The sequence below is a fragment of the Mesorhizobium sp. B3-2-1 genome (genome assembly GCF_006439515.1).
Taxonomy (GTDB): Bacteria; Pseudomonadota; Alphaproteobacteria; order Rhizobiales; family Rhizobiaceae; genus Mesorhizobium.
Genome location: NZ_VFTI01000043.1, coordinates 1 through 48838, shown reverse-complemented (window position 1 = coordinate 48838; position 48838 = coordinate 1). Strand labels below are relative to the sequence as shown.

The 48838-nt window shown below is 62.3% G+C and carries 49 protein-coding genes, 1 tRNA gene and 1 pseudogene; 23 read left to right on the top strand and 28 right to left on the bottom strand.

Translation table 11 applies throughout. From position 1 onward, the window contains the following. Nucleotides 1–72 precede the first annotated feature (72 nt). The 3 genes from FJW08_RS29840 to FJW08_RS29830 all read right to left on the bottom strand — a co-directional run bounded on the left by FJW08_RS29840 (nucleotide 73) and on the right by FJW08_RS29830 (nucleotide 1703). The gene (locus FJW08_RS29840; RefSeq protein ID WP_318012955.1) at nucleotides 73–345 is read right to left on the bottom strand and encodes a hypothetical protein; all 273 of its coding nucleotides are present in this window, start codon (nucleotides 343–345) and stop codon (nucleotides 73–75) included. Between the two features lie 515 nt (nucleotides 346–860). After that, nucleotides 861–1124, bottom strand: a complete 264-nt coding sequence (locus tag FJW08_RS29835) for a cytochrome c (protein ID WP_318012954.1) — start codon at nucleotides 1122–1124, stop codon at nucleotides 861–863. Nucleotides 1125–1229: 105 nt separating this feature from the next. Continuing rightward, on the bottom strand, nucleotides 1230–1703 hold the full coding sequence (locus FJW08_RS29830; RefSeq protein ID WP_246682658.1) for a phasin family protein: 474 nt from the start codon (nucleotides 1701–1703) through the stop codon (nucleotides 1230–1232). Nucleotides 1704–2192: 489 nt separating this feature from the next. Between FJW08_RS29830 and hemA the strand changes: the two genes are divergently transcribed. Then, nucleotides 2193–3470, top strand: coding sequence for a 5-aminolevulinate synthase (gene hemA, locus FJW08_RS29825; RefSeq protein ID WP_140813431.1), 1278 nt, complete (start codon nucleotides 2193–2195; stop codon nucleotides 3468–3470). Here the strand turns inward: hemA and FJW08_RS29820 are convergent. After that, nucleotides 3436–3657 (bottom strand): hypothetical protein, encoded by a 222-nt coding sequence (locus FJW08_RS29820; RefSeq protein WP_140813430.1) that lies wholly within the window; start codon nucleotides 3655–3657, stop codon nucleotides 3436–3438. The two genes, hemA and FJW08_RS29820, sit on opposite strands and share 35 nt — an antisense overlap. On the opposite strand from FJW08_RS29820, the gene FJW08_RS29815 reads away from it, so the two are divergent. The 3 genes from FJW08_RS29815 to FJW08_RS29805 are packed head-to-tail and all read left to right on the top strand — an operon-like array spanning nucleotide 3656 to nucleotide 5246. Continuing rightward, nucleotides 3656–4090, top strand: a complete 435-nt coding sequence (locus FJW08_RS29815; protein WP_140765859.1) for a DUF2267 domain-containing protein — start codon at nucleotides 3656–3658, stop codon at nucleotides 4088–4090. The genes FJW08_RS29820 and FJW08_RS29815 overlap by 2 nt on opposite strands. 3 nt (nucleotides 4091–4093) lie before the next feature. Continuing rightward, the gene (locus FJW08_RS29810) at nucleotides 4094–4780 is read left to right on the top strand and encodes a phosphoribosyltransferase (protein WP_140813429.1); all 687 of its coding nucleotides are present in this window, start codon (nucleotides 4094–4096) and stop codon (nucleotides 4778–4780) included. A 19-nt stretch (nucleotides 4781–4799) separates the two neighbouring features. Continuing rightward, nucleotides 4800–5246 (top strand): pyridoxamine 5'-phosphate oxidase family protein, encoded by a 447-nt coding sequence (locus FJW08_RS29805; RefSeq protein ID WP_140813428.1) that lies wholly within the window; start codon nucleotides 4800–4802, stop codon nucleotides 5244–5246. Between the two features lie 77 nt (nucleotides 5247–5323). On the opposite strand, the gene FJW08_RS29800 is transcribed toward FJW08_RS29805, so the two are convergent. Next, nucleotides 5324–6160: a universal stress protein gene (locus tag FJW08_RS29800; RefSeq protein WP_140813427.1), complete on the bottom strand. Its 837-nt coding sequence runs from the start codon at nucleotides 6158–6160 to the stop codon at nucleotides 5324–5326. Nucleotides 6161–6333: 173 nt separating this feature from the next. Between FJW08_RS29800 and FJW08_RS29795 the strand changes: the two genes are divergently transcribed. Both FJW08_RS29795 and FJW08_RS29790 read left to right on the top strand, forming a co-directional pair. Continuing rightward, the gene (locus tag FJW08_RS29795) at nucleotides 6334–6732 is read left to right on the top strand and encodes a c-type cytochrome (RefSeq protein WP_140765867.1); all 399 of its coding nucleotides are present in this window, start codon (nucleotides 6334–6336) and stop codon (nucleotides 6730–6732) included. A gap of 49 nt (nucleotides 6733–6781) precedes the next feature. Further along, nucleotides 6782–8335: a bifunctional aminoglycoside phosphotransferase/ATP-binding protein gene (locus tag FJW08_RS29790; protein WP_140813426.1), complete on the top strand. Its 1554-nt coding sequence runs from the start codon at nucleotides 6782–6784 to the stop codon at nucleotides 8333–8335. A 24-nt stretch (nucleotides 8336–8359) separates the two neighbouring features. On the opposite strand, the gene FJW08_RS29785 is transcribed toward FJW08_RS29790, so the two are convergent. Then, complete coding sequence (locus tag FJW08_RS29785) at nucleotides 8360–11041, bottom strand: bifunctional acetate--CoA ligase family protein/GNAT family N-acetyltransferase (RefSeq protein WP_140813425.1); 2682 nt, start codon at nucleotides 11039–11041, stop codon at nucleotides 8360–8362. Between the two features lie 164 nt (nucleotides 11042–11205). Between FJW08_RS29785 and FJW08_RS29780 the strand changes: the two genes are divergently transcribed. The 4 genes from FJW08_RS29780 (at nucleotide 11206) to FJW08_RS29765 (ending at nucleotide 14321) form a co-directional block, all read left to right on the top strand. Further along, on the top strand, nucleotides 11206–13059 hold the full coding sequence (locus tag FJW08_RS29780; protein ID WP_140813435.1) for a heavy metal translocating P-type ATPase: 1854 nt from the start codon (nucleotides 11206–11208) through the stop codon (nucleotides 13057–13059). 29 nt (nucleotides 13060–13088) lie between these two features. After that, nucleotides 13089–13538: a thioredoxin TrxC gene (gene trxC / locus FJW08_RS29775; protein WP_140764965.1), complete on the top strand. Its 450-nt coding sequence runs from the start codon at nucleotides 13089–13091 to the stop codon at nucleotides 13536–13538. Between the two features lie 48 nt (nucleotides 13539–13586). Beyond that, a complete protein-coding gene (locus FJW08_RS29770) occupies nucleotides 13587–13847 on the top strand; it encodes a hypothetical protein (protein ID WP_140813424.1) in 261 nt (86 codons plus the stop codon). Nucleotides 13848–13934: 87 nt separating this feature from the next. Next, the gene (locus tag FJW08_RS29765; RefSeq protein WP_140813423.1) at nucleotides 13935–14321 is read left to right on the top strand and encodes a hypothetical protein; all 387 of its coding nucleotides are present in this window, start codon (nucleotides 13935–13937) and stop codon (nucleotides 14319–14321) included. Between the two features lie 127 nt (nucleotides 14322–14448). Here FJW08_RS29765 and FJW08_RS29760 read toward each other — a convergent pair whose 3' ends face one another. Next, nucleotides 14449–14820, bottom strand: coding sequence for a plastocyanin/azurin family copper-binding protein (locus tag FJW08_RS29760; RefSeq protein WP_246682657.1), 372 nt, complete (start codon nucleotides 14818–14820; stop codon nucleotides 14449–14451). Between the two features lie 362 nt (nucleotides 14821–15182). Further along, nucleotides 15183–15680: a plastocyanin/azurin family copper-binding protein gene (locus tag FJW08_RS29755; RefSeq protein ID WP_140764956.1), complete on the bottom strand. Its 498-nt coding sequence runs from the start codon at nucleotides 15678–15680 to the stop codon at nucleotides 15183–15185. Nucleotides 15681–15945: 265 nt separating this feature from the next. Between FJW08_RS29755 and FJW08_RS32595 the strand changes: the two genes are divergently transcribed. Both FJW08_RS32595 and FJW08_RS29745 read left to right on the top strand, forming a co-directional pair. Further along, the gene (locus FJW08_RS32595; RefSeq protein ID WP_181178814.1) at nucleotides 15946–16224 is read left to right on the top strand and encodes a PepSY domain-containing protein; all 279 of its coding nucleotides are present in this window, start codon (nucleotides 15946–15948) and stop codon (nucleotides 16222–16224) included. After that, nucleotides 16202–16798: a cytochrome b/b6 domain-containing protein gene (locus FJW08_RS29745; RefSeq protein ID WP_348642702.1), complete on the top strand. Its 597-nt coding sequence runs from the start codon at nucleotides 16202–16204 to the stop codon at nucleotides 16796–16798. Before FJW08_RS32595 ends, FJW08_RS29745 begins: the two co-directional genes overlap by 23 nt. A 168-nt stretch (nucleotides 16799–16966) precedes the next feature. Here FJW08_RS29745 and FJW08_RS29740 read toward each other — a convergent pair whose 3' ends face one another. Continuing rightward, a complete protein-coding gene (locus tag FJW08_RS29740) occupies nucleotides 16967–17614 on the bottom strand; it encodes a BON domain-containing protein (protein ID WP_140764950.1) in 648 nt (215 codons plus the stop codon). A gap of 234 nt (nucleotides 17615–17848) precedes the next feature. Here FJW08_RS29740 and arcD point away from each other — a divergent pair, with 234 nt between their 5' ends. The 4 genes from arcD to arcC are packed head-to-tail and all read left to right on the top strand — an operon-like array spanning nucleotide 17849 to nucleotide 22503. Continuing rightward, nucleotides 17849–19315: an arginine-ornithine antiporter gene (gene arcD, locus FJW08_RS29735; RefSeq protein WP_140813422.1), complete on the top strand. Its 1467-nt coding sequence runs from the start codon at nucleotides 17849–17851 to the stop codon at nucleotides 19313–19315. A 12-nt stretch (nucleotides 19316–19327) separates the two neighbouring features. Further along, the gene (locus FJW08_RS29730; protein ID WP_140813421.1) at nucleotides 19328–20542 is read left to right on the top strand and encodes an arginine deiminase; all 1215 of its coding nucleotides are present in this window, start codon (nucleotides 19328–19330) and stop codon (nucleotides 20540–20542) included. A 13-nt stretch (nucleotides 20543–20555) separates the two neighbouring features. Further along, nucleotides 20556–21557, top strand: coding sequence for an ornithine carbamoyltransferase (argF, locus tag FJW08_RS29725; RefSeq protein ID WP_140813420.1), 1002 nt, complete (start codon nucleotides 20556–20558; stop codon nucleotides 21555–21557). A gap of 1 nt (nucleotide 21558) precedes the next feature. Next, nucleotides 21559–22503, top strand: coding sequence for a carbamate kinase (arcC, locus tag FJW08_RS29720; protein ID WP_140813419.1), 945 nt, complete (start codon nucleotides 21559–21561; stop codon nucleotides 22501–22503). Between the two features lie 326 nt (nucleotides 22504–22829). On the opposite strand, the gene FJW08_RS29715 is transcribed toward arcC, so the two are convergent. From FJW08_RS29715 to FJW08_RS29695, 5 genes are all read right to left on the bottom strand, one after another. Continuing rightward, nucleotides 22830–23804: an alpha/beta hydrolase gene (locus FJW08_RS29715; protein ID WP_140813418.1), complete on the bottom strand. Its 975-nt coding sequence runs from the start codon at nucleotides 23802–23804 to the stop codon at nucleotides 22830–22832. A 359-nt stretch (nucleotides 23805–24163) separates the two neighbouring features. After that, complete coding sequence (locus tag FJW08_RS29710; protein WP_140813417.1) at nucleotides 24164–27361, bottom strand: efflux RND transporter permease subunit; 3198 nt, start codon at nucleotides 27359–27361, stop codon at nucleotides 24164–24166. Continuing rightward, nucleotides 27358–28320 (bottom strand): efflux RND transporter periplasmic adaptor subunit, encoded by a 963-nt coding sequence (locus FJW08_RS29705; RefSeq protein ID WP_246682656.1) that lies wholly within the window; start codon nucleotides 28318–28320, stop codon nucleotides 27358–27360. Before FJW08_RS29705 ends, FJW08_RS29710 begins: the two co-directional genes overlap by 4 nt. A gap of 11 nt (nucleotides 28321–28331) precedes the next feature. Beyond that, nucleotides 28332–28532, bottom strand: a complete 201-nt coding sequence (locus tag FJW08_RS29700) for a DUF2892 domain-containing protein (protein WP_140813415.1) — start codon at nucleotides 28530–28532, stop codon at nucleotides 28332–28334. 139 nt (nucleotides 28533–28671) lie between these two features. Further along, a complete protein-coding gene (locus tag FJW08_RS29695) occupies nucleotides 28672–29979 on the bottom strand; it encodes an FAD/NAD(P)-binding oxidoreductase (RefSeq protein ID WP_140764935.1) in 1308 nt (435 codons plus the stop codon). Between the two features lie 226 nt (nucleotides 29980–30205). Here FJW08_RS29695 and FJW08_RS29690 point away from each other — a divergent pair, with 226 nt between their 5' ends. From FJW08_RS29690 to FJW08_RS29680, 3 genes are all read left to right on the top strand, one after another. Then, nucleotides 30206–30541 (top strand): metalloregulator ArsR/SmtB family transcription factor, encoded by a 336-nt coding sequence (locus tag FJW08_RS29690; RefSeq protein ID WP_140764933.1) that lies wholly within the window; start codon nucleotides 30206–30208, stop codon nucleotides 30539–30541. A 270-nt stretch (nucleotides 30542–30811) separates the two neighbouring features. Then, nucleotides 30812–31444 carry a helix-turn-helix domain-containing protein gene (locus FJW08_RS29685; RefSeq protein WP_140813414.1) on the top strand — a complete coding sequence of 211 codons (633 nt, stop codon included), beginning with the start codon at nucleotides 30812–30814 and terminating at the stop codon, nucleotides 31442–31444. A 51-nt stretch (nucleotides 31445–31495) separates the two neighbouring features. Further along, the gene (locus FJW08_RS29680) at nucleotides 31496–32011 is read left to right on the top strand and encodes a GNAT family N-acetyltransferase (protein WP_140813413.1); all 516 of its coding nucleotides are present in this window, start codon (nucleotides 31496–31498) and stop codon (nucleotides 32009–32011) included. Between the two features lie 272 nt (nucleotides 32012–32283). On the opposite strand, the gene FJW08_RS29675 is transcribed toward FJW08_RS29680, so the two are convergent. The 6 genes from FJW08_RS29675 to FJW08_RS29650 form a co-directional block, all read right to left on the bottom strand. Next, nucleotides 32284–32589, bottom strand: coding sequence for an RpiR family transcriptional regulator (locus FJW08_RS29675; RefSeq protein WP_140813412.1), 306 nt, complete (start codon nucleotides 32587–32589; stop codon nucleotides 32284–32286). Between the two features lie 24 nt (nucleotides 32590–32613). Further along, on the bottom strand, nucleotides 32614–33636 hold the full coding sequence (locus tag FJW08_RS29670; protein ID WP_140813411.1) for a Gfo/Idh/MocA family oxidoreductase: 1023 nt from the start codon (nucleotides 33634–33636) through the stop codon (nucleotides 32614–32616). Nucleotides 33637–33674: 38 nt separating this feature from the next. Then, entirely contained in the window at nucleotides 33675–34475 is an 801-nt protein-coding gene (locus FJW08_RS29665; RefSeq protein ID WP_140813410.1) for a TIM barrel protein, read from the bottom strand. Nucleotides 34476–34495: 20 nt separating this feature from the next. Further along, nucleotides 34496–35296: an ATP-binding cassette domain-containing protein gene (locus FJW08_RS29660; protein WP_140813409.1), complete on the bottom strand. Its 801-nt coding sequence runs from the start codon at nucleotides 35294–35296 to the stop codon at nucleotides 34496–34498. 2 nt (nucleotides 35297–35298) lie between these two features. After that, nucleotides 35299–36420, bottom strand: a complete 1122-nt coding sequence (locus tag FJW08_RS29655; RefSeq protein ID WP_140764916.1) for an ABC transporter permease — start codon at nucleotides 36418–36420, stop codon at nucleotides 35299–35301. A gap of 136 nt (nucleotides 36421–36556) precedes the next feature. Continuing rightward, on the bottom strand, nucleotides 36557–37504 hold the full coding sequence (locus FJW08_RS29650; protein ID WP_140764913.1) for a sugar ABC transporter substrate-binding protein: 948 nt from the start codon (nucleotides 37502–37504) through the stop codon (nucleotides 36557–36559). A 210-nt stretch (nucleotides 37505–37714) separates the two neighbouring features. Between FJW08_RS29650 and FJW08_RS29645 the strand changes: the two genes are divergently transcribed. Continuing rightward, nucleotides 37715–38707 carry a LacI family DNA-binding transcriptional regulator gene (locus FJW08_RS29645; RefSeq protein WP_140813408.1) on the top strand — a complete coding sequence of 331 codons (993 nt, stop codon included), beginning with the start codon at nucleotides 37715–37717 and terminating at the stop codon, nucleotides 38705–38707. A gap of 427 nt (nucleotides 38708–39134) precedes the next feature. Here the strand turns inward: FJW08_RS29645 and FJW08_RS29635 are convergent, their stop codons facing one another. The 5 genes from FJW08_RS29635 to FJW08_RS29615 form a co-directional block, all read right to left on the bottom strand. Further along, on the bottom strand, nucleotides 39135–39995 hold the full coding sequence (locus FJW08_RS29635) for a 5'-methylthioadenosine phosphorylase (protein WP_224596102.1): 861 nt from the start codon (nucleotides 39993–39995) through the stop codon (nucleotides 39135–39137). A 62-nt stretch (nucleotides 39996–40057) separates the two neighbouring features. Further along, nucleotides 40058–40849, bottom strand: coding sequence for an ABC transporter permease (locus FJW08_RS29630; protein WP_140764904.1), 792 nt, complete (start codon nucleotides 40847–40849; stop codon nucleotides 40058–40060). Further along, on the bottom strand, nucleotides 40842–41729 hold the full coding sequence (locus FJW08_RS29625; protein ID WP_140813407.1) for an ABC transporter permease: 888 nt from the start codon (nucleotides 41727–41729) through the stop codon (nucleotides 40842–40844). Before FJW08_RS29625 ends, FJW08_RS29630 begins: the two co-directional genes overlap by 8 nt. Then, nucleotides 41726–42763, bottom strand: a complete 1038-nt coding sequence (locus FJW08_RS29620) for an ABC transporter ATP-binding protein (protein WP_140813406.1) — start codon at nucleotides 42761–42763, stop codon at nucleotides 41726–41728. Before FJW08_RS29620 ends, FJW08_RS29625 begins: the two co-directional genes overlap by 4 nt. A 36-nt stretch (nucleotides 42764–42799) precedes the next feature. Next, nucleotides 42800–43843, bottom strand: coding sequence for an ABC transporter substrate-binding protein (locus FJW08_RS29615; protein WP_140813405.1), 1044 nt, complete (start codon nucleotides 43841–43843; stop codon nucleotides 42800–42802). Between the two features lie 214 nt (nucleotides 43844–44057). Here FJW08_RS29615 and FJW08_RS29610 point away from each other — a divergent pair, with 214 nt between their 5' ends. Next, complete coding sequence (locus FJW08_RS29610) at nucleotides 44058–45089, top strand: LacI family DNA-binding transcriptional regulator (RefSeq protein ID WP_140813404.1); 1032 nt, start codon at nucleotides 44058–44060, stop codon at nucleotides 45087–45089. A 766-nt stretch (nucleotides 45090–45855) separates the two neighbouring features. Here FJW08_RS29610 and FJW08_RS29605 read toward each other — a convergent pair. Continuing rightward, nucleotides 45856–45931 (bottom strand) — tRNA-Ile (locus FJW08_RS29605). A gap of 135 nt (nucleotides 45932–46066) precedes the next feature. Between FJW08_RS29605 and FJW08_RS29600 the strand changes: the two genes are divergently transcribed. Beyond that, complete coding sequence (locus FJW08_RS29600) at nucleotides 46067–46777, top strand: SIMPL domain-containing protein (RefSeq protein WP_140813403.1); 711 nt, start codon at nucleotides 46067–46069, stop codon at nucleotides 46775–46777. 105 nt (nucleotides 46778–46882) lie between these two features. Here the strand turns inward: FJW08_RS29600 and FJW08_RS29595 are convergent, their stop codons facing one another. Together FJW08_RS29595 and FJW08_RS29590 are read right to left on the bottom strand one after the other, a co-directional pair. Then, nucleotides 46883–47239, bottom strand: coding sequence for a hypothetical protein (locus FJW08_RS29595; RefSeq protein WP_140761277.1), 357 nt, complete (start codon nucleotides 47237–47239; stop codon nucleotides 46883–46885). 251 nt (nucleotides 47240–47490) lie between these two features. Then, nucleotides 47491–47937: a YcgN family cysteine cluster protein gene (locus tag FJW08_RS29590; protein ID WP_140813433.1), complete on the bottom strand. Its 447-nt coding sequence runs from the start codon at nucleotides 47935–47937 to the stop codon at nucleotides 47491–47493. A 197-nt stretch (nucleotides 47938–48134) separates the two neighbouring features. On the opposite strand from FJW08_RS29590, the pseudogene FJW08_RS29585 reads away from it, so the two are divergent. Then, a pseudogene (locus tag FJW08_RS29585) lies at nucleotides 48135–48838 on the top strand (flagellar motor protein MotB); the annotation flags it as partial.

The following is a 48838-nucleotide window of genomic DNA, read 5'->3' as shown; positions in this document are numbered from 1 at the left end:
GCCACCCCGCAGATGTCCTCACTGTCAGAAGCTGCCCGCACACGCCCTCAAACCTAAACTGCCAAAGTAGTGCTAGGGGGAGAATTCGGAAGGTTTGCGAATTCTGGTGTCGGCCCTTTGCCGACCCCAATCGCGCCAGTGGGTCGGCCGGATGTCGAGACGGGCACCACTGGCAGCATTCTTCCAGCCTTCCTTCACCCTTCTGCAGGCAAACACGAGCGCGTGCTCACCGTCTTCGTCGATGACGGCCAGTTCGAGATCGCGACCAAACGGAGCGCTTGGGATTGGTTTCCACATCGCATCAAAATCTTCGCAAACGGTGTGGTGCGCCTTGATCTGCATCATTTTCTGAAATCGCCGGCCGGGCCGATGCGATCGTCTGCGTCGAACTGAAGCCGACCACGGTTCCGACGGCAGACGCCATACAGGTCGCAATTGCATGGGCGCCGCGCGCAGTGCAATTGATCGCGATCGCAGCACCGATACCTGATCCGACGTCCATGGCGATGGGTCTCTTTTACCTGAACTACCTCATGACCTCGCTCCGGCCATGGTCAGCCATCTTAAGCCGGCTGCCGAACCACAATTTGATCAGCGTCAAACGCCTCGCGTTCGCGGCATCTGCGTCACACGCCGTTTGATGTGACCAAGGACCGCGCGGAGGGGCATAGGTTCGGCAGGACAGGGAGAAACGCTATGCGGTATATCGAGGTCGATGAAGCCCTACGGGCGAGCAGCCTGAGCGATGGTTGCTTACCGGCGGCGCCTCGATCAATGCCGGAGAACGCATAGCCGACGTTCGCGTTGAAGACGCACTGCAGGCGTTCAGGCTCGATCGCCGGCAGCATTTTGGGCTTGCATCACGGACCCTGCAGCGTGCTGATATAGGTGATGATTGCCTCGATCTGATCGGGGCTGGCAATCCACTCAGGCATGTCCGGATGCCCCGTAGAAATGCCCTCAGCGAGGGCCTCCTCTAGGTCAGAGATCGGATAGCGCTTTGACAGCGTGCGAAATGGCGGAGCGTCGGGATGGCTGCTTTTGTCCGTTTTTCCGACGCCGTGGCAGCGGGCGCAGTTGACCTCAACCAACGCCTTTCCATGCTCAGTCACGCTGTCGGCCAAGGCTGACTGCACACATGCGAGGAGCACCAGTCCGATTGCGGAAGCCTTGAGACGACCATGTCGGCAAACGGCGTTCATGTTGTCTGACGACCTCCGCATTGCGGTCTACGCGACTGTCTTCGCTGCGCCATCTTCGATCGCGATCCTGGCGCCCTTGCGCACATGTCTGGCCGTTTCGGAAGCGAACTTGGAGGTCAGTGTGGCGACCTTGCCCCCTTCGGTCATATACTGCGACGTCGCATTCTGCAGGAAAGCCGCGACGATGTCGAAGGCGTCGTTGAACTGCGAACCACTGATCAAGTCATCGGCCAGCTTCAGGTCCTGTTCACAGCGGTGCTTCAGAAACCCCAGCGTTTCAACATTGTAGCGCATCATGGCCTTGAAGGCATGCACCTGAAGCGACGCGATGGCGAGGAAGAATTTCTGGCCATTTTCCGTGGTCGGCAACAATGGCATGTCCAAAGACGACAGTACGGACGTAGTTTGCATTATCGATTGCTCCGTTCCGACGACGTACAAACGATGGTCGCCAACTGTCAAATTGACACCATTCCTGTCCATGTCCTTGATCGAGATCAACCGTTTGACTCTGCCGGAAATGCAGAGCCATCAGCCGATCGGAAGTCTTGGACGCGCGCCGCTCTGACCCGGGCGAACTGCTGCTTCAGATTGGCCGGGAGACCGCTGCGGATCTGATTGTCGTCGGTGGTTATGGCTACAGTCGCGTCCGTGAAATGACCGTTCCCGGCGTGACGCGTTTCCGTGCTGCGCAGCGGATCGATGCATCGGTTCATACCGCTCTAAGGAGTGACTTCCCGAGCCGTGGTTTTGATCTGAATCAAGGCCGTCTTCTCGCGCAACCGCTTACGTTCAAGCCTCGCCGAGTTGGGTGTGGCCGATACCCCGCAGCACAGGGCCCGCGAGTAAACGCGGGCATCAGCGATAAGGTCACGCTGGCGCCAGAACTTGGTGAGTGGCCGTCGTACCGTCCCCACGACAATGGAAGAATTCCAGCAGCGGGGGCGGTGCGGCGGCACCTGAATCGCTCAAGCCAAAGGAAATTCGGACATGAATTACCAGCGTTTCTTCGAGGAGGCGATCGACCAGCTGCATGCAGAGCGTCGCTACCGCGTCTTCGCCGACCTCGAGCGCATCGCGGGCAAATTTCCGCGCGCCATCTGGCGTGCCAATGGCCGCGCCGAGGAAATCACCGTCTGGTGTTCCAACGACTATCTCGGCATGGGCCAGCATCCCGATGTCATCGCCGCGTTCCAGAACGCGGCAGGCAAGATGGGTTCTGGCGCCGGCGGCACCCGCAACATCTCGGGCACGTCCAACCCGCTGGTCGAGCTCGAGCATGAGCTTGCCGACCTGCACGGCAAGGAAGCCGCCCTGGTCTTCACCTCCGGCTTCGTCTCCAACGAAGCCTCGATCTCGACCATCGCGCGGCTCTTGCCCAACTGCCTGATCATCTCGGACGAGCTGAACCATGCCTCGATGATCGAAGGTGTCAGGCGCTCGGGCGCCGAGAAGAAGATCTTCCGCCACAACGACGTCGCGCATCTGGAAAGCCTGTTGCAGACGGCCGGACGCGAACGCGCCAAGCTGATCGTCTTCGAGAGCGTCTATTCGATGGATGGCGACATCGCGCCGATCAAGGAGATCGTCGAACTCGCCGAGCGCTACAACGCCATGACCTATATCGACGAGGTCCATGCGGTGGGCATGTACGGGCCGCGCGGCGGTGGCATCACCGAGCGCGAAGGCCTGGCCGACCGTATCGACATCATCGAAGGCACGCTGGCCAAGGCCTTCGGCACGCTGGGCGGCTACATCACCGGCACCAGCGCCGTCATCGACGCGGTGCGCTCCTATGCGCCGGGCTTCATCTTCACCACCGCGTTGCCGCCGGCGATCGCCGCCGCGGCCACAACGTCGATCCGGCATCTCAAGCGCTCGCAGGCCGAGCGCGACGCCCAGCAGCAGCAGGCGAGCCGAACCAAACAGATCCTCTCCGCCGCCGGCCTGCCGGTGATGGAGTCCGCCACCCATATCGTGCCGGTGCTGGTTGGCGATCCGGAACTGTGCAAGATGGCCAGCGACCGCCTGCTCGGCGTGCACGGTATCTATATCCAGCCGATCAACTACCCGACGGTGCCGCGTGGCACCGAACGGCTGCGCATCACGCCGACGCCGTTCCATTCGGACGCGTTGATCGCCGAATTGCAGGATGCGCTGGTCGAAACCTGGGACGCGCTGGGCATTCCCTACGGTTCGGCGGGACGGCCGGCCGTCGCGAAAAGCGACCGCATCATTCCACTGCTGGTGCAGAAATCCGGCGGCTGAAACCCGCCGCCTGTCCAAAACGGTCTTCGTCCCCCTTGCCAGTCGGTGCGCGGCCTATTCGAGCTGGTCGAGGCGGCGGTGGAAAAACAATCGGGGCGATGCACTTTTGAACGATTTGATCCTGCTCAATGCGCAAGGTCTTTCGATGCCTGAGAATGGAGTTCAAATCTTCGAGGAGCATCGCCATGGGTCATATTTCCCACACATCCTTTGCTGACTTCACGCACGCTGGCCAGCAGGCGCAACAATGGGTCAAGGAGCTCGCCAAGGACCTCTGCTGGAGCGAGTCGAGCGCCTGTCGTCTGCTGAGGTCTGTTCTGCACACGGTGCGGGATTGGCTGTCGCCGGCGGAAATGGCCGACCTCTCGGCGCAACTGCCTGTTTTGGTCCGTGGCCTCTACTTCGAAGGCTGGAACCCTTCGGCGTCAACGCATGAGCGCACCAAGCGCGACTTCATTGTCAGCGTCAGAAACAGTTTCGGCTACGATGACGAGATCGATTTCGATGTCGCGATCAGTGCCGTGTTCAAGCTTCTCGACCGTCACCTTTCGCATGGTGAGATCGTGCAAGTCAGAAACTCGATGAAGAAGTCGCTGCGAAAACTGTGGCCGGTGGATTGACCGATGTTCCGTGACCGGGAAGATGCTGGAGTGAAGCTTGGCCTGGAACTGAGCAGGCTTCAACTGCGTCGGCCCATCGTACTGGCATTGCCGCGTGGCGGCGTGCCCGTCGCAGTGGAAGTGGCCAAAGCCCTCAACGCTCCTCTCGACTTGCTGATCGTCCGCAAGGTGGGCGCCCCCGGCAATCCCGAGCTGGCCGTCGCCGCTATCGTCGATGGCGATCCTGGGGAGGTCGTGCTGAACCGTGGAATTGTCGAGACCTATGGCCTCGACGACGACGCCTTGCGTGTCTTGATTACAAATGAGCGTCCGGAACTCGAACGCCGGCGCGTTGCCTATCGAGGTAAGATTAGACCGATGTCGATAGCGGGAAAGACGGCGATCATCGTCGATGACGGGGCCGCGACCGGTACGACCATGAAAATCGCGATCCGCGCCCTCAAGCGCCGGTCACCGAGGGAGATCGTCGTGGCTGTTCCTGTTTCGCCGCCCGAAACGGTCGCCGCGCTGGAACAGGAAGCGGACCATGTGGTCTGCCTTAGCCAGCCAGGACAGTTCGGGGCCTTGGGCCACCACTATCTGCGGTTCCCGCAGCTCTCCGACAACGACGTTGTCTCCGCTATGGACGAGGCTGCCAAACCGTACAAAACTGGCCAGCGGCACGTTTCCGGGCTGGTTCAAAAGCCGTGAAGAACAGGAGATCGCACTAATGCAGATCCGCACGCTTTCTGCTTTGGAATGTACCAGATTGCTGACGGCCAATCGCGTGGGTCGCCTGGCATGCGCAAAGGATGGGCAGCCCTACGTCGTGCCCTTCTACTACGCCCATTCGGATGCTCATCTTTACGCGTTTTCCATGCCGGGCAAAAAGATCGAATGGATGCGGGCCAATCCGCTGGTGTCCGTTCAGGTCGATGAACATGGCCAGGGGCGAGGATGGAAAAGTGTCATTGCCGACGGCCGATACGAAGAACTGCCTGACCGGATCGGCCACAAGCTTCAGCGGGATCATGCCTGGTCCGTGTTGAGCAAGCACGCCGACTGGTGGGAACCTGGCGCGCTCAAGCCCGTCGTTCCTCCCACAGCCGACAGTGCACCGCACGTTTTCTTTCGGATCCTGATCGAACAGCTATCCGGACGGGAAGCGAGCGAGTAGTCGCACCATCAAGTCTTGCGAGAAATGAAAAAGGGCCGGTGCAATCTGCACCAGCCCTTTTTCCTACCGTTGAATTGCTATCGCGCCATCAAGACCGGCAGCGATTGACCCTCGAGCATCGACTTGGTGACCCCGCCGAAGATCCGCTCGCGCAATCGGGAATGACCATATGCGCCCATGACCATCAACTCGGCCGCAACGTCGCCGGCATGCTGGCGAAGCACGTCGGCAACCGAATGCTTCGCGCTCGGCAGCCGCTCGACCGTAACCTTCACGCCGTGCCGTGCAAGATAGGCCGCGGCATCTGCACCCGGCTCCTCGCCATGATGGAACTCATCTTCAATGGGATCGACGATGACAAGGCGAACATCTTCGGCGCCTTTCAGCATATCGAGAGACTCGCGGACGGCGCGCGACGACTCGAGGCGGGCGTCCCATGCAACGAGGATGCGTTTCGGCTTCAGCGTCGGGGGCGAGCCCTCGGGAACGATCAGAATGGGCTTCCCCGATGAGAACAGAGTGCCCTCGATGACTTTATCCTTCAGCGCATGGCTTGCCAGCAGATCCGGTCCCAGAATGGTCAGATCAGCGTAACGGGCACGCCTTCCGATGACATCGTCCGCCCATCCCGTGTCTGGATAGTCGTCGCTCAGATCAGCCGATATGGCGCTCTGAGAGAGAAAGCCGGCGACGTCAGAAATTCTTTTCTCGAGCCTTTTCAACTCGGCCTGCCGTTCCTCGAGCCAGGCAGGCGAGACGACAGCAGCATACTCGCCGCCCGAGGGCGGTGCTGCCAGTTCGAGGACGAGCACGGAGAGATGGGCGCCGACCTGTTCGCAAAGATTGGCGGCGAGCTTCAGATCGCCCTCGCCCTGGTTCGGTCCGGTAACCGTAAGCAGTGTCTTGAACGCCATGATGGCAACTCCTCCTCACTTCGGGTGAAGGTTCACTCGGTGTCGAAGCCATAGCCGATGCGGCCACCGCGTTCATTGCGCTGAATCAAACACTTTGTGCGCGGCGTTTGATCCGCATCAACGTCACGGCACATCAGAGCTGTAGGTTCAACTGATCAATCGGGACAACGCCAATGAAACTTCTGGTCGCGGCGGTTCTCGCAGGCATGACCTTCCATACGGCCAGTGCTCAGGACCTCGGCGGCGGCAAGGCCGAATACATGAACTCGTGCGCCGTCTGCCATGGCCCGGACGGCAAGGGCGATGGACCGTTGGGCGACGAACTGTTGAAGCGGCCGAGCGACCTGACGCGCATCTCCAGGCGCAATGGTGGCGAATTCCCTTATTGGCGTGTCTATGCCGTGATCGACGGCCGCGCGATGGTGCCGGCGCATGGCGAGCGCGACATGCCAGTATGGGGCAGCCAGTTCCTGCCTGCCGACGTGAAGAGATACGGCCCGAACGCAGGCGAAATCGTCACCAGGGAACGCATTCATGAATTGGCAGGTTATGTCCAGACATTGCAGCAATGAGCGCGGATCGAGGAAACGAATTTCGCAGGATACAATGGGAAGGCCGGCCATGATCGTCGACGACCAGCAAGCCGCAGCCGAGTTCCTTTTTGATCCGGCCTCCTATGGCGCCACGGGGCCGGTCGAGGCCATCGAGACCCACATTTCACGCATCTTCCTCGTTGGCCAATGCGCCTACAAGATGAAGCGGGCGGTCAAGCTGCCCTACGTCGATTTCTCGACGCCAGCCCTCAGGCTGGCCGCTTGCGAGAAAGAGGTGGAACTCAACTCGAAGACCGCACCCGGCCTTTACCTGGGGGTGCGTCACATCACACGCGAAGCCGACGGCAAATTGGCTTTTGATGGCGCGGGGCAGGTGGTCGACGCAGCGATCGAGATGGTCCGCTTTGATCAGTCCAAGCTTCTCGATCGTATGGCCACGGCGGGAGAATTGACGCCGGCACTGATGACCGCGGTTGCGCGCATGATCGTCGGATACCACCGTGCCGCGCCGACGGTTCATGATGGCAGCGGCTCGTTCAACCTGGCGGGTGTGCTTGATATCAACGAGGCCAGCTTCGCCACCAGTCATGTCTTCAAAAAAGCAGAGATCGAGACCTTTGCCGGGGCCTTCTGCTCAGAACTCGCCCGCCATTCCGAATTGCTCAACCGCCGCGAAGCCGCGGGCAAGATCCGGCGGTGTCATGGCGACCTGCATCTTCGCAACATCTGCCTTTTCGACGGCGAGCCCCGCCTCTTCGATTGCATCGAATTCAACGACCAGATCGCCAGCATCGATGTCCTGTACGACCTTGCCTTTCTGTTGATGGACCTGTGGCACCGCGGCTTTCCGCAGCTCGCCAATCTTGTGATGAACCGCTATCTCGACGAAGCCGACGACGAGGACGGGTTCATCCTGCTGCCTTTTTTCATGGCGGTGCGGGCTGCAGTGCGCGCGCACATTACTGCCACCCAGGTCGAGGAAGGCAGTGCCGATACTGACAAACTGACTGCCGAAGCCAGATCCTATTTCGACCTTGCGCAAGCATTGCTCCAGGAAAAGCCTCCGCGGCTCGTTGCCATCGGTGGCCTCAGTGGCTCCGGCAAGACGACTATTGCCGAGGCGCTCGCCGCCCATATCGGTGCGCCGCCCGGCGCGCGCATTGTCGAAAGCGACCGTATCCGCAAGGCCATGCACGGAGTGCCGGCCGAGACTAGGCTGCCGGACAAAGCCTATCGGCCGGAAGTCTCCGATCGCGTCTACCGCGAAATGGCATGGCGGGCGGGCTTGATCCTTTCGCAGGGCGGTTCGGTGGTGGCCGATGCCGTTTTCGACAGACCAGCCGATCATGAGCGGATCGAGAAAGCGGCGCGCAGCCGGGCTATCGACTTCCACGGATTTTGGCTGGAAGCGGACCCGCTCGTCCTTTGGCAGCGGGTCGACGAGCGCAAGGGGGGGCCTTCCGACGCCACGATAGATATCCTCTCGCGGCAATTGCTGCGAAATACCGTCCAGTCTGGCTGGCGAAGAATCAACGTCGATCGAAAGCTCGCTGACATCGTCTTGGAATTGAGAAGGCACTCCGAGAGCGATGCGTCCGAAACCCTGCGCACAGCCTCCTGATTGCTGCAGCAGGGGCGATTGGCATCAACAGAGTTCGAGAGTTGCCTCGACAAGACCGGGTTCCTTCGGATGGCGCCTTATCGAGAAGCCGAACTCGCGGCACATGGCCAGCATCTTCGTATTCTCGCCGAGTATTGTCCCTTCGATCCGTTCGATGCCATCGGCTTTCGCATAATAGACGAGCTGCCTGAGCAATTCCCAGCCCAGACCATGACCCTGTATATCCGTACGCACCAGCAAGGCGTATTCGGCGACGGCGTGGTCCGGATCGCAAGATATCCGGCTGATACCCGCCAGCGCACCGGAGCTCGTCTCCAGCGCGACGAAAGCCATGTCACGATCGTAGTCGAGCTGGGTGAGCCGCTTCAACATCTGGTCGGAGAAGCTTTTGCGTGGCGACAGAAAACGCAGGCGCAGATCATCAGGCGAAATCCTGGCAAGGAATTCGGGATAGAGCGCGATGTCGACCGGCTTGATCGGCCGGATATGGTAACACGTGCCGTCGGCCGAAAACTCTTTTCCCCAACCCGACGGATAAGGCCTGATGGTAAGCGCCGGATTCGGACCCGGCTCGTCCACCTGTTCCGGGTCGATCTCGATGCGAGCGTCGACTGCGATCACGCCGGCGGTATCGGCGAGCAACGGGTTGATATCCATCGAGACGAGGCACGGAAAGTCGACGATCATCTGCGACAGGCCGTTGAGCGCTGCGATGATCGCCTGCCGATCGGCCGGCTTGCGGTCGCGGAATCCGGCCAGCAGGCGGCCAATCCGCGTTTGCCCGATCAGGTCACGGGAAAGAATGTCATCGAGCGGCGGCAACGCGATCGCCGTATCATCCATTACCTCGACGGCGACGCCGCCGGCTCCAAACAGAATGGCCGGGCCGAAGATCGGATCCCGGCTCATGCCGAGGATGAGTTCCTGCGCCTGTTTTCGCACCACCATAGGCTGAACGGCATAGCCTTCAATATCGGCTTGTGGTGCGTGCTTGCGCACGCGCGCCTCGATTGTGCGTGCCGCCGCCCCTGCGGCTGCGGCATCGACAATGTTGAGCATAACCCCGCCAATATCCGACTTGTGCGAGACCGCCTTGGATAGGAGTTTGACCACGACCTGTTCCGACACCTTGAGGAGTCGGCCGGCCGCCGCCTCCGCTTCGGCAGGAGATCTGGCGATGATCGTCTCGGGCACCGGGATGCCGTAGGCCGAAATCGCCGCCTTGGCTTCGGTTTCGGTCAGCATTCGCCGACCTTCCTTGGCAACCTGCCGGAATACGGCAAGCACCGCTTCTCGGCCGCTCGTGGCGGCCTCGCCCTGGCTCGACGGCGTGCGCAGCAAGGCCCGCTGGGCCCGCGACCATTCGCTGAGATTGGAGACGGCCATCGCGGCATCCGCTGGCGTCTCGAAGCTGGCAATACCGGCATCCCGAAGAACACGTCGCCCTTCGCGCGCCGTGTATCCGCCAAGCCAGCAGGTCAGGACAGGTTTGCCGCCAATCTTGCCGTCTTGCACGAGCGCCGCCACCGCGCTTGCCGCAGCGAGCGGCGAGCCGAGCCCAGTCGGGCAGTTCATGACCAGGACGACGTCGGTCCCGGCATCGGCCGCGACGGCCTCGATCGCGCCTCGATAGCGCTCTGGCGGGGCGTCACCGATAATGTCGACAGGATTGGCGTGGGACCATGTGCTCGGCAGGACGGCATCCAGGCAGGCGATCGTTCCTGGCGACAGTTCGGCCAATTCCCCGTTGCCTTCTATGAGTTGATCGACAGCAAGCACGCCGGCGCCGCCGCCATTGGTAACGATGCCGACGCGGGCTCGTTCCAGCGGGACGAAACGAGCGGTCGTTTCAACCGCATCGAACAACTCCGTGAGGCCCTTGACGCGCAGTATGCCAGCGCGCAGCAAGGCCGCATCGACGACGCGATCGGCGCCCGATAGCGCGCCGGTATGAGTCGCGGCCGCTTTGGCCGATTGCTCGTGCCGGCCCGATTTTATTGCGATCACCGGCTTGATCCTCGCCGCCGCACGCGCGGCCGAGATGAACTTGCGCGGATTGGGAATCGTTTCGAGATACATCACGATGGCGCGTGTGCGAGCATCTCCCGCCAGCATGTCGAGACAATCTCCTACGTCGACATCCGCCATGTCGCCCAGGGAGACGATCTGCGAGAAACCGACATTGTTGTCCGCCGCCCAGTCGATCAGCGATGTGGCGATGGCGCCGGATTGCGACAGCAGCGCGATGTTGCCGGGCCTGGCGGCCATATGCGCAAATCCGGCGTTAAGTTTGACCGGCGGGATCATCAGCCCGACTGTATTCGGTCCGATGATGCGAAAGAGCGTGGGCTTGGCCGCATCGAGCATCGCCTGGCGCAGGCCGTTTTCGCGCGTAAGGCCGGCGGTGATGACGACCGCCGCCCGCGTGCCCTTTTCAGCAAGGTCGCGCACGATGCCCGGAATTGTATCAGGCGGCGTGACGATGACACCAAGGTCTGGGATACCCGGAAGATCGGCCGCGTTGTGATAGCATTGCCGACCCTCCACTTGCAGGTATTTCGGGTTGACCGGCCAGATCTCGCCCTCGAATCCGCCGCTGACGACGTTGTCGAAGACAACCCGGCCAACGGAACCGTCACGCGCCGACGCGCCGAAGACAGCAACCGACTTCGGCGCGAACGCATGTTCGAGATTTCGGATCGTCACCCTTATTTCTCCTGTTCGTGGCGATCATCGCTGGTCAATCCTGCCCGTTCGTTGCGTTGGATCAAAGCGTTCTCCAGTTCTTGCGGTTAGCTGTTGCCCGAGTTCGACGCGCCCGTCAGCGCTGACGAAGTTTGGCGAGCATCGACCAAATCGGAAGACATCGCATGAACGAGTCCACCCTTCGCCGCGCATTGCTGGCTATCGCCATCCTGGGCCTCGCCATTGGCTTCGGCGTTCGGCAAACCAGGGTCGGCCCGCTCGAGGCCGACACGATCTGGACGATCGCGACCTTGCCTGTGGTCGGGGCTCTCGCCATCTCCATTCTGCGTGATTTCTGGATCGGCCGCTTCGGCGTGGACGCAATCGCGCTCGTGTCGATGTCGGCTGCGCTGCTGCTCGGCCAGCCGCTGGCGGCGGTGGTGGTCGCGATCATGTATGCCGGCGGCACAGTGCTCGAGGACTTTGCCCGCGGCCGCGCCGAGCGGAGTCTCAAAGCACTTACCGATCGCTCGCCGCGTGTCGCGCATCGCAAGTCGGCAAATGGAACAGAAATGATCCCGATTGAAGAGGTCGCTATCGGTGACACTCTCCTGGTGCGCGCCGGCGAGCTGCTACCCGTGGACGGCATCTTGCTCGACCCGTCGGCATCGCTGGACGAGTCGGCGGTGACCGGAGAGCCGCTGCCGGAGCGGCGAAACACGGGCGACATGCTACGCAGCGGAACCATCAATGCGGGCGAAACCTTCAGCATGCGGGCCTCCGCACGCGCGGACCAGAGCACCTATGCCGCGATCGTGCGCATGGTCGCGGCAGCGCAGACCGTCAAAGCGCCCTTTATTCGCATGGCCGACCGCTTTGCTCTCTTCCTGCTGCCAGCCACTTTGCTGGTTTCCGGTGCCGCCTGGTACATCTCCGGCGATCCAATCCGGGCGCTCGCCGTGCTGGTCGTCGCGACGCCTTGCCCGCTCATCCTCGCGGCGCCCGTTGCCTTCATCGGCGGCGTATCGCGCGCCGCGCGCGCCGGCATCCTGATGAAAGGCTCGGCGGCTCTGGAGGCCCTCGCCCAAGTTAGGACGGCGATCTTCGACAAGACGGGGACCTTGACCATCGGTGGCGCCGAACTCATCGAGATTGAAGCTGAACCCGGCCGCGATGCCGACCATCTGCTGCAACTGTTGGCGTCCCTGGAGCAGGCCTCGCACCATGTTCTCGCCGACTCGATCATCCGGGCAGCGCGCGGCAGACATCTGATGCTTTCGCATCCGCATGATGTGCGAGAGCATCGCGGTGCGGGAATGAACGGCCGGGTCGAGAACATGGCTATCGCGGCGGGATCCCGGGCTCTCGTGCTGGCCAACAAGCCATTGCCGTGTTGGGCGAAGAGCGGTGAAGAAAGATACCGGGACGAACCGGTGCTCAGGGTTTTTGTAGCACTCGGCGGACGGCTTGCCGGTATATTCACGTTCGGTGACGCCCTGCGTGTCGATGCGCGGAGTGCACTCGGCAAGCTGCGCTCCGCCGGCATTGCACGCATGATCATGCTCACAGGCGACGATGTCGTGGCGGCGAAGCGCATTTCTGCTTTGCTCGACCTCGACGCCATTGTGGCCGACGCGACCCCTGCCGACAAAATCGCGACTGTCGAAGCCGAGAAGGCCCTGGCGCCGACGATGATGGCCGGCGACGGTATCAACGATGCCCCTGCCCTGGCGGCCGCAACGGTCGGTGTAGCCATGGGAGCACGTGGCGCGACCGCCTCCTCCGAGGCAGCCGACGTCATCGTTCTGACCGACCGGCTGCAGCCGGTAGCCGATGCGGTGCGCATTGCAAGGCGAACGCGGGCGATCGCCTTGCAAAGCATCATTGCAGGGCTGGCGCTGTCGGGACTGGCCATGGCGGCCGCGGCCATGGGGCAGATCACGCCCGTTGCCGGTGCGCTGATTCAGGAGGGTATTGACGTTGCGGTTATCCTGAACGCGTTACGCGCCCTTGGCGACGGACAGCCGTGGCGCGCATAGTGGGTCGAGAACAAGTTCGGTGAATGGCCATGGCACAGCAAAATCTGGTGGTTTGCAGCAAATGCGGCGGGGTCAACCGTCTGCCGCCGGCCCGCAACGCCATGGAGGCGAAATGCGGAAAGTGCAGGAACAGGCTGTTTTCGGGTCACCCGGAAGACGTCGACACCCGCGTTTTCGATTGTCAGATCGCGCGCAGCAGCCTGCCGGTTGTCGTCGACGTCTGGGCGCCCTGGTGCGGACCTTGCAAGATGATGGCTCCGGCATATGAGTCCGCGGCCAACGAGCTTGAGCCGCATGTTCGCCTGATCAAACTCAACTCCGACAACGAGCAGGCTGTCGCGGCCAGACTCGGCATTCGCGGCATCCCGACCATGATCCTGTTCCATGGCGGGCGCGAACTTTCGCGCACATCCGGTGCAATGACGGCGGGCCAGATCGTCAGGTGGGTTCGCGACCGCCTGCCGACTGTCGCCGCCTGAAAATCGCCGCGTAGATGGGATCCGCTCATTGCCCAGCTTGGGCTCGCCTTGGCAATAGGTCTGCTCGTCGGTCGGGAGCGTGGCTGGCAGGAACGGGACGCACCTGACCGCAGCCGCACGGCCGGCATTCCGACATTCGGCATATCCGGGCTGCTTTGCGGCGTGCTCGCCGCGCTCGCCGCAAATGCGCTTGGCCGTCTGCTACTTGCTGTCTCCGCCGGCCCGGCCAGGTTCTGGCCGCCACTGGCGCTCGCCACCCTGATCGCGATGGCCTTGGCCAGCGGCGCAATGGTGTGGATGAGCCCCTGAAGAAACGCAGGTTTCGAGGCTTCCTTGATGCGGATCAAGAGCCACATCCTGTTGCCGCGATATAGAATTCCCTGAAAGGAGTTCGCCATGACCACTTCAAAGGAGCTCTCGTCGAAATTCCGCCACATACGGTTGTTGCTTGCCCGCGACAAAGGTCATCCGGAAGGTGACCGTCAGGAAGGCTATGATCTACTGGCCCCATTGACCGGCGAAGGTCGGATCGACGTGCAGGAGTGGAGATCGCACAGGGGCTCTTGCCGTGTTCGCCGGTTTCGTACCGGCGAGGAAGATCTCATCGGCCGGCTGAGGCGCAAGCCAGGCGGCCAGTGGTTTTTCGACTACGCCGATGGCGATCGCGACGACGAGATCGGTTTCCATCTCGGCGACGAACTGTTCGTGACCGGCGAATATATGTCGGTCGAGCGCAACGGTGCCATGCATACCTATCAGGTTGCCCGTGTAGAACGGCCGTGATGGCTCAGCCCAGGCCGATAACGCGATTTCGCTTTTGGATCGCGTCGGAAAGCTGAGGGGTCGGCGGCGCGAACCAATCGAAAACCCGCCGCAGCTTTGGCGCGGCGGGCCCTTCATCGACCACGGCCTATTTGACCAGGATTGTCGCCCACATTCCGTTCATGAAGTGGCCGGGAATATTGCAAAAGACTGCGTAGTTGCCGGCTTTGAGGTCGAGCGTCAGCGATCCGGTCTTGCCCGGATCAAGCTCCGAGACCTCGCCGAGATGGCCTGCCGCATCCTCGTTGACCCGATTTTCATTCGGCGCATATGGCAACGCGGCTTTCTTGGCATCCGCGACCGGGACGACGATCATCTCGTGGACCGTGTCCTTGGAGGTGTTGCTCACCTGGAAGGTGACTTTGCCTGCCGGCACGACGGTCTGGTCCAGCTTGACCCTCATGGTTGCCATGCTCATGTTCGCCGGCATGCCCATTCCCATCTTGGCGTCGGTGTTCACGACGCCGTCCTTGTCCCATAGCTTGACGTTAACGGTCGCGTTGGCGAAGGCGGGCGCCGACGCCGTCAAAAGGACCAAGACCAGCCCAGACTTGAAAAGCTGCATGTTCAAATAGCTCCTGATCGCATGCGGCGACCCCGCAGGCGATTGTTTTTGGGGAATCATTCCTCGGTCGCAAAGCCCGGCTAGAACAGCCAAGCTGACAATGGGCTTACAATGGTGACAGGCGACCAGGGATGAGGCGCACCATCAGTATCGCCACATTTCCGATCCCGCAGCTTGCCACCATTCCTGAAAACCGGCGATCCCGGCAACCGTCGGAACCGGGACAACCACCGCTGCAGCGCGAACCGCTGTCCGCTTTATGGATCGACGGTGAACTCAGCCCACATGCCGGCCCCGTAGTGGCCTGGCACGTTGCAGATGAGCAGGTATTTTCCAGCCTTCAGGTCGACTGTCAACGCACCTGATTTGCCGGGGCCAAGCTCCGAAACCTCGCCCTTGTCGCCGGCCCTGTCTTCGTCGACGCTGTTTTCGGCTTCAACGTAGGGAAGCGGCTTGCTGGGATCGGCAAGGTACATCACGATCATCTCGTGAACGGTGTCCTTGGAGTCATTTTTCACATTGAACGTAACCTCCCCGGCCTTCACAGCTCCAGGCAAAGCCTTGATGCCCATGGTCGCCCTGGCCGGATCAAGGCCTGGCATTGCATAGGCAAGGCCCATCGGCATTTCCATGCTTGCGCCCTTGTCCCACAGCGAGACTTGAACAAGCGCGGCGGCCTGGACGGCGCCGGCAGCACCGGCCATGAACATTGCGGCAGCGAGCCCGAGCCCTGCACTCCTCGATATCGTTTTCATGACAATCCTCCTTCAGGACGACGGCAAAAGCGCTCTCAGTCCGGACCGGCATGCTGCTCGCGCTGTGAGACGCCGGCCTTGCGCCAGATCAATCCACCCCGCGCGAGCCCGATCTTCAGCGTCGATGTCGCTGCCCGTGCAACCGTCAGCTGTTTGTCAGCTTGAATTGGCTATGTCGCACCATGACGGTCACATCGCCGTCCAACAAAGCCGATCCGAATCCCACCCACGGGCGCAACATCCGCGCCTTCAGAATGGAGCCATCATGTACCGTACACTCACCTTGGCCGCCCTGGCGGGCTTAATTGCCGCGCCAGCCCTCGCCGCCGGCGGCAGCTGCAGCACCGCTCCGAAATCGCAGTTCAAGCCCAAGGCAACGCTCGAGGCCCAGTTGACCGGCGAAGGCCTCACGGTCCGCCAGATCAAGGTCGAGAAGGGCTGTTACGAAGTCTACGCGGTCGACAAGGCCGGCAAGAAAGTGAACTGGGCTTACAATGCCGAGACCCTTGAAAAGCTCGACAATGCCGAAGCCGGCGAAAATTGATCTGAGTACTTCAGCGATCACGGACGCGCAGCCATCGCCGGAGATGGTGCGCGTCTGGGACCGGGTCGTGCGGGGCTTCCACTGGGCGCTGGCGCTCAGCTTCATCACCGCCTGGCTCACCTCCCATTCTTCGGAGGTCCTTCACCATTTGGCGGGTTACGCTGCCGCCGCGCTGGTCGCAATGCGGCTCCTATGGGGTGTCCTGGGCACGCACTACGCGCGGTTCACTCAATTCGTGCGCGATCCGGCGACGGTGCTGCGCTATCTCGCGGCAATACTGAGCGGCCGCGAAGCCCGCTACATCGGCCACAATCCGGCCGGCGGTGTGATGGTGATCGTGCTGATGGCGGCTATGGGCTCAACCGCGCTGACCGGCTGGCTGATGACGACGGACGCCTATTTCGGCGTGTCGTGGGTCGAATTGGCGCATAGCCTGGCTGCACACGGCCTGCTGCTGCTTGTCTTGCTGCACATTGGCGGCGTCGCGTTGGCAAGCTTACGGCACCGTGAAAACCTGGTCCGGGCCATGATCACCGGGCGAAAACGCAAGGCCGAACCGGCCGACATCGCCTGACGATCTGTCAGTGCACCAAGCGCGATCCTCGCCGACTGCGGAGACGTGCGTGGGTCGGGCTTTGTTCGACATCGACCCCTTCGCCCGCGATGCGACGTGGGCGAAGGAACCCCGCATATGCATGGGCGCCGGCGTGCCATGCTCGCTTCCCTTTGACGTTCCGACGCTTTAAGCGATTGTAAGGTGGTCTTCGACCATGCGCACCCCGGGCACGGCCCAGGCCGCGCGCTCTGTCGTGCGACGTTCGGCCCAGCTGTTGACCTTGCCTTTCAGTGTAACCTTGCCGTCGGACACGTTGACTTCTATCGCTTTCGACTCGACTTCCGCACTGCGCTTCAAGGCGTCTTCGATGCACTTTTTCACATTGGACGCCGTGGCCTGTGGCAGCACCTCGATGCTGTTATGCACGCCGAGAACGCCAGCCAGATATCGGATCGCGGCGAACGCCGCGGATCTCTGATACTGCCACTCCACCTTGCCGGTGAGTGTCACCCAGCCATTCTGGACCCTGACCTGTACCGCTCCGTCGGGGACGACGGTATTCCAGCTGATAGAGTGCAGGGCGCGCTTGGCGATCTCGTCGTCGGCCGTCAGGTTGCCGCCGACAGGCCGCACTTCGATCTCCTGCGCGATACCCTTTACACCTTTGACGCGGCGTACCGCCTCTTCCGTGGTTGCCTTCTGCGCATAGGTCGACACATGGCCGGTCAGGGTGACCACGCCGTTGTCGACGGCGACGCCGATATTGGCCGCGTCGATACTCGGCTGAAACTCCAGCTCATCGATGATGTCCTGCCTCAGAATATTGTTGTTCATGATTGCACCTCTGCATGGGAGCGGGCCGCGCTCGGTTTATTGAACGGCCTGAATATGCAGAGGCGATTTCGTCTTGACGTTGATGAGGATCAAACGATCTCTGGTCGAGCGAGATGAGTGACCCCTCAACTCACACCTTTGGAAATCAAGTTTCAATTTGACCGGCATCAAAGCTGGAAGCCTCGTCTTCCTATTCATTGCCTCCCATCAGAGCCTTCAATTCGGGAGCGCATCATGACTACGGCTGATATCGATATTGCTGTTATGAAAGTCGAGACCGCGGCGCCAGCGAGACTTCGACTGGGTTCCTTGACTGCACTCGTGATCGGTTCAATGGTCGGCTCCGGCGTGTTCAGCCTGCCGCAGAACATGGCGGCTGGTGCGGGTCCCCTCGCCATCCTGATCGGCTGGGCCATCACCGCCGTCGGCATGCTGGCACTGGTCTTCGTCTATCAGTCGCTAGCGACCCGCAAGCCCGAACTCGACGCCGGCCCGTACGCTTACGCCAAGGCCGGCTTCGGTCCTTTCATCGGCTTCAACAGCGCCTGGGGCTACTGGATCAGCGCCTGGGTCGGCAACGTCTCCTACGCGGTGATCGTGTTCAGCGCGCTGTCCTATTTCTTTCCGGCGTTCGGCGATGGCAATACCTGGCAGGCGGTGCTTGGTGCATCGGTTTTGCTGTGGCTGATCCACCTCCTGATCCTTGCCGGCATCCGGCAGGCGGCGGTCGTGAACCTCATCGTCACGGCGGCAAAGATCGCTCCGATCGTTCTGTTCGTTGGGGTTGTTGCCGTTGCCTTCAAGCTTCAGGTCTGGTCTCTCGACTTCACCGGTCTCGGCAACGCCAGCCTCGGCTCGATCACCGCACAGGTGAAAAGCACGATGCTGGTGACGCTGTGGGTCTTCATCGGCATCGAGGGCGCCAGCGTATTCTCCGGCCGTGCCGAGCGCCGCAAGGACATCGCCACGGCGACGATTCTCGGCTTCTTCACCTGCCTCGCGCTCTACGCCCTGGTGTCGCTGCTGTCGCTCGGCATCCTGAACCAGCCGGAACTTGCCGCGCTGAAAAACCCGAGCATGGCCGGCGTTCTGGAGGCGGTTGTCGGGCCCTGGGGTGCAATCCTCATCAACATCGCGCTTGTCGTGTCGGTGGTCGGCGCCTTCCTCAGTTGGACGCTGCTGGCGGCCGAAATTCCGCATGTCGCCGCCAAGGATGGGACGATGCCGAAATTCTTCGGCCAGGAAAGCGAACGCGGCGTGCCGTCGACCTCGCTTCTGATCACCAACCTGCTGGTCCAGGCTTTCCTGGTGATCACGCTCTTCGCCCAGAGCACCTATCAGGCCCTGTTCTACATCGCGTCGGCGGCCATTCTTGTGCCTTACATCTTCTCCGGCGCCTACGCGGCCAAGCTGGCATTGACTGGAGAGAGCTATACGACTGGCGAGCAGCGAACAGGTCCTCTCTTCGCTGGACTACTAGCAACGGTCTACGGGCTCTGGCTCGTCTACGCGGCCGGACCTGCCTACCTGTTCATGTGCGCGATCCTCTATGCGCCCGGCATCATCTTCTACATCTGGGCGCGCCGCGAAACCAGTCAGCGTCTATTCCGTCCTGCCGAAGCGGCACTCGCCGTAGCCCTCGTCGCAGTCGCCATTCTCGCTGTCTACGAAATGTGGACCGGCGCCATCAGCCCGCTTTGAAGAGAGCGCTCGATGACGAAGCTGGGTGTCCACTCCGAAGTCGGCCGTCTGCGCGAGGTGATGGTCCATCGACCCGATCTCAGCCTGCGCAGGCTGACACCGGAAAACTGCAAGGCGCTGCTTTTCGACGACGTGCTGTGGGTCAAGCGGGCCCGCCAGGAGCACGATGTCTTCGTCGATGCCTTGCGTGAACGCGGTGTGCTGGTGCATTCCTTCGGAGAACTCCTGGCAGAGACGATGAGCCTGGCCAAGGCCCGCGATTGGCTCCTCGACCGCAGGATTCACGCCGGTGTCGTCGGCCTCGACATGGTCGGCGAAATGCGGGGTTGGCTCGATGAGATGCCATCGGATCACCTCGCGACCGTGCTTGTCGGCGGCATCGCTCGTGCCGAGCTACCCTTCGAGCCCGCGGGACTGACCGGCAGGACGTTCGCCCCTCAGGAGTTCGTGCTGCCACCGTTGCCGAACCAGCTTTTCACGCGCGACAGTTCCTGCTGGATCCATGGCTCGGTCTCGGTCAATCCCATGTACTGGGCCGCGCGCCGCCCGGAAGCCGCCAATGTCGAAGCGGTGTATCGGTTTCATCCTCGCTTTCGAGACAATAGCATTCCCTTCGTGTCGCCTGACCTGGGAACCTGTAATAGCCTGGAGGGTGGGGATGTCATGCCGATCGGTGGTGGAACGGTGCTCGTCGGCATGGGAGAACGCACGACGCCGCAAGCGGTGGGCGACCTTGCACGAAAATTGTTCGCGTGCGGCGAAGCGACCCGTGTGATTGCAGCCCTGATGCCGAGAGATCGCGGTTTCATGCATCTCGACACCGTTTTCACTTTCTGTGATCGCGACCTGGTCACCATGTATCCGCCCGTTGTCGAACGCCTGCGTTCCTTTTCGCTGCGACCCGGTGACGGAGACGCGGCAGTCGAGGTAACGGAGGAAAGAGAGCCATTCACGTCTGTTGTCGCCGACGGGCTCGGATTGAAGTCGCTGCGGATCATCGCCACGGGAGGCGACCGCTATGAAGCAGAGCGGGAACAATGGGACGACGGCAATAACGTCGTCGCGATCGAGCCGGGCGTGGTCATCGGTTACGACCGAAACGTCTACACCAACACCCTTCTGCGCAGGGCTGGAATAGAAGTAATTACCGTGGAGGGCGCCGAACTCAGCCGTGGGCGCGGCGGCGGGCACTGCATGACCTGTCCCCTGGCGCGCGACCCAATCTGAAAGGAACTTCACAATGTCGATCAACCTGCACGGCCGGTCCGTCCTCACGCTGGACGATCTGACAGGTGACGAGATTCGATTTCTGTTGAGGCTTGCAGCGGATCTCAAGGCCGCCAAGCACGCTGGACACGAAGTGCCGCGCCTTTCCCGAAAAAATATCGCACTGATCTTCGAAAAGGATTCGACGCGCACGCGCACAGGGTTCGAGGTGGCGGCTTACGATCAGGGCGCTCATGTCACGTATTTCGGTCCGAGCGGAAGCCATATCGGCCATAAGGAATCCATGAAGGATACCGCACGTGTGCTTGGCCGGATGTATGACGCCATCGAGTATCGCGGTTTTGCCCAGCAACAGGCGGAAGTGCTGGCCACCTATGCCGGGGTGCCGGTCTACAATGGCCTGACGGACGAAGCGCATCCGACGCAGATTCTTGCCGATTTCATGACCATGCGCGAGTTCACCCATAAGCACCTCTCGGACATGACTGTCGCTTTCGTCGGCGAGGGGCGCGACAACGTCGCGATGTCACTAGCGCTGGGCGCGGCCAAAGTCGGTATCGACATGCGCATTGCTTCGCCCAACGAACTCTGGCCCGACGAGGCGTTCAGCGCTCACATCAGGGACCTGGCGCAAAACAGCCGGGGGCGCTTCAGATTGGGCGAAGACGTAAAGGACTGCGTCCAGGATGCCGACTTCGTCTACACCGATGTCTGGATGTCGATGGGCGAGGACAAATCCGGTTGGGCCGAGCGCATTCGCCTTTTGACACCTTACCGGGTGACGAGCGACGTAATGGCGGCCACCGGCAATCCGCACGCGAAATTCATGCATTGCCTGCCGGCTTTCCACGATACCGATACCGAGATCGGTGCATTCATTGCGCGCGAATACGGCATCGACTGCATGGAGGTCAGCGACGAGGTATTCGAATCGGACGCGTCGATCGTGTTCGATCAGGCGGAAAATCGCATGCATACGATCAAGGCCCTGCTAGTCGCGACGATTGGCAACTGAAATGCTTATCGTGGCCGCGCTTGGCGGGAACGCGTTGCTGCGGCGCGGCGAGCCGATGACCGCCGACAACCAGCGCGCCAACATCAAGCGTGCCGCATCCGTGCTGGCGGCGCTGATCGGCGAAGGGCACTCGATCGTAATCACGCATGGCAATGGCCCACAGGTGGGCTTGCTCGCGCTGCAAGCAGCGGCAGCCCATCCTGACGGCGGAGCCTTTCCGCTCGACGTACTTGGCGCCGAAAGCGCGGGGATGATCGGCTACGTCATTGAACAGGAGCTCGGCAATCTCCTCAAGGAGCGGCTGTTCGCCACCCTGCTGACGCAAGTGCGGGTGGATCCTCGCGACCCGGCTTTCGCTCGACCAACCAAGCCGATAGGCCCGGTGTACGAGAAGGCGACGGCGCTTCGGCTTGCCGCGGAACGCGGATGGCCGATCGCGCCCGATGGCGACAAATGGCGCCGCGTCGTACCTTCGCCGAGGCCGCTTGAGATTCTGGAAGCCTCCGTGATTTCGTTCCTTGTCGAGCGCGGCGTCATCGTCATCTGCACGGGCGGCGGTGGAGTTCCGGTGATAGCCATGGATGACGGCAGCCTCTGCGGAGTGGAAGCCGTCATTGACAAAGATCTGGCGAGTTCCCTTCTTGCCCGCCAATTGAAGGCCGACATGCTTCTGCTGCTGACCGACGTCGATGCCGTTTATGCCGACTATGGCATCGCCACAGCCCGTGCCCTCCGCCGGCTAGCCACGACGGAGATATCCGGACGAGATTTTGCCGCCGGCTCGATGGGGCCGAAGGTCAACGCCGCGATCGAATTCGTTGACGCGACCGGCAAGCCAGCCGCGATCGGCCAACTCGATGACGCCGTGCAAATTGTTAAAGGCGAGCGCGGTACGTGGTTCGAAGGCGGCGCCGCGGCCTGCCCGCTGCTTCTTGCAAAATGCTGAACTGCTGTGACGCAGGGAGACTGAGAGCATATCAACATTCCTCGCAGCAAGCCCGGTCCTGGCCAATCGCTCCGACTCGGATTTGAGTACGTCCCTACAGCATGTCGCGGCGAATAGGATTCGCCCGACCTGCTGTAAGCTTCTGATTTTATGCATGTCGTTATCCCGGATCCGAGGACACTTCCGGGCGACATGCATTACATTAGCTTCGGCAATCTCAGTTCGGCAGTCGCTATGAAAGCGAGCGCCGGCATGACGCTCTACCCTCGGCCCAACGGTTGCTTTCGATGGGCGACAGCACTCAACCGGCGCCAAGGCGACATTGGTCACAGATCTGATGGGGGGATCACGCCAGCGGCAACTAGAAAGGTGCGGACTGCTAAGCGAACCTGCTGCAGCCGTCCGACCAAGAGATGTCCGCCGGTGTCGTAGACGACCAGCCGTGCATCGGGGATCCTATCGGCGGTCAATTCGGCAGCGGGCAGCGTATTGAACAGATCGTCGCGCGCGGAGATGATTATCGTGGGTGCAGTGATTTTTTCCAACGGCAACTCATGCAGCTCGGGCGCGCTGTCGATGTTGATACCGGCGAAGCGCAGCGACAGCGGTTCAACGCTCCTGACGAAGCTCATGACGCGGACCCTCTCCGCTTGCGGCGCAGCCGCCAGTAGTGCCGGTCGAACGCCGACAAACCGAATAAGTGCCGACGGTGCGATATTCTCGGCGGCCCACCAAGCGAAATCGCCTCCTGCACTGACGGCCCAGAATGCAAACTTGCTGCCGCGACCCACGTGGATGGCAACCGGACTGCTGGGTGAATAGAGGGCTGGGACTATCAGAATGAGACCGGCGACCCTGTCCGGATGCCGCAGCGTCAGCTGGACCGCTGAACGGGCGCCGGCCGAAACACCGACAACCACCGCTTTTGGAATCTTCAGTCTAGAAAGCAAGGCCGCGTGGGCGTCGCCCTGCGCGGCTGGAGAGGGGTCCCTGGGAACGGGCGTGCGAAGATAGCCGAAGCGCGACGGCGCGATGACCCGAAAGCCGCCCCCGACAAGATCGGCGGCAAGGGCAAGACCCTGGTCAAAGCCGCCGCCGGCACCGTGGATCGACAGCAGCGGAATGCCCGCACCGCTGTCGGCGTATTCGATCGGGCCGATGTCGAGGTAGGCGATTAGACTGCCTCGGCTGACCGCGTCCCGCTGACGGCCAAGGTCGTTCTTGTAATTCAAGAAAGCCACACCGGCCATAACCGCTATGGTGATGGGCATGACCAGCAGGAATGTGCCGATTCGCCTCATTGCGAGAGCTCCTGCACGCGAAAATTGGCCTGCATCGCCTGGAAGGACGTCGACATATCTAACCCCTCCTTGAGCGATCACGATCCGCCATCGTTGGCCAGACAAGGATGACTACTGCAAGGATCCCAATGGCAGATGCCACCAATTGTGCCGGCTAGATGGCTAATCGTAGGCTACCAGATTTGCGAGAGACTCGTCGCTGGTGAAGGACGGCAGCGAGCGAAGCTCCATCCACCTCACCGTAACGACAATCGCTGCGCGTCTACTTGATCTGACGTGAATCAACGACGTTGCATTCCGGCGCCACTTGAAATCGATCCGACAACAGGAAAGCATTCGACAGGCCGCTCTGTTCCCGTTCACGTGCGCAGCACCCGGTAGATCGCGGGGATGACCAGCACCGTCAGCAGCGTCGAGGACGCCAGGCCGAACAGCAGGGAGATCGCCAGCCCCTGGAAGATCGGGTCGGTCAGGATCACTGCCGCGCCGATCATGGCGGCAAGTGCCGTCAGCAGGATCGGCTTGAACCGGATGGCTCCAGCCTTGATCAGCACCTCGCTTAGCGGCCTTTCAGGCGACGCCGCGTGGCGGATGAAGTCGACCAGCAGGATCGAGTTGCGCACGATGATGCCGGCCAGCGCGATGAACCCGATCATCGAAGTGGCCGTGAACGGCGCGCCGAACAACCAGTGCCCGCCGAGGATGCCGATAAAGGTCAATGGGATCGGGGTGAGGATCACCAGCGGCACCTTGAACGACCCGAACTGCGCGACAACCAGGATGTAGATACCGAGCAGCGCGACCCCGAAGGCAGCCCCCATGTCACGGAAGGTCACCCAGGTGACTTCCCATTCACCATCCCACAACAGGGTCGGCCGGCTTTCATCCTCCGGCTGGCCATGCAGCGCGATCGCGGGCTTCTGCAAGCCGGTCCAGTCCTGAGCGTCGATGGCCTTGCCGACAGCCAGCATGCCGTAAAGCGGCGCCTCGAAGCTGCCGGCAAGCTCGGCCGTCACCATTTCGGCGGCGCGGCCATTGTGCCTGAACACCGGGAACGAAGCGCGCTCCGGCGTCGCCCGCACGACATCGCCGAGTTCGACCACGCCGCGGTCGCCGGGCAGGACATTCGACGGGATTGGCGTGGTCAGGAAGCGCTCGTCGAGCGTCTTTTCGCCCTTCGGCCGCTCGATGCGGATCGGGATCGGCTGGCGGCCGCCGCCGCGATGCGAATAGCCGACGGTCTTCCCGCCATTGAGGATGGCGAGCGTGTCGAAGACGTCGCTTTCCTCGACATGGAAGAACTCCGCATCGTCGGTCGAAATCGTGGCGCGCAGCCGGCGCGCGGGCTGGCCCCAGGAATTGTCGACGTCGACGATGAAAGGCACGGAGCGAAACGCCGTCTCGATCCTGGCGGCGACCTTGCGGCGCGTCTCGCCGTCAGGTCCGTAGATCTCGGCCAGCAGGGTCGCCATCACCGGCGGGCCGGGCGGCGGCTCGACGACCTTCAGGCTGGTACCTTCCGGCACCGGGATCGTTGCGATGCGCTGGCGCACATCGAGCGCGATCTCATGGCTGGAGCGGGTACGGTTCGCTTTCGGCAGCAGGTTGAGCGCGACGTCGCCCTGCTGCGGCTCGGTGCGCAGGACGGCATGGCGGACGAGGCCGTTGAAATTGAAGGGCGCCGCCGTTCCGGCATGTGTCTGGACCGTTCGGACCTCCTCCAGCTCGAGAACCTTGGCGGCGACGGCCTGCGCCACCGCATCGGTCGCCTCGACGGAAGACCCTTCCGGCAGGTCGATGGTGACCGACAGTTCGGACTTGTTGTCGAAGGGCAGGAGCTTGACGGTGACATGCTCTGTGTAGAACAGCGCAAGCGAGCCTGTCGTCAGCAGGCCGACGGCAAGGAGGAAAGCCCAGCTCGCCTTCTTCGAGGCCAGGATCGGCCGGGCGACGGCTGTGTAGGCGCGGCCGAGCGGACCGCCATTGCCATGGTCTTGACGGGCGTGCACCGGCGCCCGTCCGGCGAGTTTGAGCATCAGCCACGGCGTCACCATCACCGCGACGAAGAAGGAGAAGATCATCGCCGCCGAGGCATTGGCCGGGATCGGGCTCATATAGGGTCCCATCATCCCCGAGACGAACAGCATCGGCAGCAGGGCGGCGACCACGGTCAGGGTGGCGACGATGGTCGGGTTGCCGACTTCCGCCACCGCCTCGATTGCCACCTGGCGCCTGTCGCGTCCGTCGCCCATGGCCCAGTGGCGAGAGATGTTCTCGATCACCACGATGGCGTCGTCGACGAGAATGCCGATGGAAAAAATCAGCGCGAACAGCGAGACGCGGTTCAGCGTGTAGCCCATGACGCGCGAGGCAAACAGCGTGAGCAGGATGGTCACTGGAATGACGACGGCCACGACCATGGCTTCGCGGCGGCCGATGGCGATCCAGACCAGTACGATGATCGAGATCGTGGCCAGCCCGAGATGGTAGAGGAGCTCGTTGGCCTTGTCGTTGGCGGTTTCGCCGTAGTTGCGCGTCACGTCGATCGAGATATCGCCGGGGATCAGTCCGCCTTGGAGCAGGGCGACCCGGTGCAGGATAGCGTCGGCGACGGCGACCGCGTTCGATCCGGCGCGCTTGGCAATGGCGAGTGTGACCGACGGCACGCGCTCGACGCCGGCTCCGGCCCTGGTGACCGTGGATACCAGTGCTTCACCGGCGTCGGTGGCGAAGGCGACGTCGGCGACGTCGCGGACATAGACGGGGCGGTTGTCGCGCGAGGTCAAGAGCAGGTTGCCGATCTGGTCGGGCGAGGCCAGCGTCTCGCCGGCGACGATATCGATCTGCTCGCCCTGATTTCGCACGCGCCCAGTCGGAAAAGCCTTGTTGGCGCCGGAAACCTTGGCCGCGAGCTGCTGCAGGGTGACGCCGTAAAGGGCGAGCTTCTCCGGGTTCGGGTTGACGCGGATGATCTCTCCGGTCTCGCCGACCAGATAGGTCAGGCCGACATTGTCGATCTTGGCAATCTCGGTGCGCAGTTCGCGCGCGATGCGGGTGAGGTCGTTGGCAGTCATGCGCGCGGCCGCCTCCGGCTTCGGCGACAGCGTCAGCGTGACGATGGCGACGTCGTCGATGCCGCGGCCGACGATCAGCGGCTCGGGCACACCGATGGGAATGCGATCCATGTTGGCGCGCACCTTGTCGTGGACGCGCAGCACCGCGGCGTCCGACGATGTGCCGACGACGAACCGGGCGGTGACCATCACCTGATCGTCGCGGGTCTGGGAATAGACATGCTCCACGCCGTCGATACCCTTGACGATCGTCTCCAGCGGCTCGGTGATCAGCTTGACGGCATCGTCGGCCTTCAGCCCGTCCGCGCGCACGAAGATGTCGACCATCGGCACCGAAATCTGCGGCTCCTCCTCGCGCGGCAGCGTCAGCAGCGCCACCAGCCCGAAGGCGAAAGCCGCGACCAGGAAAAGTGGCGTCAGCGGCGAGCCGATGAAGGCCCGCGTCAGCGCGCCGGCAATACCGAACGATGCTGGATCTTTCATGGCGTGATCACGACATCGCCGGCCGCGAGGCCTGTCAGGATCTCGACATAGTCGCCGCCGGCGCGCTTGGTCCGCTCGCCGGCGACCACCGCACGTTCGGCATCGCCGCCGCCGGTGGCGACGCGCACGAAATCGATCCCCGAACGGGTCTCGATCGCCGATGCCGGCACCAGCAGCGCGGAGCGCTCGGCGACCGGCAGCTCGACCAGAACCCGGGCATCGATGAAATTGGTATCGAGATTGTCGACCTCGACATCGGCGACAACACGGCCATTGTCCATCTGCGGATAGATCTTGGCGAGCCGGCCGGCGGACTCCTTGCCGCCGGCATTGATGCGGATGGCGGCTCCCTGCTTGAGGGACGCCGCGTAACGCTCCGGAATGGCCAGCCGCAGGAACACGCCGCCACCCCCGATGGTGGCCACCACTTCACCGGCCATGATGACGGCGCCGCGCGTCACCGGCACGGCCAGCACGCGGCCATCGCCGGGAGCAAGGACATCGCCCTCGGCGCCCTGCTGCACGATCACCGAACGCTGCGCCTCGGTCGCGGCAAGCTGGTTGCGCGCGACGTCGACCTCGGTGCGCAGCTGATCGAGACGCTGCGCGGTAATAACGCCCTTGTCGACCAGGGTCTGGCCACGTTCGAGTTCGGATTGAGCCGTATCCAGCTGTGCCCGCAGGGCGCGCAGCTCGGCATCGAGCGCGGCGACCTGAAAGGCGATCTTGTCGTCCTGGACGGTGGCGATCTTCTGCCCCGCCTTGACCATGTCGCCCTCGGTGATCGCCAGCTCCACGACAACGCCGCCGATGCGGGCGCGCGCCGGAACGGTGTCGCGCGCCTCGACACGGCCGTAGACCGCCTTCCATTCGGTCACCGTGGTCGGCGCCAGCGTCAGCGTGCCGGCAAGCGCCGGAGAGGTAGCCAGCAACGCGGCGAACAAAAGAGGCATGCGCATCCGGATATTCCTTAGAATGCGCATCCCGGCTTGACGCCGAGCTTGCGGAAGACCATCGCCGCCGGGCAGAAGCCGGTGAACGCCGACTGCAGCATGTTGAGCCCGACGAAGACCGTCAGCCAGACGAACAGCGGCGAGACAAAGGCGGTGAGCACGACGGACAGCAGCACCATGATGCCGGCGAAAGCGAGAACGGAACGGTCTAGGGACATCGTCATCTCCATTTGTATATGATCATATCTAAATATATGAATGTTATCGCTGGCCGCAAGAGGCGGCGCCAGATTTGCCGCCGGCGGCTGCGGACCGTCGTCGCGCCCGCCAACCGGCCCCATCGCCGGCTTACCTTGGTCAGTCAGCCGGGACATCCACGGATGCCTCGACTTTGATCTGCTTGAGCTTGTCGATGCCCAGCACCTGCAGCACCAGGCGTTCGTAGAAGGGTTCGGCCTTGCCGGTCCTGATCTTGTGCAGGAAATACTTCTCGAAGCCGACCTTGGCGGTGTGCACCCATTTGCCGGAAGACGACCAGTTGACGTTGCGCGGCGGGATCTGCGGCTGCGCCACGAAGGCCACGCCGGAATCGCCGAAATCGGCGAGACAAACCGCATTCCATGTGCCCTGGGCATCGGGCGCGATGCCTTTGACCAGCCGGCCGATGTTGCGGGCCGTCGCGATGACCATGGATTCGATCATGAAGCCGGTCTTGGGCACGCCTACCGGAACCGGCGTCTTGCCGATCGGCGGGATGGCAACGCAGACGCCGACCGCGAATATGTCGGGGAAGGCTGGGTTGCGCTGGTGCTTGTCGACGAGGATGAAGCCGCGCGGATTGGTGAGGCCTTCGATGCCGCGCACCGCCGCCACGCCACGGAACGCCGGCAGCATCATGGCGAAGGCATGCGGCAATTCATGCGCCTGTCTGACCGACCCATCGTCGGCGATTTCCTGGACGAACATCTTGCCCGGCTCGACCCTGTCGATCTTGGCGTTGCAGATCCACTTGATGTGATGCTGGCGCATCTCGCTCTCGAGCAGGCCCTTGGTGTCGCCAACGCCGTCGAGGCCGAGATGGCCGATATAGGGTTCCGAGGTGACGAAGGTCATTGGGACGCGATCGCGCACCTTGGCGTCGCGCAACGCCTTGTCGAGAATGAAGGTGAACTCATAGGCGGGCCCGAAGCAGGACGCGCCCTGGACCGCGCCGATGACGACCGGACCGGGCTTGGCGACGAGCGCATCGAAGGCCGTCTTGGCCTTGAGTGCGTGATCGATGTGGCAGACCGACTGGGTATTGTGCTCAGGCCCGAAGCCTTCGATCTCGTCGAATGCCAGTTCGGGGCCGGTGGCGATCACCAGATAGTCGTAGGTGACGGATGAGCCGTCATTGAGTTCCACCGTGCGCTCGACCGGGTGAACGCGCCTGGCACCTTGCGGATGAAAGCCGATGTTGCGCCGCGCCAGCACCGGAACAAGGTCGATTTCGATCGCTTGCCGGTCGCGCCAGCCAACGGCGACCCAGGGGTTGGACGGCACGAATGAATAGTGGCTGCCATTGTTGACCACGGAAACCTGATGTTCGCTCGCCAGTTCGTCGCGAAGCTCGTAGGCCATGATGGTACCACCCAGCCCGGCACCCAGGACCACAACATGCGCCATGCTCTATCCTCCCATTGCGGCGGTGCTTGCGTGCAGAGCCGATGTTTGCCGCTCCCGCAGACAGCGACGTTGGCTCATCTTGCGCCCTTGCGACCGGTTGCGACTTGATGCGGGTCAAACGATCCTGCCAGTGTGGATTTCCCGCAGGGTCATCGACCCGTCGGCTTGACAGGCGACAGCATCGGGCTAATATTATGCGCAACTGTTAATATTCTAATGTGTTCATATGCGCAATAAGAAGGTCGCCGAATTGGACAAGAGGGCGCGCGAGGCATCCGAACTGCTCGCGGCAATGGCCAATGAAAAACGGCTGATGATCCTGTGCCACCTGCTGGACGGCGAGACATCCGTCAACGAACTGGCGGACCTCGTCGCGATGAACCAGTCGGCGCTGTCGCAGCAACTGTCGAAGCTCAGGGCATTGAAGCTGGTCGACACCCGCCGCGACGCCCAGCAGGTCTACTACCGCCTGGCTTCGGAGGAGGTGGAACGCATACTCCAGACGCTCTACGGCATCTACTGCGACCCCGAGACGAAAACGGCCAAAGCCAAGCGTGGGTGACGTCCGCCGGCACGGCTGGCGCGAGGGTCGGAGCCTGCCCTGCCTTACGCCGATTTCCTCAATCGGCCGGCTGCATGGTATCGCGGAAGACGCTCGACAAGGTGTATGCGTCAAGTTCTGCAAAATTGGGCGGCCCTGGAAGGCCATGCAGTCGCCAATGCATCGAGTCGGACTGAACTGACTAGGTAGTATCCCTTAGGGACATAACCGAATTTCGCGATCTGCGGATTCGCGCGATTGCTGTGTCACGGAACAACCGGGGACACAGCCATGTACGCTCGACAGATCGCCAAGATTGAACTGCAGCCGAGCCCTTTCGCTCCCCTCGACGGGGCTATGGCGCAACCAGTCAGCTTCTTCCCGGCCGGCACGGAGATCTACGCCCAGGGCGAAAAGGCCGGGCCTCTTTACCAGGTCGAGTTCGGCGCCGTGCGTGTGTACCGGCTGCTGGCTGACGGCCGCCGGCAGATCAGCGCCTTTCATATGGCCGGAGAGACTTTTGGCTTCGAGGCCGACGCCACGCATCATTTCTTCGCAGAGGCAATCAACGCGACCGGTATCCGCGTTGTCCGGATCGCCGCGGCCGCGGACATGTCCCGCCAGTTGCTGCCGCTGGCGCTCAAGGGTTTGATCAGAGCCCAGGAGCATCTGCTGGTCCTCGGCCGCCAGAACGCCATCGAACGGGTCGCGGCATTCCTGGTCGACATGGCGGAACGTCAGGGCGGCTTGTGCCAGGTCGATTTGCCGATGTCGCGCCTGGATATTGGCGACTATCTCGGCCTCACCATCGAGACCGTGTCGCGGGTCTTCACCCGCCTCAAGGACAAAGGCGTCATTCGCCTGCTCGGCCTGCGCAGCATCGAAATCCTCAAGCAGGACGTGCTTTTGGACATGGGCGAATAACCGCCCTCACCGCTGCGACGAAGCCAGACCACAGACCAAGGATCAGATGCAATGAACAAGACGCTCACCACCCACACGGGATTCCGTTTCCAAGTGCGCGGCGCGCGCCCCGAGGACGAGCCGGCATTGGCTGAGTTTTTCACCCATGTGACGCCTGAAGATCTGCGCTTCCGCTTTCTCGGCGCCGTGCGGGAAGTTTCGCACGAACGGCTGGTTGCCATGACGCGCTCGGATGATGCTCATATCCATAACTTCCTTGCATTTGCACCAGAGGGAATGTTGATCGCGGTAGCGACGCTCGCCAGCGATCCGACCGACCGGCATGGCGAGGTCGCAATCTGCATTCGCGACGACCGCAAGCACCTGGGTGTCAGTTGGGAGTTGCTCGCCCACATTGCCCGCCACGCGGATGAGCAGGGTCTCGACATGATCGAGTCGATCGAAAACCGGGAAAACCACGCAGCAATCGAGCTCGAGCGCGAGATGGGCTTCACAGTCACGACTGACCCGGATGACGCAACACTCGTGCTGGTCCAGCGCAAGCGGGGCGCCAAGTTGCCGAAGTAAGGTGCGGCAGCGGCCCCAGCAGCTTGCGGACCACTCAGACTGTGTTCAGCGCGCGCGCCACGGGCTGTTCCTCGTCAGCCGGAACGACGAGAATGTCGACGCGGTTGCGCGCTGACACTCTGTGCACCTTTCCGATTCAAATCATCATCGATTCATGGCAGCCGGCGGCAGACTGACGCACGACGAAATCGTCACCCAACCGGGCGGTGACTGCGAGATCACCGAAGCCTGATATTGCTGAAAGGAAGTGATCGACGCTGTCGCTATGGCAGCTACTGACCTGCCCGCCTAGCGTCCGCTTCGTGACGCCGTCGGAGTTCCTCGCGGAAAACGCTTCTTGCCTCCTTCAGGCTGCGCTTGCCGAGAAGCCTGGCGAACCTGGCGACGGTCGTCTTCGAGACGCCGGCGCTGGCAGCAATCTCGAGCGCACTGTCGAAAGCCAGAAGTTCAGGACGCGCAAAGGCGACGGCGGCGAGTTTTTCGACTTGCGGCGGGAAAACGAGCTCGCGACAAGCAATCCCTCCTTTCAGGTCCGCAAAGGTCGCCGACCGATTGGCGCCGTGATCTGAAACCGACATGTCCCACCACCTTCGCGCAATCCTTCAGATCTCGCTCATCGACACGGTGCGCCGCTCTTCCACCGACTTGATGCATGCCAGAGCGATCGCAAGCGCGGTGCGCGCGTCCTGACCGGTCGGCCCTTTGACCACGCCGCTGCGAACCGCGCCTACGAAGGAGGCAAGCTGCGCGGTGTAGCCGTGCACGAAATGATCGGTGTCGCGCCGCCACGTATCGCTGGAGACGCCGTTTTTGTCGAAGAGGGTCATGCTCGAGCGGCGCACGTCGCCCATGGTGATCATGCCGCCCGAACCGAAGACTTCGCCGCGAATATCGTAGCCGTACATGGCGGAAAAATTGGCTTCGGCTACGGCGATCGACCCGTTGTCGAAGCGGATTGTGACGACGGCCGTGTCGTGGAAGCCTTTGTCCTTGGCATCGGGGCGCACGAGCGCATCGGCGATTGCCGTGACCTCGACCGGCCGAGCTGCGGGGTTGAGCCAGACAAGCGTGTCGAAGTCGTGGATCAACGTCTCGTAGAAGATCGTCCACCGTGGCGTCTTTTCCGGATTGCCGCCATAAGGGCCAGGATCGCGCGTCAGCGACCGGATCAATTGCGGCGTACCCACCTTGCCCGCATCGATCGCGGCGCGTCCTTCGGCGAAAGCCTGATCCCAGCGGCGGTTGAAGCCTACCTGGAGCGGCACGCGAGCGCTGGACGCGGCGGCGATGGCGCGATCGGCCTCTTCGAGGGTCAGTGCCATAGGCTTTTCGCAGAAGACGGCCTTGCCGGCCACGGCCGCCTGAACGGCGAGGCTGGTGTGGAAGCGTGCCGGCGATGCAATGATGACGGCTTCGACCGCCGGATCGGCGAGCACCGCCGACACGTCGGTCGCGGCGGTTGGCACATCCAGATTTCTGGCGAGTGCCTGCGCCGCGCCCTCGGCCGGATCTGCGATCGCGACCAGATTTGCGTCGACAAGCCGGCGCACAACGGTTTCAGCGTGGAAGGAACCGATGCGGCCAGCCCCGATCAGGGCGATGTTCACGGGGCGTTGGGCAGGCATTTGATACTCCGAAATTCAATTGACGAGAAAAGGGTGGCCTAGCAGGTGAAAGCCTGGCGGAAGCGACTGAGCGCGAGCTCGTCGTCGCCCGACGGCCAGGCCTCCATGCCGATGACGCCGCGGTAGCCCATCTGGTAGAGGGCGCGGGCGATGGCGGGGTAGTTGATTTCTCCGGTACCCGGTTCGTTGCGGCCGGGAACATCGGCCACTTGGATCTCCCCGATGTGGGGAAGCGCAAGGCGGCAGAGCTCGATCAGATTCCCTTCGCCGATCTGCGCATGGTAGAGGTCGAGGTTGAGCTTGAGCGACGGCCGGTTGACCGACGCGACGAGCGCGATCGTGTCGGCCGCCTTGGCGAACGGTGTTTTCGGGTGGTCGACAGCCTCGTTGAGGTTCTCGAGCACGAAGGTCACGCCTTCCTGCTCGCCAAGGTCGGCGATGCGATTGAGCGTATCGCGGGCCTTGAGCCACATTTGGCCGGTCACGTCTTCGGACTTGACGACCGGCAGCCCCTGCCCGTCGAGCCCCGTGCCGTGAAGGTTGAGCCGCGGGCAATTCAGCTCCTTGGCGACCGGTATGGAGAGTTTCGCCGTCCTGATCAGCTCGTCCGCGCCCGCGTCATCGGCGAGCGTGCCTGTCACATAGCCGGTCATCGAGGAAAACGAGGCTCCAGACCTGGCAAGCGCGGCAATGTCGTGCTTCGTCCAGTCCCAGATCTCGGCGGCGAAGCCAAGTTCGGTGATCCGCGCGAGGCGATCGAACACAGGTAGCGAGCGGAACACCATCTCCGCGCAAACCGCCAAGGTGAAGGGTCCCGCGGTCTCAAGGGCCGTTGTCATCATCAATATCCCGTTCGAGGTTAGATCGTTCCGCCGAGCTCGTCGGACAGGGTCTGCAGTTCCTTGCCGCCGGCCATCATGTTTTGCAGTTCATCGATGCCGATCTCGCCTTTGGCGCAGGTGCCAAGCGTCTTGCCCCGGTTGAGCACGGTGAACCGGCTGCCGACAGCATAGGCATGACGGACATTGTGGGTGATGAAGATCACGCCTAGGCCCTTCTGCTGAACCTGATGGATGTATTTCAGCACCATCGATGTCTGGGCGACGCCCAGCGCCGAAGTCGGTTCATCGAGAATCAGGACCTTGGCCCCGAAGTAGACGGCGCGCGCGATGGCCACGCATTGCCGCTCGCCGCCCGAGAGCGTGCCGACCGCCTGGTTGGGGTCGCGGATGTCGATGCCAATCTTGCGCATCTCCTCATGCGTCACGGCATTGCAGTGCTTGAAGTCGATGTGACGGAACGGCGGGATGCCCTTGAGCGGCTCGCGGCCCATGAAAAAATTGCGGGTGATCGACATCAGCGGGATCATCGCCAGATCCTGATAGACCGTGGCAATGCCGGCATCGAGCGCGTCGCGAGGGCTGTTGAAGGTGACACTTTTGCCCTCGACGAGGAAGTCGCCGCTGGTCGGACGAACGACGCCGGAAAGCGTCTTGATGAGCGTCGACTTGCCGGCGCCATTGTCGCCCAGCAGGCACAGCACCTCGCCTTGCGACACCTTCATCGAAACGCCCGACAGCGCGATGACGGAACCATAGTGCTTGACGATGTTGTTGACCTCGATGACGGGCGGCGAGGTCACTGTCTTGCCATCAGCCATGATCAGCGCTCCCCTGTCACCTTGCGGCGGATGAAGTTGTTGAAGAGGACGGCCAGAAGCAACATCGAGCCCAGGAACACCTGGAACCAGTCGGAGTCGAACTGGGTGTATGTCAGGCCGATGGAGACGAGGCCGAAGATGATCGCGCCGAAGAAGGCGCCGATCGCCGAGCCATAGCCGCCAGTCAGCAGGCTGCCGCCGATGACGGCCGCAATGATGGCCTCGAATTCCTTCTGAAAGCCGCGGCGCGCGTCCGTCGAGCCTGCATCCAGCACGGTGATGATGGCAACGAGCGCCGCCGCGCACGCCGTCAGGGCGAAGAGCCCCGTCTTCACGCGGTCGACGGGCACGCCGGAATTTCTCGCCGCTACCGGATCGCCGCCTGCCGCGAAGATCCAGTTGCCGACGCGCGTGCGCAGCAGCATCCAGGTGGCGACCCCCGTGATCCCGACGAACCAGAGAACCGAGACCGGCACACCCGTCACCTTGGGCACGCCATTGTCGAATTTCTCGATGAGATCATGCTCGGCCAGCCAGTTGAACAAGGGTTGGAACGCGACGCCCGAAAACACCTGCTTCAGCAATCCGTCGCCGACGACATCCTCTATCCCGCGCAGTTGGGTCGAGCCGCCAGTCGCCCATTTGAGGCCGACCAGGGTCAGGCCACGCAGGATGAACAGGAAGGCAAGCGTAACGATGAACGAGGGCAGCCGCGTCCTGATGACGATCTGCCCGTTGACCGCGCCCATGACGGCCGCAAGCAGCAGCGTGAAGACGATGGAGATCCAAAGCGACTGACCGAAATTGGTCAACAGCGCGCCGAAGATCAGGCCGGTGAAGGCCACCATCGAGCCGATCGAAAGATCGAACTCGCCGCCGATCATCAAGAGCGAGGCGGCGACGGCCAGGATCCCCAGTTGCGACGCCGGCGCCAGGATGGTCATCAGGCCGGAAAGCGAAAACATCGAGGGGTCGGCGGTGAAGAAGAAGAACACCACCACCAGGACCAGCCCGGCGACGGCGCCGAGCTCGGGCCGGCGCATCATATGTGTGAGAAAACCGACTTGCCTGATCCGCTCATCGGGTTTCGCGGCAGCGGCGCTCTGTTGTTCGATCTGAGCCATGATTCCTCCCCATAGCGTGCGAAGTTGCCGAGGTGCTCGTGTCCGGACGGTGTTGCGGAACTTGCGGCTGGCGGTCGAGCGCCCTCCCCGAAACCGGGGAGGGACCGTCGACAATCGGCATTGGGCAATGCTTGATTCAGCGAATGCCCTTGGCCGACAATTCGACGACCTGCGCCGCCTTGTCCTTGGTGATCAGGTTCGGGCCGGAAGGCACGTTGCCGCCCGGGATCAGGCCGTATTTCGCATAATTCGCCAGGAAGACGACCGGCAGATATCCCTGCAGGAACTGCTGCTGGTCGATGGCAAAGGCGGCGTCGCCGGCCGCGACCGCCTTCAGGAAGTCCGCCGAAAGGTCGAAGGTGGCGACATTGATCTTGCCCAGCTTGCCGACATCCTTGACGGCGGCCAGCGATGGTTCGCCGGCGGTGCTGGCGCCGAGCGCCATGATCGTGTCGATGTCGCCGTTCGCGCTCAACGCCGCCTTCACCTTGGCGCGGACGTCGGCGGGATCATTGGAAACCGGCAGAACCTTCACATTACCTGCAAAGCCGTCGCCGAAGCCTTTGCAGCGCTGGTCGAGTGCGACATTGCCGACTTCCTGGTTGACGCAGATGGCTGTCTTGCCGCCCATCTCCTTCAGCTTCATTCCCGCCGCCTTGCCGGCGCTATACTCGTCCTGGCCGACATGCAGGAGAGCGCCGAGCGACTGCGAAACATCGGAGCCGGAATTTATCGAGATGACCGGGATTCCGGCGGCGACCGCCTTCTTGATCGAGGGCCCAAGCGCGGAAGCGTCCGGAATCGAGACGATCAGCCCGTTCGGCTTCTGATTGACCGCCGCGTCGATCAGCTGGCTCATCGCCACCATGTCGAACGTCTCGGGTGCGCGATAGTCGACCTTGACGCCGACATCCTTGGCGCCCGCCGTCACGCCGTTCTTTACGACCGACCAGAACGGGTCGTTGGCCTGGCCATGGCTGACGACGATGATCTTGACGTCCTTTGCCGAAGCGATCTGGGCACCAGTCACAAGGCAGCCGAGCACGGCCGCGCCGAAGGCAAGCTTCCTCACTATCGATTTCATTTCGATTCCTCCAAATGGGCGCGGCTTAGCGGCGCCCCTCCTCCATCTTTCGGCGCATTCACACGCGCCGATGCTCCCGTCTGGCTACCTCTTTGCTACCGGTAGCAAACGTGCATATTCATAGCGGCGGGGGAAGGAATGTCAACGTCCATTTCATTTTGCCGTAAAATGAAATAGGCATTCCATATGACGACGCGGGCGGGAAGAGTGATGGCTAAGAGGGCGACTGCAAGAGACGTCGCGGAACAGGCGGGCGTCTCCAAATGGACGGTCATTCGCGCCTTCACGCCGGGGGCATCGATCACCGAGAGCAGCCGTGCCAAGGTCATGCTTGTCGCGGAAAGGCTGAACTACCGGCCCAACCTGCTGGCCCGAAGCCTTGCGACCAATCTTACGCATCAAGTGGCCGTTCTCGTCGACGACTTCGAAAATCCCTACAAGCTGTCGTTCCTCGAGCGGCTAACTCTCGAACTTCAATCGGAAGGTCTCGTTGCCGTCCTGATCAACATCAACGAGCATTTCGACCACGTGCATGCGCTTCTCAACGCCGATCAGCGCCAGCTGGATGCCGTGATCATGTGCGGCACCGCTTTCAGAACCGAAATGCTGCAGGATATCAGGCTGGACGGAGCGGCCCCGATGTTCGTTCTGGCACGCGACAGCCAGATCCCCGGCGTGCCTGCGATCAACTGCGACACCACCCTGGCCATCAAGGACCTGTGCAGGCATCTGTATGGAAAAGGATACCGACGCCCGGGCTTCATGGCCGGACCAAAGACTTTGTCGACCGCGCTTGGCCGGCATCGGGGCTTCAAGGCATTCTGGAAGGCTCACGGCATCGCCGAGATGCCGGAACTGGTGGCGCACCATTATAGCGCGGCCTCGGGCGCGGAGGCTGTGCGGCGCTATCTGAACGAGGTATCGCCCGCTGATCGCGTTGACGTCCTGCTGTGCGAAAACGATGTCCTGGCCTTCGGGGCGATGGACGTCATCCGCGGCGAGTTCGGCTTGAAGGTGCCGGCAGACATCGCCGTGGCGGGCTTCGATAACACGCTGTTCGCTGCCGCTCCGGCCTATGATCTAACGACATACGAACAACCCGTCGAGGCAATGGTGAAGGCAACCGTTGCCATGATCTTGGGCCGCGAGCCCAAGAAGACGGTGATCATTCCCGGACGACTGGTCGTGCGCGGATCCGCGTGACGCCAGGTAGGTGCCGGTAAGCATCTGTTCCGTGCGAAGGAGGCGTTCTGACCGCCGCGAAGTCGCCTATTGGTGTTCGGACGCTCGCGCGACGACGAACAACGATGTTCCAACTGAAAGTCGACATTGGCTCCTGACCCAACAGCTATAGACCGGCGCGCTGTAGCTCGAACCGGACCTTCGGAAACGGCTGGAACGCTCTGCTGGTTGAGGCGACTTCAGGCTCTGGCAAGATTCAGGGTTTGCAGGAAGCCGCGCCGCGGTCTCAAGCGCTACCCGCGAGGCTATCATTGAGAGGTCGGTAACACGTCCCGATCGCGGAAAGCCGTTTGGGGCGCTCTCAATTTTGGTGCGGTCGCCCGCAGACGCAACTGCTTTGACGATATAGGCGCTCCTCGTGAGTGACCAGTCAAACTCCCTCGCTGCCTCAGAACCGGGTAAGGCGCTCTGCGGGTTGTGGCGACTTCAAACCCTGGCATGAGCACTCCGGATCAGCCGGTAATCTTGCGGCAGTTTCCAGCGCAACTCGCGATGCTGTCATAGAGAGGCTTGGCAACACGTCGTCCTGAAGCAATTCCTGGCGATTGCGGTCCATATAATCGTTGAAGCCCGCCGTCACGAACGCACAAGGCACGAAACAGGCGCCGATCTCGCGCGACAAGGTCGCTTCGGGGGCGATCGAATGGTTGAGCACGTCGGCTCCCATGCTTCGAAACGCCAGGGCTTCGGCCGGGGTTGTTAGCCGCGGCCCGTAACAGTGGGCAGCGACCAGCTGCTGCTCGATGCCATGAACGCGGCATTGGGACGGCCAATGACGGCGGGCGGTTTCGACCAGAGCGGCCGCGCATATTGGGCATACGATCTGCTTGCCCGAGCAGTCGAAGCTCTGGCGGCCAGGGAGCAGTGAAAACGGCGTCTGCGTCAGTTCGATGATGTCGGCGGGCACCACCATGTCGCCGGGCTTGATCGCCTTGTTGACGGCGCCGATGGTCGAGCAGGCCAGGATTTGCCTTACACCCGCGCTCATCAACACCCAGAACGCGCGGCGATGGCAGGAATGGTCGATATGGTCGCGAGGGTTGCCGTGCGAATACATACATAGCGCCTGTTTCGTTTTGCCTTCGGCGGTAATCGAGGCATCGAACTCGATGAGCTTCCAGTGGTCGGTGCGGCCAAAGGGTGTCTCAAAGCTCATATCGCGCTGTAAGGTGCGCACGCCGTCGACTTCGACATCCTCCGGAAAGGCCAGTCCCCAGTTTGCCGAGCCGGTGATGATCGCCAGCCCCACCTTGGGTATGTCTGTCGAATGATCGGCTGCGATAGGATTGATTGGCATGTTTTCGGTCTCAGTCAGGATTTTTGGCGAAGGGTAACGATCAGGATGACGGCCACGACAATGGCGGTCCACAATGTCGAGATCGCCGCGATGGTCGGATCGATCTGGTCGCGCAGCGACAGGAACATGAGTTTCGGCAGCGTGCTGTTTCGACCACTCGCGACGAAGATCGAGATGACAGACTCATCGAGCGAGGTCAGGAAGGCCATCAATGTCGCCGACAACAGGCTGATTTGAAGTTGCGGAACGATGATGCCGCCAATGGATCTGGTCCAGTCGGCGCCCAGGCTGCGCGCCGCCTGAACCTGGTTCCAGTCGAAGCGGGCAAGAGCGGGCGCCAACACAATGCAGGCGACCGGGATGGCCAGCACCACATGCCCGACCAGCACGCCGAACAGCGTTCCGACCAGGCCTTGCGCCGCCAGCACGAAGAAGAGGCCGATCGCAAGCAGGATTCCGGGCACGATGGAGGGGGTGAGCAGAACGCCTTGAATGGTCGCGGCGGCCCTTCCGCCGAGCCTGTTCATCGAGATGCAGGCCAGTAGCGCCAGCGGTACGGCAACCGCCGCCGTCAAGGTCCCAAGAATCAGGCTCGTCCTCAGCGCGGCCATCCATGTGGCTGAGCCGAAGAAGTTCTCATACCAGCGCAACGAATAGGCGCGCGGCGGAAACTCGAGAAGGTCGGACGCCGAAAAGGAGAGCGGCACGACGACAAGCGTCGGCAGTATCAAGAACGCCATGACAAGCGCGGAAAAGCCCCATAGAAGGACGCGAGCGAGCCTGTTGTCCAGATAGGCCTCAAGCATGGGCCGCGCCCATCTTGTTGTGTGCCATCAGCCGTCTTGCCGCCAGGAGCATCACAGCGATCACCGCCATGAGCACGAGGAGCAGAATGCCCAGGACGCTCGCCGAGCCCCAATCCTGGAAGGTCGACAGCGTGCGCTCGATCCGGATGGAGAGCGGATTCACCTTGCCGCCGCCAAGCACCGCTGGCGTGATGAAGAAACCGATCGTGTAGATGAAAACAATGATCGAACCCGAGAAGATGCCGCCGGCAGAAAGCGGCAGAATGACCGTGCGGATCACTTGCCCGAGCGTAGCGCCCATACTGGCAGCGGCGCGAATGAGGTTTGTGTCGATATCGCGCATCGCGGCGTAAACGGGCAGCAGAAACAGCGGCAGCATGTAGTGAACCATGCCGATGAGCGTGCCGGTGAAATTGTAGACCAGCGGCAGTGGCTCCGCGGTCAGCCCTGACCCCGTCAAAGCCGCGTTGATCAAGCCATCGCGCCGCAACAGCACGAGCCAGCCATAGGTGCGCACAAGAATAGAGGTCCACAAAGGCAGCATGACGAAGGCCATCAGCACGTTGGCCACCCTTGGCCTGGCGCTGGCCAGCGCGAGCGCCAGGGGAGTGCCGAGAAGGATGCAGGCCGCCAGCGTGCCCAGCGACAGTTCAAGGGTTGTGACAAGCGCCGCCCACGTCAGCCCACTCGACAGGACCTTCTCGTAGTTGCCGACGGTGTATTCCCCAGCCGTAGTCAGGAAGGATTGCCGGATGATCCAAAGGAGCGGCAGTATCGCCGCCAGTCCAACGATGAAAAGCGCCGGAAGCGACAGCGAAAGGAAGAACCGCCGCTCGCGTCGGCCGTCCGCGGCAAGAACGGGATCGGCGGCGATGGTCACGCAATCGCTCCCGGAAGCGCGTGAACTTTCTCCGCTGGCGCATAGGCGGTCACCCGCTGACCGGCCGCAAGCTCGGCGCAGCCGCCAGCCAGTGCCGCCGGAATACACACAAGGATTTCCTGCCCACCGTCAAGCGCGAGCGTCAATAGCCAGTTGTCGCCGCGAAATGCCTTGGCGCGCAGCGTCCCCTCGAGCGCCACTCCGTCCCGGCCGACCAGACTCGCATCGAGATGCAGGCTTTCCGCACGGATCATCAGGGTCTCGCGCTGCGCTTCGGCACCGTCGATCCTGCGCGCCAGGCCCGGCGCCACGATATTGGCCTCGCCCATGAACTCCGCGACGAAGCGGGTCGATGGACGATCATAGATTCGCTGCGGCGCATCGATCTGCTGGATGCGGCCGGAATTCATCACCGCGATCCGGTCGGACATGGTCAATGCCTCGCGCTGGTCATGGGTCACATAGATGGTGGTGATCCCCAGATCGTCGTGCAGGCGCCGGATCTCGTATTGCATGGTCTCGCGCAGATTCTTGTCGAGCGCCGACAACGGCTCATCCATCAGCATCACGCGAGGTTCGAAGACGATCGCCCGCGCCAATGCCACCCGCTGCCGCTGGCCGCCGGACAGGGCGGCGACGCTGCGCTCCGACAGACCTTCCAGTTTCACGCGAGCCAAGGTGTCAAGCGCCCGCTGACGCGCCTCCGCCTTCGGTATCCTGCGCAGCGCCAGCGGATACTCGACGTTGGCGAGGACGTTCATGTGGGGAAACAGGGCGTAGTTCTGGAATACTATGCCGATCTCCCGCTTGTTGGGGGCCAGGCGGGTGATGTTGCGATCACCCAACAGGAGCTTTCCGGCATCGGGCCGGACAAAACCGGCCAGAGCCATGAGCAACGTGGTCTTGCCCGATCCGGACGGGCCCAGCAGCGTGAGGAACTCGCCGGCCCTAATATCGAGCGAAACATCGTCCAGCGCGACGTAAGACCCATAGGCCTTACGCACGCTGTCGACGGTGATCGGAAGCGATTTCATCATGCGCTCCGGCCCTGCAGTTGATGCATTGGAGCGTCAGCGGCTGATCATTTCATCGAAGGCCTTTTGTGCGGCTTCGCCGTTCTTGACCCACCAGTCGGCGTTCGAGAACACTGAAGTGCCGGCATTTTCGGGCGCCGTCGCCAGGGTCCTCAAGCGGTCCTTTGGGATAAGGCCCCCTTCATATGCGGCAGGGTTGACCGGACCATAGGCGATGAAGTCGGTGAGCTTTGCCACGCGCGCGGGCTGCGTCATCGCTGCAATGAGCTTCATGGCCGCATCCTTGTTCTGGGCTCCCTTCGGCACACCAAGGCAGTCCGTGCCGATTACGGAACCCTTGAACGTGTAGTCGACGGCGCCGCCATCTGCCTTGACCGTCTGGGCCCGTCCATTCCAGGTAACGACCAGATCCGCTTCGCCGTCTTTCAGCAACTGCGCCGACTGAGCTCCCGAGGTCCACCATACCGAGACGCTTGGCTTGATCGCCTCAAGCCGCTTGATGGCGCGCTGCAGGCCTTCCGGCGTGCTGAGCACAGGATAGACGTCCGCCGGCGTCACGCCGTCGGAGAGCAGTGCGATCTCGATCAAGTCCTGCGCATTGGCGCGCAGAGCGCGACGGTTCGGGAACTTGGCGACATCCCAGAACTCCGCCCAGGTCTTCGGCGGGTTCTCGCCAAAGGTCTTGGTGTTCCAAGACATGACGGTGCCGTAGGAGTCGAACGGATAGCAATAGTCCGACTTTGCGCCGGCCGGCACGGACTTGGGATCGATGATCTTGTAGTCAAGCGGCTCCAGCAGCGACTGTGCAGCCGCCTGCGCGCCTTCCGGTGAACCGAGATGGATGATGTCGGTGGTGACCGCACCCGAGGTGACCTGCATCTTCAACGCGGCAAGGCCGTCGCTCTGCGTCTCCTCGCGGACATCATAGCCAAGCTCTTTGGCGGCGGGTTCCCACATGGCTTCCTTCATGGCCTTGCCGTAGTCGCCGCCGGCGGTGGTGATGGTGACCGTTTGGGCATAGGCGGGCAAGGCAGCCGAGACTGCGATCAAGGCCAGGGAAATGCGTGGTAGCCAGGACATGGGTTCTCCTCCTCCAGGATTCATCAAAATGTCGCTTAGGTGGGGTTTTTATTAATCGTAACGTTACGATTTCAGTGAAATGCGATGGAGTCAAGCGGCTTTCAAATGGACCATTCGGTTGTGGTGGCGTTGGATTTGACCGTCAGGTCGAATCCGGTAACGTTACGAAGCTCGGCAAAATCAGCCGACGCTTCCGCAAATCAAGTCGGGCGACATGGCCAATCTAAAACAGATAGCGGCGGAACTTTCTCTTTCGGTAACCACCGTATCGCGCGCTCTGAAGGACGGGCCGGAAGTGCATCCCTCGACCGTGGCGCGGGTCAAGGAGGTGGCCAAGCGCGTCGGCTACGTGCCGGATCATCACGGTCGCGCGCTCAAAACCGGACGGACCATGACGCTGACGGCAGTGCTGCCGATGGAGACGAGCGATTACTTGTCCGATCTGGCCAAGCTTCCCCTGATCGAGGGCATGACGCTGGCGGCGCGGCAAACGGGCTATAGCCTGTCCATATATTCCACCACACCAGACGACGATCCGGTCGAAAGCATGCGGCGCCTGCTCCAGGCGCACAGCGCGGACGGACTGGTCATCACGCGCATGGTCTCGGGCGATCCGCGCGTCAAGCTGCTGCTCGACCAGGCGATACCGTTCGTCACCTTCGGCAGAACCGACCTCGACATCGCCTATCCCTATGTCGATATCGACAATGAGCAGATCGCCTACGAGGCGACCCGACGGCTCATGGACAAAGGGTGTCGGCGTATTGCGCTGCAACTTCTCGTGCCGAAAGACCAGGCGAGCGCCACGCGTCTGGCAGGCTATCAAAGAGCGATTGCCGAGGCCGGCATTGCGGTCGACCAATCGCTGATCGGCCACGGCACATTCACGATAGAATCGAGCGCAGCCTGGTTCGATCGCCTGCTGGCGTCGTCAGATCCGCCGACTGGCCTGGCATGCGCCAATGAACTGGGCCTTCTTGGAGCGTTGCACGCACTCGGCCGGCGGGGCCTTGAGCCGGGCCGCGACGTCCACATCGTCGCCCGCGACAACACACGTCTGGCGCGCTTCCTGCCGGCGAAGATCGGCGTTCATTCCGTCGACATGGCCGCGGTTGGGCGGACACTTGTCGAAGTGCTGGAGAGGAGAATCACTAATCCGACGGGGCCGGTGGAGACAATCTTGTTCAAAGGTGAATTCGACCCTGGTGAACAGGCGGGATGCACGAACAATTTGGCAGTTGATTGAAACCGCCGCCATGTATTCGAAGTATCTCAGTTCCGTGAATCGTCACCGATTGCCTCTCGATTGACGCGGTGGAGTTTTCCCCACAATCATAGCCACGGAACTTCGCCACCCGGCTGCGAGCGACCGTATGATGAAGACCATAGGAGCGAAGAATCCAAAGAGCTCCCCGCGTCTCCACCTGCGTCTGATAGCGCCCAACCAAGGTGCTCATGGCCGCCGGATACGCAACGCTGCGATCCTCATCGGATGCGTACACCATTACCGCAACCGCGGTCGCGGGAAATGTCTGCTTCCGAGCAGCAGCAAAACTGGCCTCTACGTCGAAGATAGGCGCGAAGCCGTCGTTCAACAGGCGCAGCGAGAACGACGGCCATAAATAATGGTTCTGCGGAAGCCCCCTTCCAAGTCAGGATAACGCAGCTGCAATGACCATTGCGACACGGTTGCTGTTTTCGCACTAGCTTATTTGCACCCGCAACCTATCGATGTGGCGGGCCAAACCATCCCGATCGCAGGCCGTTACCGCCTTTTGCCGCCCCTATCGTCCAGTGGTCTTTTCAGCCTTGAAACAACTGGGCTATGAATGGCTGTGCGCAACCCGATTGACGAACAGGAGCAAGGGTAAAAGATAGAGACAGGCGTAGATCGTCCTCCCCGGCCTGGATCATGTTCATGCCAGAGCGATCGAACTCAGTCGTGTGTAGAACAAGCGAACTGGCCCACTTCAGGTCGAAGTTGGCCATAAGTGATTGATATTGAACGATTTTGGTGGGCCCGGAGGGACTCGAACCCCCAACCAAGCGGTTATGAGCCGCCGGCTCTAACCATTGAGCTACAGGCCCCACGCGGGCTGGATTAATGTTTTTCGCATCGCGGCACAAGGCTTTACCTGCGGGGTTTCGCAGATCGCCCAAATCACCCCATAATCGCGCTCTACGCGACCCCTGCGACCTGATCGCAGACCAAGGAGATTTTTCATGACCAGACATCTTTTGCCCCTCGCGCTCGCCGCTGCAATCGCTTTTCCGGCGATGGCTGGAGCCGCCGATCTGCCGACGCCGCCTCGCATCATCGTGTCCGGCGAGGGCGAAGCAGCCGTCGCCCCCGATCTGGCGGTCCTGACGCTCAGCGTCATGCGTGAAGCCAAGACGGCGCGTGCCGCACTCGATGCCAACAATGACGCCATGGCCGCCGTGATCGCCGCGATGAAAGCAGCCGGCATCAAGGATCGCGACCTGCAGACCGCAGGCATCCAGATCAACCCTCGCTACAACTACACCAACAAGCCGGACGGCAGTCAGGACGCCGAACTCGTCGCCTATCAGGTGACCAACACGCTCTCGGTGCGGGTACGCGATGTCGACAAGACAGGCGAGATCCTCGACAAGGCGGTGTCGCTCGGCGTCAACCAGGGCGGCGGCATCGCCTTCACCAATGACAATCCGGCGGCCACCGTCAGCGAGGCGCGCAAGAAAGCTGTCGCCGACGCCATGGCCAAGGCCAGGACGCTGGCCGAGGCGGCCGGGGTCAGCCTCGGCCGGGTGCTCGAGATCACGGACCAGAACATCAGGCCGGCGCCAATGCCGATCAACGCCAAGGCCTTCGACGCCGCCGCCGGGGCGGCACCTGTGCAGGCCGGCGAGAACGCCTACAATGTCCAGGTCACCGTTACCTTCGAACTCAAGTAATCGGTTGAGGCGATGGCCGGTCCCCGCCGGCCATCCGTCCCCCGTTGGCACCCATGAAAAACCCCGCGGGATCGCTCCCGCGGGGTTCTTTCGAGCCGCGCCCGTTCAGCGGTTGATGATCGGGCAACCGCGCTCGTTGGCGAACACGATGACGACACGGTCGCCGTACTGACGGCCCATCACCTTGACCACGCGGCGATTGGCATCGACGATGCGGGCACGGTGCAGCCCCATGCGCTCGGCCTTGTCGAGGGCGCGGTCCGGCGAGCAGCCGCGGCGCCAGTCGTCGCGGCGCTCATCCCGGCGGTGGCGATAGCCGTCGTCGCCGGCATAGACGCCGAAGCGCGGATCGTTGTTGTTGCCGAAACCAAGATAGAGGCTGTCGGCATGGGCGGGAATGGCCGCCAGCGTGCCGAGGCCGACCAGAGCAGAAAGCGCTGCCGTCTTGATGGTGGTGTACATGGTTCTCTCTCCTTGTTGCGGGCTTGCGCCCGTCCTCGTGAAACCGATGGCGGGAGAATGCACTGGCCTGTCTGAACTATTTACGAACTCGCCGTTCATCTGCGGTTCATGTGGCGCCGGCGGGCGAGGCGCTGGTCATTTGCAAATCCCTTGCCGGCCCAAATTCCTTGCCGGCCCAAATCCCTCGCCGCATTGGACGATATTCGCGCCAAAAACCCTGTCCCTCGCCGGGTTCTCGACATCTGCGCGGGTCAAGGCTCGTCGTCGAGCATATAGTCAAAATAGTCTTCCGGTTCGGCCAGTTCGGTCTCGCTCGCCTTGACCCGGCCGCGCATCGAGATGCCGGCCTCGTGCACGGTCTCCGCGCTGCCCGAGATCAACCGGTGCCACCAGTAAAGGTCGCGGCCCTCGGCCACCAGCCGGTAGGCGCAGGTGCTGGGCAGCCAGCTGATGGTGCGCACATTCTGCGGCGTCAGGCCGACGCAATCGGGAACGCGCGCCAGCCGGTTGGCATAGTCGGCACAGCGGCAGCTCTCGGCGTCGAACAGCCGGCAGCCGACGCTGGTCCAGTAGATTTCACCGGTGTCCTCGTCCTCGAGCTTCGACAGGCAGCACTTGCCGCAGCCGTCGCAGAGCGATTCCCACTCCGTGGGGCTCATCGCTTCCAGCGTCTTGGTTTTCCAGAACGGCGTTTCCATTTCCGGCATGTGGCCCCAGCCGCCGCCAAGGTCAAGCGCGGCGACAGCCAGAATGGCACGGCAACTCGGCCGAATGACACGAATTTGCCTTCAAAAGGCCGGCCAATAGCCCCGTACGGCCCCTAACGATGGGCCGCTGGAACCAATTTCGTAAAAAGCGGTTTCGGCAAGGATGGGACCCCACAAGGAGAATTTCGATGAAACGCCAACCACGGATTCTGGCAGGCACAGCCCTTGGCCTGTTGATGGCATCCGCGCCGTTAGGCGCGTCCCCGCTTCAGGGGACAGCCGCGTTCGGCCCCATGCAACGCGGCGCTGTGCCTTTGATCCTGGCCCAGGCGGCCTGCGCCGAGGGCGAATCAGCCGAAGCCTGCGCACAGAAGCAGGGCGAGCAGAAGCCCGAGCGCAAGAAGCGTGAGCAGCAGCAGACCGAGCAGGCACCGGCGGCGCAGGCCGCTCCCGCAACCGAGGACCAACAGCCGCGCAAGAAGAAGCGCGACCAGCAACAGCAGACGGAGTCCGCCCCGGCCGCCCAGCAGCCAGCCCCTGCGGTCGACGAACAGCAGCCGCGCAGGAAGAAGCGCGACCAGCAGCAGCAGACCCAGCAGGCTCCGGCCGCCGAGGCCGCGCCCGCCACGGACGAGCAGCAGCCGCGTAGGAAGAAGCGCGACCAGCAGCAGCAGACCCAGCAGGCTCCGGCCGCCGAGGCCGCGCCCGCCACGGACGAGCAGCAGCCGCGTAGGAAGAAGCGCGACCAGCAGCAGCAGACCCAGCAGGCTCCGGCCGCCGAGGCCGCGCCCGCCACGGACGAGCAGCAGCCGCGTAGGAAGAAGCGCGACCAGCAGCAGCAGACCCAGCAGGCTCCGGCCGCCGAGGCCGCGCCCGCCACGGACGAGCAGCA

Bases quoted from the DNA above. Each gene is read 5' to 3' on its own strand.
- FJW08_RS29840 (WP_318012955.1), bottom strand. From the start codon at position 345: ATGATGCAGATCAAGGCGCACCACACCGTTTGCGAAGATTTTGATGCG.
- hemA (WP_140813431.1), top strand. From the start codon at position 2,193: ATGAATTACCAGCGTTTCTTCGAGGAGGCGATCGACCAGCTGCATGCA.
- FJW08_RS29815 (WP_140765859.1), top strand. From the start codon at position 3,656: ATGGGTCATATTTCCCACACATCCTTTGCTGACTTCACGCACGCTGGC.
- FJW08_RS29820 (WP_140813430.1), bottom strand. From the start codon at position 3,657: ATGGCGATGCTCCTCGAAGATTTGAACTCCATTCTCAGGCATCGAAAG.
- FJW08_RS29810 (WP_140813429.1), top strand. From the start codon at position 4,094: ATGTTCCGTGACCGGGAAGATGCTGGAGTGAAGCTTGGCCTGGAACTG.
- FJW08_RS29805 (WP_140813428.1), top strand. From the start codon at position 4,800: ATGCAGATCCGCACGCTTTCTGCTTTGGAATGTACCAGATTGCTGACG.
- FJW08_RS29800 (WP_140813427.1), bottom strand. From the start codon at position 6,160: ATGGCGTTCAAGACACTGCTTACGGTTACCGGACCGAACCAGGGCGAG.
- FJW08_RS29795 (WP_140765867.1), top strand. From the start codon at position 6,334: ATGAAACTTCTGGTCGCGGCGGTTCTCGCAGGCATGACCTTCCATACG.
- FJW08_RS29790 (WP_140813426.1), top strand. From the start codon at position 6,782: ATGATCGTCGACGACCAGCAAGCCGCAGCCGAGTTCCTTTTTGATCCG.
- FJW08_RS29780 (WP_140813435.1), top strand. From the start codon at position 11,206: ATGAACGAGTCCACCCTTCGCCGCGCATTGCTGGCTATCGCCATCCTG.
- trxC (WP_140764965.1), top strand. From the start codon at position 13,089: ATGGCACAGCAAAATCTGGTGGTTTGCAGCAAATGCGGCGGGGTCAAC.
- FJW08_RS29765 (WP_140813423.1), top strand. From the start codon at position 13,935: ATGACCACTTCAAAGGAGCTCTCGTCGAAATTCCGCCACATACGGTTG.
- FJW08_RS29755 (WP_140764956.1), bottom strand. From the start codon at position 15,680: ATGAAAACGATATCGAGGAGTGCAGGGCTCGGGCTCGCTGCCGCAATG.
- FJW08_RS32595 (WP_181178814.1), top strand. From the start codon at position 15,946: ATGTACCGTACACTCACCTTGGCCGCCCTGGCGGGCTTAATTGCCGCG.
- FJW08_RS29745 (WP_348642702.1), top strand. From the start codon at position 16,202: ATGCCGAAGCCGGCGAAAATTGATCTGAGTACTTCAGCGATCACGGAC.
- FJW08_RS29740 (WP_140764950.1), bottom strand. From the start codon at position 17,614: ATGAACAACAATATTCTGAGGCAGGACATCATCGATGAGCTGGAGTTT.
- arcD (WP_140813422.1), top strand. From the start codon at position 17,849: ATGACTACGGCTGATATCGATATTGCTGTTATGAAAGTCGAGACCGCG.
- FJW08_RS29730 (WP_140813421.1), top strand. From the start codon at position 19,328: ATGACGAAGCTGGGTGTCCACTCCGAAGTCGGCCGTCTGCGCGAGGTG.
- argF (WP_140813420.1), top strand. From the start codon at position 20,556: ATGTCGATCAACCTGCACGGCCGGTCCGTCCTCACGCTGGACGATCTG.
- arcC (WP_140813419.1), top strand. From the start codon at position 21,559: ATGCTTATCGTGGCCGCGCTTGGCGGGAACGCGTTGCTGCGGCGCGGC.
- FJW08_RS29715 (WP_140813418.1), bottom strand. From the start codon at position 23,804: ATGAGGCGAATCGGCACATTCCTGCTGGTCATGCCCATCACCATAGCG.
- FJW08_RS29710 (WP_140813417.1), bottom strand. From the start codon at position 27,361: ATGAAAGATCCAGCATCGTTCGGTATTGCCGGCGCGCTGACGCGGGCC.
- FJW08_RS29705 (WP_246682656.1), bottom strand. From the start codon at position 28,320: ATGCGCATGCCTCTTTTGTTCGCCGCGTTGCTGGCTACCTCTCCGGCG.
- FJW08_RS29700 (WP_140813415.1), bottom strand. From the start codon at position 28,532: ATGTCCCTAGACCGTTCCGTTCTCGCTTTCGCCGGCATCATGGTGCTG.
- FJW08_RS29695 (WP_140764935.1), bottom strand. From the start codon at position 29,979: ATGGCGCATGTTGTGGTCCTGGGTGCCGGGCTGGGTGGTACCATCATG.
- FJW08_RS29690 (WP_140764933.1), top strand. From the start codon at position 30,206: ATGCGCAATAAGAAGGTCGCCGAATTGGACAAGAGGGCGCGCGAGGCA.
- FJW08_RS29685 (WP_140813414.1), top strand. From the start codon at position 30,812: ATGTACGCTCGACAGATCGCCAAGATTGAACTGCAGCCGAGCCCTTTC.
- FJW08_RS29680 (WP_140813413.1), top strand. From the start codon at position 31,496: ATGAACAAGACGCTCACCACCCACACGGGATTCCGTTTCCAAGTGCGC.
- FJW08_RS29675 (WP_140813412.1), bottom strand. From the start codon at position 32,589: ATGTCGGTTTCAGATCACGGCGCCAATCGGTCGGCGACCTTTGCGGAC.
- FJW08_RS29670 (WP_140813411.1), bottom strand. From the start codon at position 33,636: ATGCCTGCCCAACGCCCCGTGAACATCGCCCTGATCGGGGCTGGCCGC.
- FJW08_RS29665 (WP_140813410.1), bottom strand. From the start codon at position 34,475: ATGACAACGGCCCTTGAGACCGCGGGACCCTTCACCTTGGCGGTTTGC.
- FJW08_RS29660 (WP_140813409.1), bottom strand. From the start codon at position 35,296: ATGGCTGATGGCAAGACAGTGACCTCGCCGCCCGTCATCGAGGTCAAC.
- FJW08_RS29655 (WP_140764916.1), bottom strand. From the start codon at position 36,420: ATGGCTCAGATCGAACAACAGAGCGCCGCTGCCGCGAAACCCGATGAG.
- FJW08_RS29650 (WP_140764913.1), bottom strand. From the start codon at position 37,504: ATGAAATCGATAGTGAGGAAGCTTGCCTTCGGCGCGGCCGTGCTCGGC.
- FJW08_RS29645 (WP_140813408.1), top strand. From the start codon at position 37,715: ATGGCTAAGAGGGCGACTGCAAGAGACGTCGCGGAACAGGCGGGCGTC.
- FJW08_RS29630 (WP_140764904.1), bottom strand. From the start codon at position 40,849: ATGCTTGAGGCCTATCTGGACAACAGGCTCGCTCGCGTCCTTCTATGG.
- FJW08_RS29620 (WP_140813406.1), bottom strand. From the start codon at position 42,763: ATGAAATCGCTTCCGATCACCGTCGACAGCGTGCGTAAGGCCTATGGG.
- FJW08_RS29615 (WP_140813405.1), bottom strand. From the start codon at position 43,843: ATGTCCTGGCTACCACGCATTTCCCTGGCCTTGATCGCAGTCTCGGCT.
- FJW08_RS29610 (WP_140813404.1), top strand. From the start codon at position 44,058: ATGGCCAATCTAAAACAGATAGCGGCGGAACTTTCTCTTTCGGTAACC.
- FJW08_RS29600 (WP_140813403.1), top strand. From the start codon at position 46,067: ATGACCAGACATCTTTTGCCCCTCGCGCTCGCCGCTGCAATCGCTTTT.
- FJW08_RS29595 (WP_140761277.1), bottom strand. From the start codon at position 47,239: ATGTACACCACCATCAAGACGGCAGCGCTTTCTGCTCTGGTCGGCCTC.
- FJW08_RS29590 (WP_140813433.1), bottom strand. From the start codon at position 47,937: ATGGAAACGCCGTTCTGGAAAACCAAGACGCTGGAAGCGATGAGCCCC.